The 56,522-nt window shown below is 46.8% G+C and carries 54 protein-coding genes and 1 pseudogene (2 of these 55 only partly in view); 26 read left to right on the top strand and 29 right to left on the bottom strand.

Annotated elements, in window-relative coordinates:
• Nucleotides 1-2,798, top strand: partial view of a sensor histidine kinase gene (locus PQQ36_RS03430; protein WP_225468936.1) — the 3' portion only. The gene continues 199 nt to the left of window position 1, outside the view; only the last 2,798 of its 2,997 coding nucleotides appear in the window; its start codon lies off the left edge, out of view; it ends in the stop codon at nt 2,796-2,798.
• 2 nt (nt 2,799-2,800) lie between these two features.
• Nucleotides 2,801-4,591: a response regulator receiver domain gene (locus tag PQQ36_RS03425; protein WP_225469098.1), complete on the top strand. Its 1,791-nt coding sequence runs from the start codon at nt 2,801-2,803 to the stop codon at nt 4,589-4,591.
• A 96-nt stretch (nt 4,592-4,687) separates the two neighbouring features.
• Here PQQ36_RS03425 and PQQ36_RS03420 read toward each other — a convergent pair whose 3' ends face one another.
• Nucleotides 4,688-5,608: an IS5 family transposase gene (locus PQQ36_RS03420; protein ID WP_225468937.1), complete on the bottom strand. Its 921-nt coding sequence runs from the start codon at nt 5,606-5,608 to the stop codon at nt 4,688-4,690.
• Nucleotides 5,609-5,679: 71 nt separating this feature from the next.
• On the opposite strand from PQQ36_RS03420, the pseudogene PQQ36_RS03415 reads away from it, so the two are divergent.
• Nucleotides 5,680-5,868, top strand: a pseudogene (locus PQQ36_RS03415) (IS630 family transposase); the annotation flags it as partial.
• A 206-nt stretch (nt 5,869-6,074) separates the two neighbouring features.
• Here PQQ36_RS03415 and PQQ36_RS03410 read toward each other — a convergent pair.
• Both PQQ36_RS03410 and rnk read right to left on the bottom strand, forming a co-directional pair.
• Entirely contained in the window at nt 6,075-6,596 is a 522-nt protein-coding gene (locus PQQ36_RS03410) for an RNA methyltransferase (RefSeq protein WP_176301674.1), read from the bottom strand.
• A 263-nt stretch (nt 6,597-6,859) separates the two neighbouring features.
• Nucleotides 6,860-7,267, bottom strand: a complete 408-nt coding sequence (rnk, locus tag PQQ36_RS03405; protein ID WP_225468938.1) for a nucleoside diphosphate kinase regulator — start codon at nt 7,265-7,267, stop codon at nt 6,860-6,862.
• 404 nt (nt 7,268-7,671) lie between these two features.
• Between rnk and PQQ36_RS03400 the strand changes: the two genes are divergently transcribed.
• The 3 genes from PQQ36_RS03400 (at nt 7,672) to PQQ36_RS03390 (ending at nt 10,254) form a co-directional block, all read left to right on the top strand.
• Complete coding sequence (locus PQQ36_RS03400) at nt 7,672-8,097, top strand: GNAT family N-acetyltransferase (RefSeq protein ID WP_045595927.1); 426 nt, start codon at nt 7,672-7,674, stop codon at nt 8,095-8,097.
• A 167-nt stretch (nt 8,098-8,264) separates the two neighbouring features.
• On the top strand, nt 8,265-9,020 hold the full coding sequence (locus PQQ36_RS03395) for a hypothetical protein (RefSeq protein WP_273660334.1): 756 nt from the start codon (nt 8,265-8,267) through the stop codon (nt 9,018-9,020).
• Between the two features lie 271 nt (nt 9,021-9,291).
• Entirely contained in the window at nt 9,292-10,254 is a 963-nt protein-coding gene (locus PQQ36_RS03390; protein ID WP_273660333.1) for an AraC family transcriptional regulator, read from the top strand.
• A 43-nt stretch (nt 10,255-10,297) separates the two neighbouring features.
• Here PQQ36_RS03390 and PQQ36_RS03385 read toward each other — a convergent pair whose 3' ends face one another.
• From PQQ36_RS03385 to PQQ36_RS03370, 4 genes are all read right to left on the bottom strand, one after another.
• On the bottom strand, nt 10,298-11,860 hold the full coding sequence (locus PQQ36_RS03385; RefSeq protein ID WP_043877562.1) for an amidohydrolase family protein: 1,563 nt from the start codon (nt 11,858-11,860) through the stop codon (nt 10,298-10,300).
• A 207-nt stretch (nt 11,861-12,067) separates the two neighbouring features.
• Nucleotides 12,068-13,051: a chromosome partitioning protein ParA gene (locus PQQ36_RS03380; protein ID WP_273660330.1), complete on the bottom strand. Its 984-nt coding sequence runs from the start codon at nt 13,049-13,051 to the stop codon at nt 12,068-12,070.
• Complete coding sequence (locus PQQ36_RS03375) at nt 13,048-14,376, bottom strand: sphingomyelin phosphodiesterase (protein ID WP_103200766.1); 1,329 nt, start codon at nt 14,374-14,376, stop codon at nt 13,048-13,050. The genes PQQ36_RS03380 and PQQ36_RS03375 overlap by 4 nt, the downstream gene beginning before the upstream one ends.
• 228 nt (nt 14,377-14,604) lie before the next feature.
• Nucleotides 14,605-15,111 carry a GNAT family N-acetyltransferase gene (locus PQQ36_RS03370; RefSeq protein ID WP_273660329.1) on the bottom strand — a complete coding sequence of 169 codons (507 nt, stop codon included), beginning with the start codon at nt 15,109-15,111 and terminating at the stop codon, nt 14,605-14,607.
• 177 nt (nt 15,112-15,288) lie between these two features.
• Here PQQ36_RS03370 and PQQ36_RS03365 point away from each other — a divergent pair, with 177 nt between their 5' ends.
• Both PQQ36_RS03365 and PQQ36_RS03360 read left to right on the top strand, forming a co-directional pair.
• The gene (locus PQQ36_RS03365; protein ID WP_273660328.1) at nt 15,289-15,675 is read left to right on the top strand and encodes a hypothetical protein; all 387 of its coding nucleotides are present in this window, start codon (nt 15,289-15,291) and stop codon (nt 15,673-15,675) included.
• Between the two features lie 2 nt (nt 15,676-15,677).
• Nucleotides 15,678-16,085 carry a ribosome recycling factor family protein gene (locus PQQ36_RS03360; RefSeq protein ID WP_273660327.1) on the top strand — a complete coding sequence of 136 codons (408 nt, stop codon included), beginning with the start codon at nt 15,678-15,680 and terminating at the stop codon, nt 16,083-16,085.
• A 64-nt stretch (nt 16,086-16,149) separates the two neighbouring features.
• Here PQQ36_RS03360 and PQQ36_RS03355 read toward each other — a convergent pair whose 3' ends face one another.
• Nucleotides 16,150-17,685 (bottom strand): DEAD/DEAH box helicase, encoded by a 1,536-nt coding sequence (locus PQQ36_RS03355; protein WP_111437073.1) that lies wholly within the window; start codon nt 17,683-17,685, stop codon nt 16,150-16,152.
• A gap of 242 nt (nt 17,686-17,927) precedes the next feature.
• On the opposite strand from PQQ36_RS03355, the gene PQQ36_RS03350 reads away from it, so the two are divergent.
• Together PQQ36_RS03350 and PQQ36_RS03345 are read left to right on the top strand one after the other, a co-directional pair.
• Nucleotides 17,928-18,356 (top strand): VOC family protein, encoded by a 429-nt coding sequence (locus PQQ36_RS03350; RefSeq protein WP_045622767.1) that lies wholly within the window; start codon nt 17,928-17,930, stop codon nt 18,354-18,356.
• A 29-nt stretch (nt 18,357-18,385) separates the two neighbouring features.
• On the top strand, nt 18,386-18,805 hold the full coding sequence (locus PQQ36_RS03345; protein ID WP_061057986.1) for a VOC family protein: 420 nt from the start codon (nt 18,386-18,388) through the stop codon (nt 18,803-18,805).
• Here PQQ36_RS03345 and PQQ36_RS03340 read toward each other — a convergent pair.
• Nucleotides 18,793-19,209 carry a MarR family winged helix-turn-helix transcriptional regulator gene (locus PQQ36_RS03340; RefSeq protein WP_011081548.1) on the bottom strand — a complete coding sequence of 139 codons (417 nt, stop codon included), beginning with the start codon at nt 19,207-19,209 and terminating at the stop codon, nt 18,793-18,795. The two genes, PQQ36_RS03345 and PQQ36_RS03340, sit on opposite strands and share 13 nt — an antisense overlap.
• The gene (dmeF, locus tag PQQ36_RS03335) at nt 19,209-20,138 is read right to left on the bottom strand and encodes a CDF family Co(II)/Ni(II) efflux transporter DmeF (protein ID WP_111437396.1); all 930 of its coding nucleotides are present in this window, start codon (nt 20,136-20,138) and stop codon (nt 19,209-19,211) included. The genes PQQ36_RS03340 and dmeF overlap by 1 nt, the downstream gene beginning before the upstream one ends.
• 552 nt (nt 20,139-20,690) lie before the next feature.
• Here dmeF and PQQ36_RS03330 point away from each other — a divergent pair.
• The gene (locus PQQ36_RS03330; RefSeq protein ID WP_111437394.1) at nt 20,691-21,179 is read left to right on the top strand and encodes a hypothetical protein; all 489 of its coding nucleotides are present in this window, start codon (nt 20,691-20,693) and stop codon (nt 21,177-21,179) included.
• Between the two features lie 132 nt (nt 21,180-21,311).
• Here the strand turns inward: PQQ36_RS03330 and PQQ36_RS03325 are convergent, their stop codons facing one another.
• Nucleotides 21,312-22,331, bottom strand: a complete 1,020-nt coding sequence (locus tag PQQ36_RS03325; RefSeq protein WP_181388637.1) for an MBL fold metallo-hydrolase — start codon at nt 22,329-22,331, stop codon at nt 21,312-21,314.
• Between the two features lie 192 nt (nt 22,332-22,523).
• On the opposite strand from PQQ36_RS03325, the gene PQQ36_RS03320 reads away from it, so the two are divergent.
• Nucleotides 22,524-23,153, top strand: coding sequence for a TetR/AcrR family transcriptional regulator (locus PQQ36_RS03320; protein WP_040110933.1), 630 nt, complete (start codon nt 22,524-22,526; stop codon nt 23,151-23,153).
• A gap of 81 nt (nt 23,154-23,234) precedes the next feature.
• Here PQQ36_RS03320 and PQQ36_RS03315 read toward each other — a convergent pair whose 3' ends face one another.
• The 6 genes from PQQ36_RS03315 to PQQ36_RS03290 all read right to left on the bottom strand — a co-directional run bounded on the left by PQQ36_RS03315 (nt 23,235) and on the right by PQQ36_RS03290 (nt 29,702).
• Nucleotides 23,235-24,176: a Gfo/Idh/MocA family protein gene (locus PQQ36_RS03315; protein ID WP_273660326.1), complete on the bottom strand. Its 942-nt coding sequence runs from the start codon at nt 24,174-24,176 to the stop codon at nt 23,235-23,237.
• 80 nt (nt 24,177-24,256) lie between these two features.
• Nucleotides 24,257-25,354: an ABC transporter permease gene (locus PQQ36_RS03310; protein ID WP_111436941.1), complete on the bottom strand. Its 1,098-nt coding sequence runs from the start codon at nt 25,352-25,354 to the stop codon at nt 24,257-24,259.
• Nucleotides 25,351-26,277, bottom strand: coding sequence for an ABC transporter ATP-binding protein (locus PQQ36_RS03305; protein WP_111436942.1), 927 nt, complete (start codon nt 26,275-26,277; stop codon nt 25,351-25,353). The genes PQQ36_RS03310 and PQQ36_RS03305 overlap by 4 nt, the downstream gene beginning before the upstream one ends.
• Nucleotides 26,278-26,280: 3 nt before the next feature.
• Nucleotides 26,281-27,231 (bottom strand): HlyD family secretion protein, encoded by a 951-nt coding sequence (locus tag PQQ36_RS03300; RefSeq protein ID WP_060534222.1) that lies wholly within the window; start codon nt 27,229-27,231, stop codon nt 26,281-26,283.
• Between the two features lie 245 nt (nt 27,232-27,476).
• Entirely contained in the window at nt 27,477-28,340 is an 864-nt protein-coding gene (locus PQQ36_RS03295) for a MurR/RpiR family transcriptional regulator (protein WP_011081539.1), read from the bottom strand.
• A 96-nt stretch (nt 28,341-28,436) separates the two neighbouring features.
• On the bottom strand, nt 28,437-29,702 hold the full coding sequence (locus PQQ36_RS03290) for an amino acid deaminase (protein WP_045595939.1): 1,266 nt from the start codon (nt 29,700-29,702) through the stop codon (nt 28,437-28,439).
• Between the two features lie 182 nt (nt 29,703-29,884).
• On the opposite strand from PQQ36_RS03290, the gene PQQ36_RS03285 reads away from it, so the two are divergent.
• The 6 genes from PQQ36_RS03285 to PQQ36_RS03260 all read left to right on the top strand — a co-directional run bounded on the left by PQQ36_RS03285 (nt 29,885) and on the right by PQQ36_RS03260 (nt 37,552).
• Nucleotides 29,885-31,318: an N-acyl-D-amino-acid deacylase family protein gene (locus PQQ36_RS03285; RefSeq protein ID WP_111436944.1), complete on the top strand. Its 1,434-nt coding sequence runs from the start codon at nt 29,885-29,887 to the stop codon at nt 31,316-31,318.
• Between the two features lie 75 nt (nt 31,319-31,393).
• Nucleotides 31,394-31,786: a RidA family protein gene (locus tag PQQ36_RS03280; protein ID WP_011081536.1), complete on the top strand. Its 393-nt coding sequence runs from the start codon at nt 31,394-31,396 to the stop codon at nt 31,784-31,786.
• Between the two features lie 189 nt (nt 31,787-31,975).
• Nucleotides 31,976-33,493 carry a sodium:solute symporter family protein gene (locus PQQ36_RS03275; RefSeq protein WP_088428514.1) on the top strand — a complete coding sequence of 506 codons (1,518 nt, stop codon included), beginning with the start codon at nt 31,976-31,978 and terminating at the stop codon, nt 33,491-33,493.
• A gap of 79 nt (nt 33,494-33,572) precedes the next feature.
• Nucleotides 33,573-36,044 carry a beta-N-acetylhexosaminidase gene (locus PQQ36_RS03270; protein WP_273660325.1) on the top strand — a complete coding sequence of 824 codons (2,472 nt, stop codon included), beginning with the start codon at nt 33,573-33,575 and terminating at the stop codon, nt 36,042-36,044.
• A 78-nt stretch (nt 36,045-36,122) separates the two neighbouring features.
• Nucleotides 36,123-37,163, top strand: a complete 1,041-nt coding sequence (locus PQQ36_RS03265) for a lactonase family protein (protein WP_273660324.1) — start codon at nt 36,123-36,125, stop codon at nt 37,161-37,163.
• A gap of 26 nt (nt 37,164-37,189) precedes the next feature.
• Entirely contained in the window at nt 37,190-37,552 is a 363-nt protein-coding gene (locus PQQ36_RS03260) for a RidA family protein (protein WP_011081532.1), read from the top strand.
• A 134-nt stretch (nt 37,553-37,686) separates the two neighbouring features.
• Here the strand turns inward: PQQ36_RS03260 and PQQ36_RS03255 are convergent, their stop codons facing one another.
• Together PQQ36_RS03255 and PQQ36_RS03250 are read right to left on the bottom strand one after the other, a co-directional pair.
• Nucleotides 37,687-39,528, bottom strand: coding sequence for a putative bifunctional diguanylate cyclase/phosphodiesterase (locus PQQ36_RS03255; protein ID WP_206628820.1), 1,842 nt, complete (start codon nt 39,526-39,528; stop codon nt 37,687-37,689).
• 191 nt (nt 39,529-39,719) lie between these two features.
• Nucleotides 39,720-40,607 carry a LysR family transcriptional regulator gene (locus PQQ36_RS03250; protein WP_015728113.1) on the bottom strand — a complete coding sequence of 296 codons (888 nt, stop codon included), beginning with the start codon at nt 40,605-40,607 and terminating at the stop codon, nt 39,720-39,722.
• A gap of 103 nt (nt 40,608-40,710) precedes the next feature.
• Between PQQ36_RS03250 and PQQ36_RS03245 the strand changes: the two genes are divergently transcribed.
• The 3 genes from PQQ36_RS03245 (at nt 40,711) to PQQ36_RS03235 (ending at nt 42,641) form a co-directional block, all read left to right on the top strand.
• Nucleotides 40,711-41,895: a multidrug effflux MFS transporter gene (locus PQQ36_RS03245; protein WP_273660323.1), complete on the top strand. Its 1,185-nt coding sequence runs from the start codon at nt 40,711-40,713 to the stop codon at nt 41,893-41,895.
• A gap of 67 nt (nt 41,896-41,962) precedes the next feature.
• Nucleotides 41,963-42,313, top strand: a complete 351-nt coding sequence (locus PQQ36_RS03240) for a hypothetical protein (protein ID WP_015728112.1) — start codon at nt 41,963-41,965, stop codon at nt 42,311-42,313.
• 193 nt (nt 42,314-42,506) lie between these two features.
• Complete coding sequence (locus PQQ36_RS03235) at nt 42,507-42,641, top strand: hypothetical protein (protein WP_257790988.1); 135 nt, start codon at nt 42,507-42,509, stop codon at nt 42,639-42,641.
• A gap of 92 nt (nt 42,642-42,733) precedes the next feature.
• On the opposite strand, the gene PQQ36_RS03230 is transcribed toward PQQ36_RS03235, so the two are convergent.
• From PQQ36_RS03230 to PQQ36_RS03210, 5 genes are all read right to left on the bottom strand, one after another.
• Nucleotides 42,734-43,339: a glutaredoxin domain-containing protein gene (locus PQQ36_RS03230; RefSeq protein ID WP_011081526.1), complete on the bottom strand. Its 606-nt coding sequence runs from the start codon at nt 43,337-43,339 to the stop codon at nt 42,734-42,736.
• A gap of 64 nt (nt 43,340-43,403) precedes the next feature.
• Nucleotides 43,404-44,282, bottom strand: a complete 879-nt coding sequence (locus tag PQQ36_RS03225; RefSeq protein ID WP_011081525.1) for a DMT family transporter — start codon at nt 44,280-44,282, stop codon at nt 43,404-43,406.
• 320 nt (nt 44,283-44,602) lie between these two features.
• Nucleotides 44,603-46,378 (bottom strand): putative bifunctional diguanylate cyclase/phosphodiesterase, encoded by a 1,776-nt coding sequence (locus tag PQQ36_RS03220; RefSeq protein WP_273660320.1) that lies wholly within the window; start codon nt 46,376-46,378, stop codon nt 44,603-44,605.
• Between the two features lie 409 nt (nt 46,379-46,787).
• A complete protein-coding gene (locus PQQ36_RS03215) occupies nt 46,788-47,765 on the bottom strand; it encodes a porin (protein WP_015728110.1) in 978 nt (325 codons plus the stop codon).
• Between the two features lie 152 nt (nt 47,766-47,917).
• Nucleotides 47,918-48,409, bottom strand: coding sequence for a protein disulfide oxidoreductase (locus tag PQQ36_RS03210; RefSeq protein WP_130193084.1), 492 nt, complete (start codon nt 48,407-48,409; stop codon nt 47,918-47,920).
• Between the two features lie 466 nt (nt 48,410-48,875).
• Here PQQ36_RS03210 and PQQ36_RS03205 point away from each other — a divergent pair, with 466 nt between their 5' ends.
• On the top strand, nt 48,876-49,895 hold the full coding sequence (locus PQQ36_RS03205; RefSeq protein WP_273660319.1) for a porin: 1,020 nt from the start codon (nt 48,876-48,878) through the stop codon (nt 49,893-49,895).
• A 106-nt stretch (nt 49,896-50,001) separates the two neighbouring features.
• On the opposite strand, the gene PQQ36_RS03200 is transcribed toward PQQ36_RS03205, so the two are convergent.
• Nucleotides 50,002-50,424 carry an organic hydroperoxide resistance protein gene (locus PQQ36_RS03200; protein ID WP_011081520.1) on the bottom strand — a complete coding sequence of 141 codons (423 nt, stop codon included), beginning with the start codon at nt 50,422-50,424 and terminating at the stop codon, nt 50,002-50,004.
• A gap of 114 nt (nt 50,425-50,538) precedes the next feature.
• Here PQQ36_RS03200 and PQQ36_RS03195 point away from each other — a divergent pair, with 114 nt between their 5' ends.
• Nucleotides 50,539-50,997: a MarR family winged helix-turn-helix transcriptional regulator gene (locus tag PQQ36_RS03195; RefSeq protein ID WP_130247079.1), complete on the top strand. Its 459-nt coding sequence runs from the start codon at nt 50,539-50,541 to the stop codon at nt 50,995-50,997.
• 102 nt (nt 50,998-51,099) lie between these two features.
• On the top strand, nt 51,100-51,714 hold the full coding sequence (locus PQQ36_RS03190; RefSeq protein ID WP_040110920.1) for a fumarylacetoacetate hydrolase family protein: 615 nt from the start codon (nt 51,100-51,102) through the stop codon (nt 51,712-51,714).
• A 21-nt stretch (nt 51,715-51,735) separates the two neighbouring features.
• On the opposite strand, the gene PQQ36_RS03185 is transcribed toward PQQ36_RS03190, so the two are convergent.
• The 3 genes from PQQ36_RS03185 to PQQ36_RS03175 all read right to left on the bottom strand — a co-directional run bounded on the left by PQQ36_RS03185 (nt 51,736) and on the right by PQQ36_RS03175 (nt 53,660).
• Nucleotides 51,736-52,050, bottom strand: coding sequence for an AzlD domain-containing protein (locus PQQ36_RS03185; RefSeq protein ID WP_011081517.1), 315 nt, complete (start codon nt 52,048-52,050; stop codon nt 51,736-51,738).
• On the bottom strand, nt 52,047-52,760 hold the full coding sequence (locus PQQ36_RS03180) for an AzlC family ABC transporter permease (protein WP_181392207.1): 714 nt from the start codon (nt 52,758-52,760) through the stop codon (nt 52,047-52,049). The genes PQQ36_RS03185 and PQQ36_RS03180 overlap by 4 nt, the downstream gene beginning before the upstream one ends.
• A 69-nt stretch (nt 52,761-52,829) precedes the next feature.
• Nucleotides 52,830-53,660 (bottom strand): AraC family transcriptional regulator, encoded by an 831-nt coding sequence (locus PQQ36_RS03175; RefSeq protein ID WP_072612403.1) that lies wholly within the window; start codon nt 53,658-53,660, stop codon nt 52,830-52,832.
• Nucleotides 53,661-53,890: 230 nt separating this feature from the next.
• Here PQQ36_RS03175 and PQQ36_RS03170 point away from each other — a divergent pair, with 230 nt between their 5' ends.
• Complete coding sequence (locus tag PQQ36_RS03170) at nt 53,891-54,523, top strand: LysE family translocator (protein ID WP_011081514.1); 633 nt, start codon at nt 53,891-53,893, stop codon at nt 54,521-54,523.
• Nucleotides 54,524-54,690: 167 nt separating this feature from the next.
• Nucleotides 54,691-55,113, top strand: a complete 423-nt coding sequence (locus PQQ36_RS03165; RefSeq protein ID WP_011152390.1) for a GNAT family N-acetyltransferase — start codon at nt 54,691-54,693, stop codon at nt 55,111-55,113.
• A gap of 59 nt (nt 55,114-55,172) precedes the next feature.
• On the opposite strand, the gene PQQ36_RS03160 is transcribed toward PQQ36_RS03165, so the two are convergent.
• Nucleotides 55,173-56,522: the 3' portion of a phospho-sugar mutase gene (locus PQQ36_RS03160; RefSeq protein WP_225470342.1), read on the bottom strand. 357 nt of this gene lie beyond the right edge of the window; only the last 1,350 of its 1,707 coding nucleotides appear in the window; the start codon falls outside the window, past its right edge — the gene reads right to left on this strand; the stop codon is at nt 55,173-55,175.

Raw genomic sequence — 56,522 nt, 5'->3', positions numbered from 1 at the left:
GTTTGGCTGATTTCGAGGAAAAGTGGCTTACTGTAGGTACTGAATCTAAGATTGAATCCGAAGACGGCGAAGCTGAAAATGAACGTAAGTACAATAGACAAAAACAAGGGCAAAAGGGTATCGGTCGCTTATCATCTGCAGCCCTAGGTCATTTGTTGTTGCTCGTCAGTAAGAAAGAACACCATCCATATGTAGCAAGCCTTATCGACTGGCGTATTTTTGAGAACCCCTACGTCATGCTCCACGATATAGCTATTCCAGCAGTAGAGGTAGACAGCCTAGAAGAACTTCATTCAGAACTACCATCTCTCTACGAAGGCTTGATGCGTAATGTAACTCCCTCAAAAGAAGACAAGTCTGAAGCTGCTCTTCGTTTGAGAGGTGCTTGGGAAATGTTTTCTCGATTCGAGGAAAAAGAGTACCTTAAACAGAATCAAATTTTAGATGGCTTTCAATCTACCCTAGAGCAGATTGTTATTCAGTCACAGTTAAATGTCTTCACCGAGCGCGTCATTAATACTTGGCAGGTTGCAAAGGGCATTAGTGAGACAGGCACAGCGATGTTTATGGTTGGCATTCCTGATGAACTGGAAGATCAGTTAGTCCTCGACTCTATCGCCGAAGTAAATGACGCAACAGGTCGCGCAAAGTTAAAATTACTGGAAACACTTTCTAATTTTACAGATCCTTTTGTTACCGAAGATGAGAAAAATAAAGACGATCCGTTTTCTTGTGTTGTAGTGGCATGGAATGGTCAACTACAGCGAGTGCTCGTTGGTGAAGAGCGCGAATTTGATATTAGCGATCTAGAAAAAATGGAACACTTGGTCGACGGACATGTGGATGAAGAAGGGTACTTCAATGGTACAGTTAAAGTATTCGGTCAAGTGTTCGATGGAGTGGTCATAAAGCCTGTAAGACAATACAAAACTCGTGTTGATTCTCGGTTTGGCGCTTTTGATGTGCGGATTGGCGGCTATGAGGGTTTGAAGCAAAGGTCATCTTTGCCAGAAGAACTCTGGGAACAAATTGAATCTAAGTCGACATTGCATGGCGGTTTAAGAATTTACCGTGATGGTTTGAGAGTGATGCCATATGGTCGTGATGATAGTGACTTTTTTGAGATAGAGAGTCGCCGTACTAAAAATGCGGGTCATTATTTTTGGTCTGCACGAAAGACGTATGGACGCATTAGCATTTCAAGGTTAGGTAACCCTAACCTAAAAGATAAAGCCGGACGAGAAGGCTTGATGGACAATCGCGCAGCAATGCTGTTCCGAGAAATTGTAATCAATATCCTTGTAGAAACTGCAGTGCGTTTCTTTGGTCGTAAGTCTAAAATCAGGGAAGAAGCTCAAGCGGATATTGCTGCTGAAAGGGCAGAAGCAAAAGCCAAAGCTGACCGAAAAAAGTTGCTCAAGAATGAGCGTAATCGAGTTAAAAAACTAATAAAAGACAACCAGCCAAGCCTATCTGCGTTCCTTATGGAGTTAGAAGAGGTACAAGCGGACTTGATTCATGGTGAAGACATCACTAACTTGCAGCAAGCCAAAGAACTCAAAAACCTTTCTAATAGATACAATGAAAATTTGAAAGATTACTCTTTGAGCCCCATCCCTCCAAGCTTGGGTACAGTGAAAGATCAATATGATGAGTACCGTTCTCTTGAGTTACAAGCAAAAGAGATAGTGAAACGGCTGACGATGTCGGCTGATTCCGCAATCGAAAAACATACAACAAAAAGTGACACCGATGTTGCTCGTTCACAATTCAATACAAACCGTGGCTACATTACTGCAAAAGTGAAGAAAATGGCGGCAGAAGGCCGAGAACTGCTAAAAGCTGAGTTGGAGCGGTTTGAACAATTGGTTGATAGCTGCAATAAGGCTTATGACGCGGCACTAAGCGAGTTATTAAAGGATCTCGACCTTGGAGTTGTGTCCCCTGCGGATGCAATGAAAAAGATAGATCTCGAATACCAAAAGCAAGAAATTGAAAACGCTCAAGCTCTGAAGCCATACATATCTGCTCTAAGTAGCATTCGAAATGCAATTGACCTCGAAGGCTTAGCTATGGCGAGTTTGCGTGAGTCAAATAAGTGGCAGCAAGAGGCGACAAGACTAAACGGTTTAGCACAGCTTGGTATTACCGTTGAGATTATTGGCCATGAGATTGAAGGTCTTGATCTTACAATGGCTAGGGGCTTAAAGGATCTTCGCAAAACAGATTTAACAAGCACCCAAAATGAGTTGGTTGACTCAGTTAGCTTTGCTCATGAGAGTTTGAGTGATAAATGGCGCTTTTTGTCTCCATTAAAACTTTCGGGTGACCACACAAAAACTGATGTGACTGGCTCGAAAATCCTAGGCTATGTAAACAACTTTTATGGTGAAGTACTGGAACGGCGAAACATAACGCTTAGTGCTACAGAAAGCTTTAACCAATTTAGCGTTTATGATTCACCTGCTAGGTTGTATCCAGTGTTTATCAACTTAATCAACAACTCTCGTTATTGGTTAAATGTTAAAGACGAAGATCCAAAAGAAATCTTGTTGGATTACAGAGATGGAGAAGTCATTGTCGCTGATAATGGCCCAGGTGTTGATCTAGTCGATTTAGAAAGTCTGTTTACCCTTTTCTTCACCAAGAAACAACGCGGTGGGCGTGGTGTAGGTCTTTATCTTTGTAAATCTAACTTGGCTTTATCAGGACATACAATTCGTTATATTACAAATGCTGATGAAAAAATTTTATCGGGTGCAAATTTCGGAATTAAAATCGGAGGGCTCTTAAATTGAGTATGACGGTTTTAATTAAAGAAGCTTACATAGATCCGATTCGTAGTGTTATGGTTGTCGATGATGAATATCCAACGCTATCTAAACTTATCACTGGCGACGATGGTTCTAACCCCGCTGATAAAGAACGGCTTTTAGAAGTTATTGGTATGTGTAAAGAGCATGAAAATAACTGGATGTTGGATGTACATGATGGGCAGTTTAATGGGACGGGTGATGTAGATAATCTTCATCATAGTGATTTATTAATTTTAGATTATCATCTGGAGGGGAATGGTGATGATGGTCGAGGTGAAAAAGCTCTAGGAGTACTTTCGTCCTTAGCTCAAAAAGAGCACTTTAATTTGGTAGTTGTCCATACCAAAGGGTATACCGATGTTGGGGCTGATGACGGCTATAGAGCTGTTTTTAAGGACATTGTATTTCATCTCCAATGTCAAAAGTTATTTAAAGAAATACCGGAAGGTCTATTACAGGGAAGAAAAATTACTGATGCTTTAGATGCATGGGAGGATGAACAGTCCGGTATTGTAGACAGTTTAATTGACTGTATTTCTGATTTTGAATATTTGAAATTGTTTGCACTCAATATAGCACCAGAAAAAATCGATAGTTCATTACCTGAACTCAGGGAGCTAAAGTCGAAATATGACAGTCGTCCATTAGATGAAGACGATGATTTGGAACAGTTGGAGTTTAAGTTTCTCCAATGGTTTGTTTTGTGGAAAAAGGGCGAACGCCTTAGAGAGCGCTTTGGTTTAATTGACTTTGATGATCTTCAATGGAGCGGGGATGATGCTTACATGTGGGTCAAAGCAGGAAACTTGTTTGTTTGCGTTGCGGGTAAAGCTGTTCCTACCGCTGAACTTCCAACTAAATTGTTAGAAGCATTAGAACATTGGGGACCCCATCCTCATCGTCTTTTGTTGGCAAAGTTAAGACATAAGTTAGATGAGCATGGATTTGCATTGACAAGTAATGTGTTGAGCAAACAACATACACAAGCAGGTTGGTTACGAGACTTATTAAAGGTCAGTGAGAAAGACCTTGAACAACAAGCGTGGTGTACGGCTCAAAATCATTTGGAAGAAATGTCTTGGCATTATAAAGATGAACTAAGTCAATACTTAACTCGCGTAGTTCAAAGTCTTGGCGCTTCTGGAATGCCTGCGGAAGATATTGAAAAGCGATTTTTTCCAGAAGTGGTGCTGAATAATGATTTTGAGATTTTCAAATCATCCAATGCATTTAGCAATTCATTACCAGTAGAAGGTAAGCATCTCACAACTGGCCATGTGCTAAAAAATGGTACGACGGGAGAGTACTTCCTTGTGGTTACTCCTGCATGCGATTTAGTGCCTGGGCGAAACGGTCAGCAAAGTAGTATCGAAGCCGTTATACAAAGACTATATCCGATAGCTGGAGCTCTGCGTCAAGATAGTGATACACGCCCTCTGGGTGAACAGGTTTTGTTTGAGCGTTGTAGAGAATTTGTGAACTCTAAGCAACTAATCTTTATACCCGTAGGTGAAAATATAGAAGTATTTTCTGCAGTATCAATGCTGTACAAAAATGCCAACCCCAACTTGACGAGTTTAGCATTTGCTAATGAGGGTATTTGGAATGACCGATTTGAATTGAGGAGTTATAGTTTAAATCTGTCACTAACCCCGCCACAAGTCAAAGTGTGTGACTATACTATAGTTGGTCAACTGAGATACGAATACGCTCTACACCATTCGAAAGTATCTGGAGAATATGTGTCACGTATTGGTTTAGACTATATTAGATGAAATATTAAAGCGGCTGAATTGCCGCTTTTTTTAACTATTTTTGGCCTTGTTGCTGAATTCAGGCACAGGCCGAATGCTGGTTAAATCGTTCGTATTTTAAACGATATACTGAGTTTCAGGCATACCTATCCCAGTTAGTTTGTTGAGTGCTTTGATCATGGCGTAAGTCTCACCAACTTGTGCGTTGTAATTTCGAAGCGTGAGTGAAGCACCTAGTAGTTGTTTTACGCGATACATAGGGGTTTCCGACAACGAACGCTTATGGTAACCATACTTCTGTTTCCACTTTTTGTTCGAACCATAGAGCTTTTGGCAGCCAACTGCCAGATTCCGTGGATGCCCTTTTTCCCAGAAAGCTGCACCCTTACGCGGAGGGATTAGAGGTATCGCTTTCTTAACCCTAATTGCCCTGTGACACTCTCTTGTATCGTATGCACCATCTCCCGAGATTTCCTTGATAGTTCGGCGTGTTTGCTTGAGTAGATTGGGGAGTACTTCCGCATCGCTCACACCTGATAGTGTTAGCTCAGCAGCGATAATTTCATGTGTATCTGTATCAACCGCAAGATGGAGTTTACGCCAGACTCGACGCTTGCCGTCGGTTCCATGCTTTTTCACTTTCCATTCTCCCTCACCGTATACTTTGAGCCCAGTTGCATCAATGGCTAGGTGTTGGATAGCGCCTCGTGTTGAAGCTTTGAAACTAACCTCTACATCCTTGGCTCGGCGGCTTATGCAGGTATAGTGAGGACAAACCAATGGGATGTTCGCCAACCTAAAAACAGAGTCGAAAAAGCCTTGTAGCGCCCTCAAAGGTAAGGAAAAGATGCGCTTTATCATGAGAGCCGTCGTGATAGCGAGATCACTAAACAGTCTTGGTCTACCACGTCTGTCCTGTTTAGGTTGTTTCCACTCAGTTATGGCCTCCTCATCAATCCAGAATGTGAGTGAGCCTCTGTTGATCAAGGAGTTATTGTACTTGCGCCAGTTGGTGGTTTTGTAACGAGGCTTCGGCATGAAATCAAAGTCAGTGAATGAATGTCCCTGATCTGATCGTAAGATTTTGATTTAGTTCACTCGATTTGTGCAACAAAGCCGAGCGGTTATGGAAAGTGATGAATGAGTATGCGAGGAATAATATTTACTTCTCCTCGAAGGTCGCATTTGCAACGGCTATTAATGAATTTTTCAATGTAACTCTGCCAAAAGTTGCAGGCTCACTGGTATCCAGAATTACGGATAATTTTCAGATTTTGAGACCTGCATCTTCAAGTTGAGCGGGTATAGCACTATTCTGTAAAAACAAGGGAACTCGGTACCGTTTGAGAAATCAAAAACCGACAGTTGCAACGACACCGAGCGAAGAGACTAGTTTAGCAAAGTTAGTCGTAAAACGTTGAGGGTGACACTATATCCGTGATCATGATGACATCTATAAAATCGGTCAGAGCGATGTCGCGGCTTTGATTTATTTGGACCTACCCTAATCGCAGCATTCTTTGACTCGCAAACGGTTTTTGTTATCGCGGTTGGCGATAACTTGCGCGTGGTCGTCTATCGCGCCGAGTGTTTTCGCTAAGCGATCGTACATCACCACATTGACTGTCGCGGCGAGATTCATGCAGCCGTGAGTGGGGATATAAACAACATGATGTGCTTTGTCGACCACCTCTTGTGGCAGTGAACCATCTTCCGGGCCAAAAAGATAAATGGCTTTTTCAGGATGGGCAAAATGCGGCAGTGCAGTGGCGCCGACCACCAACTCGACACAAACAATCTCGACATCGCCGTCAAGGCTGGCGGTGAGGTCTTCCATCTCCAGTAAATCAATCCGCTCATGACTATTTTGTGTATCGGTCTGAAACCTAGCTGCTCGGCTATAACGGGTGCCGTTGTAGCGCACCTGAGTGGCGTTGTAGCAACCTGCCGCGCGCATCACTGCGCCGACATTGGTGGGGCTTTTGGGATTGTGCAGTCCAATTATGACTGTTGGCTCAGTTGTCATCGCTGTCTTTCTACTTCTGTATTGCTATCGTTGAGCTGGGTGCTCACAAAGGGCGGGATTATCGCTCTAACGGGGCAGGAGTGCTAGTGATGAATGCACTTCAGGGGAGATTCAAGATGGAGCAGTGAAAACGTCAATGCGAATTTGCCTTCTTTCAACTGAAAGCGGTACAACAGCCATTTGGTCAAGAAAGGTATTGTGATGCCTCGAAAATCATACACCATTACCATTAAGAGCCGCTTTTGCGGCTCTTGTCTTAAGCATTACAAATGAAATTCGCCCATGCGCTCAGGTTGGTAAGTTACTTCGAGAATTTCGATGGTTTTTTCCACGCCGCCGGGCATTGGCCATGTGAGCTGCTGGCCGACAGAAAGGCCAAGCAACGCGCTGCCAACTGGGGCAAAAATAGAAACGTCATCGGGGTTACGAACTTGGTCTGGGTAGACTAGTGTTTTCTCCATGACTTTGTCACTGCCGACAAACGTAAAACGCACCGTTGAGTTCATGGTAACGATGTTGTCGGGCATCTGTTGTGGCGCGAGCACGTTGGCTCTATCTAACTCATTTTCCAGCTTCTCCAATTCTGGTGATAAGTTCGCCATCTTTTCAAGAAGTGCGCTAATACGATCCATGTCTAGCGTTGATACGCAGATCGATTCAGTGTTGGACATTTATTCCTCCTAAACGCAATACCGCCCCAACAAAAGTCAGGGCGGCATAGAAAAATCCAGATTGTTGTGCTTCTCAATGGGAGTAACACAAGTTTGTCGTGCCATTCTAATCAATATGAATGAAGTTTTCTATGTTTCGGTTGTTTTCATACATGAAAGTGGGAGGTGGTGAGGCAAATAAATTGAGTTAACAGTGTGATACCCCCTTCCTACTTGAAGCTGTCGCGCTGTTGGCTTCGTTCCTTCCCTCTAATCACATGGCCTGTCTATACTCAAGGAGATGAACTCACTTGCCGCCTACCTACAACTCCAAGTAGTTTGGGTATTAATATAATTAAAGGTTTCATCGGCTGCTGTGCGATACTCTGCGCTCAGCATAACGGGTAAACAGAAACGAGAAAAAGATGAAGATTGATTTCACGGCAGGTCCTTTAGGTGAGGGTAAGCAGCGTCAACTCAGTGCTGGGTTTGAATCTCACAGTGAAACGCATTTGGCACCGCCTTACCAAAAAGAACGTTTTAATTGGACTGTGGAGGATGAGCACGGCAACCTCATCGCTGCGTTAACGGCTGACTTACTCTGGGATTGGCTCTACATTGATGAGCTTTGGGTTGATGAGGCATGCCGAGGCACGGGAATGGGCAAAAAGCTGATGGCTCAAGCAGAGGAGTACGCGAAACAACATTCGTTATCTGGTTTGTGGCTCTGGACACAAAGTTGGCAGGCTCCACAGTTTTATCAAAGCTTGGGGTTTGAAGAATTCACGCGCTTTGATGATTTCCCAGCAGGGCATAGCCGAATTGGTTTAAGGAAAAGGATCGCGAAGTGATGAGCGATTGCTTCTTGTAAGAACAAAAGGAAAGGTTAGCGCAGACAAGAATCAAATTGGTCGGTGAGTTTTTGGCGTAAAATGACTCTCAGATTGGCGCGAAATGACCTAATGTTTGATTGTAAGTCCCCTTATAGTTCTCCACAGTTTTGATACAGGAGAACTTTATGAAACGTTTTGCGAGCCATCTTTTTACAGCATCAGTCTTGGCGTTGTCTGTTTCAACGGCTTACGCCAATGATGATCATGAACCAAAAGTCGATCCTTCAGATCTGACAGCGGTGAGCACCTCTGGATACATCGGCATGAATAACCAAGGGGATGTAAAGTTGTCGGCTTCGCTGGGTTTTGGCCTTGATAACGGCCAGATGGCCATGGGAACATTGGAAGGCACCATGGACCAAGAAGGTAAATACAAAGATAGCCGTCTACAGTATTTTCATGTATTTAACTTACCTTATCCTCACGTTCCACGAGTGGCAGCTTCTCTCGATCTTATTGATAATGCAAACTTTACCACTCTTGCAGCCGGTGCCGTTGCAATGTTTAACCCCGGTATTAAAGATGTTGTGATGTTTGGCCGTGTCGGAGCTTTGGCGGGTCAGTATGACGAAAATTTCAGTAGAATGATGGGAGAAAACGATAGCGATATTATTGGGGGGATGGCTGCAGGGTACCTTTCTTGGAAGCCTGGCGCGGATGGCACCTATCTCATGTTCTCGCCAGAATACACCTACATGGACGGCAGCATCGAGACATCAACCTTGAAGACGTCGTTAACTCTCGGTACCCCGCTTTCTGCAGATGGTAAACGCTGGGGGCAGTTTAAACTTGAGAACACTTATGGTCAGATGGAATCGAGTCAGAAAACGATCCACATCGATGACACGGTTGCGTGGGCCTTCTACAAAGTGTATTTCTAATCTTTCTGATTTTCCCCGAAGCAAGGATGCTTCCCATGTTGTTTTCTTCTTGTTAGCGATCCCTTTCTCTCTCACTCCCACTTAATTACCTAGCTCTTAACTCCTGTGTTGTTTTTGTTATCGCACAGGTGAAGACACACTGATGACTTCCGCAATACCTTTTCAGCGCCGTAGTCTACGACACTCTCTTTCTCTGTAGAGCTTTTAGCGATTTGAAGGGCGGCTGTAAATCTTCTACCATTAGGTCAGTTTACGCCAAGGATGAGCAATCATGTCGCACAACATTAATACGACCAGCTCGAGCAATTTGCTGCCATTTATCCGATATTTCGAGAAAAACAGCATTGACTGGAAAGCGGTCGCCGATCAATATCAAATTCCGCATGATATCCAGTCTCGCCAAGTGTGGCTCTCTTCTCAACAGTTAATGTCGTTTCTCATGGCGATGGTTCGACACTCGAATAAGAAAGTCGGATTGGAAGTCGGGAAGCTGATTACTTTATCGCAAATCTCGCCAGCTCTAGAGAGCAATATCCGGCGTTGTGGTGATTTGTCGCAAGCGATAGAAACCTTGATACAAATGATCCCAGAGCTGAGCAGCCACGTGGTTATTTGGGTGGAGCAAATTCATGGGGATTGGTATCTCTGCCATCGTGGCGCCTACCATCCTTCAACGCTCGGTTTTGACCAAACAGAGTGGTTTCGTTCATACGCTTTGCTCTCAATGTGTCGCCTATTTTTGGGCAAAGAATGGGTTCCAGAGCACGTCTATATGAGTTTTTCGAAACACCTGGCACAAGGACTTCCTTTTGAGTCCTCCAATACACGCTTCAGTTTTGATCATCCGTTCGGTGCTATTAAGGTCGAGCTTGATAAGGATTACCAACCCATTTCATTGACGACAAATGAGGTTGATTGGGTGGAGCGAATTAAGCGTTTGTCCCATACGTACGCAATGCTGCCTTGGTTTACTGTCGATTGGTTTGCTGGTTTTCTTCATATGTCGTCGCGAACGTTGCAGCGAAAACTGGCGGAGAAGGGCCTGTCATTAAAAGAACTTCGGGATGAGGCGAGGGTCGAGACGGCAAAACAGCTTTTGCAAGAAAAGATGACCTCGGAAGAAGTGGCGTGGTGTTGTGGTTACAATGATCTGTCTAACTTTAATCGTGCTTTTCGCCGTTGGACAGGTGTTACTCCTGCACAGTATCGCGCCTCTAATAAAAAAAGCGCGTAGTGTGAACTACGCGCCTTCGACTCTCTTTGGTTATATTGTTGGATTATTTCTCTGTACGGCGAATCGCTTTACCGGCTTTCACTGTTGTGTCTAATTCGCTATTGTTCACCACGATTTCACCGTTGACCAGCAACCAATGTACGCCGACTGCAGGATGGTTTGGATCTTGGTAAGTACCGACATCAGAGATGGTTTCTGGGTCAAAAACAACAATGTCGGCATCCATATTAGGTTGAATTCGGCCTTTATTTTTCATCTGCGGAACGAAATCTTCGAGCAACTGTGCAGGCATTAGAGTCATCTTACGAATGGCTTCTGACATCGAAAGCAACGCACGCTCTCTCACATACACACGCAACACTTTGGCAAAAGTACCATTCGAACGAGGGTGAGAGAATAAATCTTTTGGTAGCGGCCATTCATCTCCAGCATAGTTGTCTACATGGCCTTCTTCATCCATGTGCATCCAGAACATTTCATCGGATTCGATGAGTACATCTGGGCTTAAAATTGACGCATCCAGTTTCGCCAGATCTTCTGGGTTATTCTCATCTAGGAAGTGCCAAACAATAAAGGTTCCCGGATTGTTCGCTTGATAGTCAGCCAATTGTTTTTCAGACATACGCTCTTTGCCAAGCTGGAAGTTTTCTGCAGTCGAGCCCATTCGCTCACGCCACCCTTCACCTTGGAACATCGCCGCGCCAACAACCGTACTTGCTGCACCGTAGGGATAAGCGCCTACCGTAACATTAATCCCTTGTTCTTTGGCTTTCTCGACCATAGGTAAAATGGTATCGATGTCCTTGAGTGATGTGCTATTAATGTGGCACAAATGCATATGAGCCCCTGTAATCGCCGCATTACCGATGAGCTCTTTTACCGCTTCAAAAGAGCTTTGTGGCTCGGCATTACTGGCATAGCGAACGTGTGTATAAGTTGCTACATCTCTTTGCGCGGCAAGCTCCGCTAGGGCGTAATACTCTTTTTGTCCATGGCCTGGTGCATAGCCAGCATTAATACCGATGCCTAAGCCCCCTTCATCCAATCCTTGCTCGATCAGCTTAAGAATCTTCTCTTGTTGCTCAGGGGTTGCGATATCCATCTTCCAATCATTACGTGATTGCGCTTTTTGAAAATAGTCCGCGGTGGCTTCAGGTTGGGTACCACTAAAGGTTGCGATTCGAGCGTATGTCCAGCCTGCTGCAGCACCATAGTTCAATGGTAATCCCTTCTTGCCTTGCTCATCATACCAACTGGAAATGGGTAGCACACCGGATTCTAACTCCAACATGGTGGTGACCCCTTGCATCGCTTGCATGCGATAGTCACCAATATTCTGCCCGTGGGCGTGAACATCAATAAAACCTGGGGCTACCACTTTTCCAGTGGCATCAATGGTTTTATCGCCGCTGATGGCATCCGTCGTGATGGTCACAATTTGGTTATCCTTGATACCGATGTTGGCAATGGCATCAAATTTGGTTTCAGGGTCAATGACTCTACCATTTAGGATCACGGTATCGTAACTCGCGGCAAGAGCAAACGGAGAAAGAAGACTTAGGCTTATCACTGACGCTTTTTTTACAAACTGTTTTATTGGTTTCATCACAAAATTCCAGTTAGTTAACATTGATTAAAAGGTGGAAACGAAGGTTTGAGAAAAGAACTCATCGTTTGTTACCGTTGTTCAGAAGTTGAACTCAATATAATCTGGCGAGCGAACTTTCGTAAGGTCATTTCGCGCCATTGCATCTGTGTGATGTTCGAAGAGTGAAGCGCAACTCTTTCTTTTTAGTATAAGAACGTTTTTACATTATCTTTGGAAAAACGTGCGGCGAAATTCACTGACTTGCTGTTGGTAGTAATTTTGCCAGTCAGATTCAGTCCATTCTGCATGGCTGGTGGCTCTTTGCTTGATAAGGCGCGATTGTAGCTCAGCAAGGGCGGTTTGGTAGTCTTGTACTTGCTGTTGTTGCTTAGCGACCGTTTGTTCACGAGCTTGAAGATTGGCACGCTCTTCTTTGGACAGATAAGTTTGCTCCAGAGTTTGACGAATAGCGGCTTGCTCTGCATCGCTAAAATGACTTGGGATGAGCGAAATACCTCGTTCATATTTGGCACTATCACTCACTAGCCCTAATGATTGTTCGCGGTTTTGCCACTGCTCCATCAAACGCTGAAAACTGGCTACAAATTCTTCGGGATCGCTTTGGCGAATGGATTCGGTGTCGAGACTGAAATCGTAAAGCGCGAACTCATCGGCAAACAGAATATCTGCCAACTCGCCCCAAATCTCCCTCGCTTGTGCTTTAAGTTGCGCGATTCGAGCGCTTAAGGCTTGCTGTTCGTCAAATAGCAGATCGCCTAAATGGCGTTGCCATTGTGCGTTCAATTCTGGGTATTGAGAGAGTAGCGCAAACAGTTCTGCCGAGAGATAAGGCGATAACGCCATCAATTGTTCTTCGCATCGTTTCTCTGGTTGGCATTCGCGCCAAAAGGCATCCAGTTCAGCAATCAATTCTCGACCTTGAGCTTGGTGGAGGCTTTCCGCCAGTAACTCGCTTGACGATGTTTTATCTGTTTGCTTTCGCGCTGAAACGCTATTGACATTAGTGGCAACCAGCGTGTCTGTTGGTTGATGATGAATGGTGTCTACACTCTGAGATGATGTGGCCTCCACTCGTTGAGCAGAAGTGGCGGCATTACTCTCGTTACCAGAGAACAGCGTGATAAAAACCATGCCCGCGGTAAGCGCGGACAGGGTGATGACAAAAACAAGGATGATGGTACGCATCATGGCTTGATCACGGTAGAAACTGGGAAGTGGTCTGAAAGGTTATAGTGTTTCCATAAGCTTTCTGCCGTTGAGCGGGGGATGTCTACACGGTTGCTGTTATCGCCTTTCACTGCGTACTCGTTACTCACCATGACGTAGTCGAGATATTCCACGTTCTCGCCACCAGAGAGAGGCTCGCCTGCAAAATTGTTGATACGAGGATCAAATGTTGATTCGGTGTAGCCTGAGTAGTGCGGTTCAATCGCGCTTAAGTTGGCGATCATCTGTTGATAGTCACTTGGGAACTTACGCTTATTGACGTTGAAGTCGCCGCTGTATACCACGGTCTCATTGGCCGGAATCTTTAATGACTGAGCGAGGGCGCGCATCTGTTTGAACTGACGCTGGCGGTAGTCGCGCGCAGTATCGGTATCGTATGACGCGGTATGTGTGGCAAACACATGATAGGCTTCACCGCCTTTAATCACTTCAGCGTAATTTACCCCTTTATCGGCAAAACAATCGGTACCTGTGCAATCAGGAAAAACAAACTGCGCCTGATTCACAATCGGATAGCGGCTGACAATGATCACGCCACCGTCATAAATGTTAAAGCCATCCTTATCCAACATTTTGGTTTGATAGGGGTACTCTTTGGCGAGTTCACGCAAAAAAGCATCGCGGCCATTGGCAAAAACCTCTTGTAATGCGAGCACATCATAGCCTTTAACATAGTCTGGGATGAGCTCAAAACGCTCACCAATATGGGACGCAATCGCAGGCAGAGCCCAGATGTTGTATGTCATGATCTTAAGATGCTGATCGTTGTCATCGGCCATCTCATCGACCTTGCTTGGTGTGATGGTGTAGTGAAGATCATCATAACGGGCGGTGGCGGAGGATTTAAACGCTAACTCCACTTCACGCTCACCAAACGCCAACGTCGGCGAGCGATGAACATTGCGGTCATCTTTAAGAGCCAAATTGACGTCGGCTGCGCTAACCCCATATTGAATCGAAGAGTTATACCAGTGCCCCCTCATTACCTGATTGAGGGAAATACTTTCGCCTTTCGGGTTAGAGACCACGGTTTCAAAGTGGTAGGTATGATTGGTTTTCACGCCGTCCCAGCGGTTAAAGCTAAGAACTGATTTGGTTTCCCAAGGGCCAAGGGTTTGCACATGCTGTTGCCACTCATCACCATATTTGAGTAAGTCGCTGCCATCGTGTTTGACTTGGATGGTTAACGGTTGATCAGAGTTGTTCGTTAGGTAAACGTCGGTATCTGCTAGAGCAGGCATTGCGATTAAGCCTGTAAGGATCAGACTCCACTGCGTTATTTTCATCTTTCTTATCCATAAGTTAGGTTAGAGCGATTATTCTTATTTATAAATATTACTCACACGTTAAATATGGATGACAGAAGTGTGTTTGCGGATAAATGTTAAATAATTGTGATCTTTGTTCCTTGGCAAGACAAGTAAATCAGAAGGCGATAAGGATGTAGCGAGGCCTTCTAATTTTCTAAAAGGGATAAGTTGAAACGGTTGTGATGGCATGGCTCAACGCAGGCTCTAACCCACAATGCCGTATAAATTATTCTCCATGCCATAGAGTTCTTTAGTGCCAAGTTGGCTAAAGCCGAGTTTTTGCAATAACCCATTGGAGGCTTGGTTGTCTGGTAGTGTGACGGCCAAAATCTGCTCCAACTGATACCGTTCAAAAGCGTCTGCCAATACTGCTTTGGCGGCTTCTTCTGCATAGCCTTGGCGCCAATGTTTTTCTAAAAACGCGTAGCCGAGATCTGGGTGTTCCAACTCTGGTCGTTTTAGCACACCGCACATACCAATAGGTGTGCCACACGCTTTGAGCACCACCATGCTTAAACCAAAGCCGTAGTGTTGGTAGCTGGCGATGGGGCCGTTGGTGAGGTATTGAATCGCATCTTCGGTGGTGCGCACTTTTTTATCAGCAATGTAGCGAATAAACGACGCTTGGTTGAGCAGTTGGATGATGAAATCGCTGTCACTAAGCTCAAAATGGCGAACAATCAAACGCTCGGTTTCACACAATAGTGCCATGCTAATCTTCCTCATTGTTTTTAAATGCGTTGGCACTGTACGCCTTATTATCAATAGAGAAAAGCAGTTTAGTTCTTACCAATCTTTGACAGAGCGGTACAAACGCCAAGTCGTTTTTCTTATACAATTTCGCTGAATGTTTTGGCGATTTTTGCTCGCTTGTTATCACTGAAATAAATGGATAGACCAATGAAAGCGCGTTTTCTTCTTTTGCTCCTCGTTTTAGCAGGCTGCTCTGATATAGTTCAAAGTCACTATGATAATTACCAGCAGGCTCAAGCGGATCGACTCTTTGAAAGAGGGTGGCTGCCAGATGTTCTGCCTGTGTCGACCACGCAAATTGAAGTGGCGAATGATCTGGACAACAACACCTCTCAAGGTTCGTTTGTCATTGCAGAGAAAGAAATGGCGCAGTTTCTTAGCCAGCTACAGCCTTTAGAGACCGCAAACCAATATCGATTTGAATCGGACAATAGTGTCTGGATTTTTACTCTCGGTGAGCAAGGCCATGTGAGTTATCTACTGACGTCGAATGATGACATTGTGAAGGACAGTGAAGAATAGCAGTGAAAATAAAGCAAACAGCAGACACTATCATTGTGATTGCTTTGCCGTCCTTGATTCATCGTATTGGTGGGGAGACGACAAAGCACTTGAAAAGCGTGGCGGCGGATCATGGTTGTGAACTTAAGCGCGTTCGTCGATCTCGCCATTGGCAAATTGCTGGCGAAGCCTTAGCACTTCAGGCGTTTTATGACCAAGTAAGGCGCTTGGAAGAAAACTCGGCCAGCTATCTAGTCAAAAAAATGCAATTGGCGTTGGCTTCACACAGCGAGAAGCTGGAGCCACTGGAAGACAAATTACAGCGTTTGGTGATGGAAAATCCGGCGATTACCTTGGCGGAGTTGATGTCGCAAACGCACTGCAGCTTATCACAAGCAAGGAGTGCACGCTTTTCTGCTGAGAGTTTGTAAGCGGGGATGATGGGGAGAGGAATAAGAGAAGAGCCACAATGTGTGGCTCTTGTCGTTTTAACCGTTAAGCACTTTGTGGACGTGGCTTACGACGTTGAGCCGAAGGCTTGCCATTAGCAGGCTTGCTGTTACCAGTTTTCGCGCTGTTTGGTTTGGCGTGACTTGGCTTGCCGTGTGTTTTGCCATTCGCGTTGTTCGCAGGTTTCGAGCCCTTTGTATTTGGTCTCTTACCTTTGTTGGCTGAATCATTGTTACCTTCTTTTGGCGCAGAGAACTGACGTTTGGCTTTGCCATTACCATTACCACGGTTCTGCCCTTGAGGTTTGTCTGCAGCTTTCGCCTTTTGGCTGCCTTTACTGTTCGCCTCACCGCCTGTTGCTTCCGCATTAGGTGCTTTCGGTTTCTTTGGCTTCTTCGGTTTTTTCGGCTTAATTGGGCGCGTATCCAGTTTAGACTCTGGTACTGCGTTGGTTGGCGTGTAACCTTCCAGCGCTTTACGAGGTAGCACTTCTTGAATCAAACGCTCAATGGCAAACAATTCAGGCGCTTCGAGCGCACATACTAGAGAAATTGCCTTACCCGTTTCACCGGCGCGGCCAGTACGGCCAATGCGGTGTACATAATCTTCCGCCACTTTTGGAAGCTCAAAGTTCACGACTTGAGGAAGCTGAGGAATGTCGATACCGCGTGCGGCGATGTCGGTTGCTACCAATACGCGAACCTCGCCTGATTTAAAATCCGCCAACGCTTTGGTACGTGCACCTTGGCTCTTGTTGCCGTGGATAGCGGCGGCAGTCAGGCCTTGATCGGTAAGGAAAGCCGCGAGGCGGTTTGCGCCATGCTTGGTGCGAGTAAACACCAGTACTTGTCGCCAGTCACCGTCTTTAATCAGCTTGGCAAGCATCGCTGGCTTTTTCTTTACGTCTGCTGGGTAGATGCATTGCTCTACGGTGCGAGCCGTTGAGTTGGCTGGGTTAACTGAAATCTCGATAGGGTTGTTCACCAAGCCTTTTGCCAGTTCGCGAATTTCGTCAGAAAACGTGGCTGAGAACAGCAGGTTTTGGCGTTTTGCTGGCAACAAAGCCAGAATCTTGCGGATATCACGAATGAAACCCATATCCAACATGCGGTCGGCTTCGTCCAGTACCAGCACTTCGAGCTGATCAAACTTCACTGCATTTTGGCTGTACAAGTCCAACAAGCGGCCTGGTGTTGCCACCAACACATCAGCACCTTTACGCAGGCGCAGCATTTGTGGGTTGATTTTCACACCACCAAACACCACCGCACTGTTTAAATCCAAGTGGCGGCTGTACATAAAGACGTTTTCTTGTACTTGCGCGGCTAATTCGCGGGTCGGCGTTAAGATAAGCGCACGAATGTGGTTTGCGCGCACACGTGGCCCTTTTGCCAGACGTTCAAGAATAGGCAGCGTGAAGCCCGCAGTTTTACCTGTTCCTGTCTGTGCCGCCGCCATGACATCTTTGCCTTCTAAAATAGCAGGAATGGCCTGCAATTGGATGGGAGAAGGGGTGTCATAGCCTTTTTCCTGAATAGCTTTAAGGATTGGTGCAGACAGACCTAAGGAGGTAAAACCCATGTATGATTCTCTATATTAGTAAAGTCAGGGCCGACGATTTCGCTATCGGCCAAAAGTGCGACATTCTGAGGCTTTTAAGGGGGGACTTCAACCGATAATTCTCCTTTCTCGAAATCCGTCATTTGGGAATCTTTGTGTGATCAATCTCTCTTTTCTGTTTTCGTCTTTAAATTCGTCCTTTACCTCAATTTAACTTGAGGTTTTAGGCTGCTCCTTGTTAGTTAAGTGCAAGGAGCAAAATGATGAAAAGTTATGTAGAACACGCCAACATGTCGGTGGTTGATGCGCAGAAAACCATTCATTTCTTAACCAGTGCGATTCCCGAATGGCGAGTACGTGGCGGGGGCAAGTTAGACAACTGGTTTGGCCGCGCGATTGAGTGGTTCCATGTTGGCGATGAACACAGTTATATCGCCATCAGCACTGGTGGAGAGGGGGATGCTGCGAATTGGACAACGGCTTTCACGGGGGTAAAGCATATTGGTATCGTGGTACCCAATGTGGATGCGGTGGTCGAACGACTCGCGTTAGCGGGCTACGCTTTAGATCATTGGGGTGGCGATCATCCACATCGCAAGAGCGTCTACTATCTCGAAGATCATGGTTTCCAGTTCGAATTTGTTGAGTACTTTAGTCAAGAAAATGATCTGAAAAACGATTACACGCTATAACCAAAAATAACCAAAAGGAGAGAAACGTCATGGAGAAGGCGAGGCCAATTCAGTTGCAAGCGATTGATCACATTGTGCTGAGGGTGGTGGATCTGCCCAAGATGCTAGCATTTTATTGCGATATTTTAGGCTGTGTTGTTGAGCGTGAAGTGGCCGAGTTTGGCTTAACTCAGTTGCGAGCAGGCAGTGCACTGATTGATCTGGTCACGGTGGACAGCAAGCTCGGGCGACAAGGCGGCAGAGCTCCCGAGCAAGAAGGGCGAAATCTGGATCATTTCTGTTTGCAAATTACCCCTAAAGATGAGCAAGAGATCCTCGACTTTCTCATTCAACACGGGGTGAAGGTGGAAGATTTCGCCAATCGTTATGGCGCGCAGGGATTTGGCCGTTCCATTTACCTCTCCGATCCAGAGGGCAATACGGTTGAGCTAAAACCTCAAAACTCTTGATTCATCTTCTCAAGACAAGAGAGCAGCAGTGCTTGCTGCTCTTCGTCGATATGGCGTGTGAGCTCGCGAACCAAATCAAGATGCAATTGATTGTGCTGGCGATGAATCACTTGTCCTGCTTCTGTTAGCTTGACCACGATGGCACGTCGATCTTCTGGGAGTGCGCAGCGCTCAATCAACTCTGCTTTGACCAGTTTTTCTATCTGCACCGTTAGTGTGCCTGTCGTGATGCCAAGCTTTTCTGCCAGTTCTTTCATTCGCAACGCACCGTGACAGCCGAGCACTTCAATGGTGTGAATTTGTGCCAATGAGTAGCCGGTTTCTTTCACCACCGATTGCTCCCACGAAGACATCTTGTCGTAGAATTCAGTCAGAGTTTGATTGAGTTTTTCTAAATTTCGCATTACTTGGCCGGTTGCAGTTCCAACGTGAGGTGGTGAATCTTATCAAATTTTTCCAGCATGTGTTTATATTCCTCATACGAGGTTTCGCTGTGATCCACCAAGCTGATGATCGCGCCGTAATGGTGGCCGCTGATCCGCCACACATGTAAGTCGGTCACGGTGGCATAAGGGCTTAACGTTTGGTTAAGCTGCTCGATGTAATTCGATTCAATGCTTTCATCAAGCAAAATGGGCGCTGTTTGTTTCACCAGTCCGAAGGTCCATTTACCAATCACCAGTGCACCCACGATGCCCATCAATGCATCGAGCCAAATCCAACCATAGAACTTACCAATGATGAGGGCCGCAATGGCCAAGATTGAAGTGAGGGCATCCGCCAAAACATGAAGATAAGCGGCGCGCAGATTGTGGTCGTGATGGTGCTCATGCGCATGTTCATGATCATGTTCGTGGTGATGTTCATGATGATGATCACCGTTATCGTGATGATGGTGATCATGCAGCAAGAACATACTGGCGACATTGACGGATAATCCAACCACTGCCACCAAGATCGCTTCATTAAATTGAATACTTTCAGGATTAAATAGGCGATGAACCGATTCCACCACCATCAGCAAGGCGACGATTCCTAAAGCAATCGCGCTGGTAAAACCACCAAGCACGCTGACTTTCCCCGTGCCAAAAGAGAAACGAGCACTGTGCGCGTGTTTTTTCGCATAGCGATACGCAAAGAGGGTGATGCAAAAGGCAGCTGCGTGCGTCCCCATGTGCCAACCGTCAGCCAGTAGCGCCATGGAGCCGTAAAGGGTACCCGCAACAATTTCCGCCACCATAGTAAAAAGGGTGAGTAAAAGAACGTAAAAAGTGCGTTTTTCACCCTGTTGATTGTGTGCGGTAAATCGGTGGCTTTGAGAGCAAGCAGACATAAAAGAAAATCCATTTGTTTGATAGTCAAAATATTTGAAAGTCAATTTAGTTTGATTGTCAAAGTAAGTCAACGATTTGTTGCGTCGGTTATCGGTGGTTGAGGTGCAATTTATGCAATAAAGTGCATTTACGATCGCATTCGCATTTATTAACAAATAATCACCCTTAAAGTGTAGTAACATATTATCCTAAAAATTTATGGAGGATATATTAAATGGAAAAGTGTCCAGGTGTTGTAGTTATAGTTTTCGATGTGAGATCTTGAATATAATTTATCATTAATGAAATCTATTAATTAGATAGCAATGTGGTATTTTTATATTCAAAGTATTTGATGGGAGTTTATTTAAGATGTAAGTGGTTCAGTTTATATCAGAAAAATATCTGTGTTTCAAACTGTGATGTATAAGAATAAATAAACAAAATCGAACCGTGAACTTGAAACGATTAAGTTAAATCAAATATATGATATAGCGACTTATCAAGCAGTATCACACTTCTGATAGGAAGCAATACAGATTTTGGAAAGCTATTTCTGATGGGTGTAAACTATGAGGAATGTTTTGCTTTTGGGTTTTTTATTGATGTTTTTGCCGTTTTTTGCAAAAGCGGATATAGAAGAACAAATGTATTCTGACTTGAATTTATCAATTTCAACCTTAGGTGAAAAAATTGAGCATTGTAGAAAAATAGCGTTAGAAAACAAGCCAAGTGAAAGTACGATTTCATACTTAAAAGATAAATCGGATTCTTTCTTTTCAATATTGCCCTACGTAAATTATTTGGCGATGGAAAAATGCACGTTGGAGCAAAAGAAAAATTTGGCCTATGTACTGCTTTATGTGAAAAGCAACTCTTCTAGAGAAACAACAATCAATCTAATAAAATCAACTGAAAAATTGACGTTTAGTGTAGACCATTCTCAAAAAGTCAACTTTGAATCACTAGACCAAGAATCCAAAGCGTTTATTTTGTCGAATGACTTTTTTTCAAAGCCTTTTGATGTACTAGGCTTATTTGAAAAAGTTACTGAAGAATAATGGCATACAAGGCATTCCAGAGAGCCTTGGTACGCCTAGCACTCCCAGCACTCCCAGTTTACGATTGGTTTGCTGGTTAAGGTGCGATGCAGTCACTTTGGTCGTGCGTGCCTGCATCCTCCATGTGTGGCTTTAGCCGTTATCTTCTAACCACCACGGTTTGAGTGGTGATTCTTCATTAAGCACAAGGCGCTGACCAATCTCTGGGCTGATCATCGTCACGCCTTTTTCTTCGCTGATCTGTCGCGCTTTTTCCATCGGTTCATGCCAATCGTGCATTGCCAAATCAAAGGTGCTGTTGTGAATTGGCATCATTTTCTGGCCTTGCAAATCAAGATGCGCTTGAACGCTCTCTTCAGGGAACATGTGAATGTTCGACCACAAACTGTTGTACGCGCCAGTTTCGATCATGGTGAGGTCGAACGGGCCGTATTTTTCCCCAATGGTTTTGAACCCATCAAAGTAGCCAGAGTCACCACTGAAGAAGAGGTTTTTCTCACGGCCACGAATGACCCAACTTCCCCACAAGGTGCTGTTACTGTCGGTTAATCCTCGGCCTGAAAAGTGCTGGGTAGGCGTGAATACGTACTCAATTCCGTTGACTACGTGGCTTTCCCACCAATTAAACTCAACGATTTTGTGCTTGTCCACGCCCCATTCTTGCAAGATCACGCCCACTTTCAATGGCACAAGAAAAACGCCCACTTTGCTCGCCAGGGTTTTGACCGTGTTTTTGTCGAGATGATCATAGTGGTCATGACTAATGAGAACCACATCGATGTTTGGCAGCCCATCGAGCTCAATTGGAGTTGGGTGAAAGCGGGCAGGGCCAAAAAACTGTACAGGTGAGGCGCGTTTACTGAATACCGGATCCGTCATTACCAATTGACCGTCCAACTTCATCAGCACACTTGAGTGACCAAGACGATAGAGCACATCTTGCTGCTCCTCAAGCAACTGTTCCGTCGTGATGCTATGCACTGGCAGTGCAAATGTGGGTTTCGGTGCAGCTCGTTTCGTCGTGAAGTACGCTTTGACGATTTCAAAGAGGTCAGAACCGCCATTGAAATTGGGGTCACTATTACGAAATGTCTTTGGATAAAGGGATTTCTCTGCCTCAGCAGTCGAGCAGGCGGTGAAGATCGAACTCATGGCAATAGCTCCTAACACAGTCAAAAAAGTGATTTTGATAAGTCGTTTGTTCATTGTGTTTTCATCGTCCTTCTCACCACAAAAGAGAGTGATTTAATGTAAACTACTCGGTGTAGTTTACATTTTGGGCGTGAAAAGTAAACTACTTGGTGTAAAATAATCACATCTTTCGACAACCTGAGCAGTAACACCATGATTGAAAAGAAAAAGACGCGAAGTGAAGAAAAGCGAGAGGCGATACTCACGGCAGCGAAACAAGCGTTTTTGGAATTTGGTGTACAAAACACCAGTATGGATAAACTGGCTGCGTTAGCAGGGGTGTCGAAACGAACCGTTTATAACCATTTTTCCTCAAAAGAAGCCTTGGTGATGGAGCTGCTATCCGTTTTATGGAAGAGCACGATCACGGAGGATGAGTTGGTTGCGCTCAGTAAACGACCTTTGCAGGAACAACTGGTGAGTTTGCTGTGCCAAGAAATCAATGTGATTGCTCAGCCCAGTTATTTAGATATGGCGAAGGTGGCATTAGGCCATTTCTTGTTTAAGCCAGAAGAGCTGAAAGCGCAAACCAGCAGCATGTCGAAACAAGACACCGCACTCTACACGTGGCTAGCAGAGCAAGATAAAAAAGGTCGTTTGAAGCTAGAGAGCGTGGAACTCGCTCGAACCCAGCTTCACAGTTTGATCAAAGGCAGCGCCTTTTGGCCGCAGCTTATTGGCAGCGCCGAACCGCTCACGGCTGAACAAGGAGAAGCGCTGGCAAAAAACACCGCAGCGCTGTTTTTAAGTCATTATGCGGTGAGTGAAGAGCCCGGTAAGTAAAGGCGAGATTTCCGCAAGTTAATGCGGCGATACGATCGCCGCAGATTCACAGGGTCAGCAGACTTTAGCGTGTACGCCGTGTTACAACGCTTTGGCGATCTTTTGGTAGATCGCCTCTGCCAATTGATGGCTAGCGATATTCCGTTCCACAATCTCACTGGCCAGTTGACCACGCTCCACCACCTTGACCCAATCTCTGAGCATCGGTGTAAAGCCTTTACTGGTGAGCATTGGTGTCCAATCCTTTAACGCCAACTTAGTTTGCAGGCCTTGCTGCCAAAGGTGGCCTTCACAAAATGAATCAAATTCAACGGCGCGGTTTTGATAGCTGGCCGCCACACGTTCTGTGGTGACACCAAACTGACGGTTCATCGATGCGTGCAACAAGGTTTCTCCAGCTTGCCATTGCACATCCACTCGCGCGAGTTGAGTGCCCGCCATTTGGTAGGTTAGGTAAACCTCTTGCAGATCGGCTTGACGACTGAGATTCACGCTGTCGAGAGGGTGGATGAAATCATCAAACAGAAAAGTACGTAGCTCACCTGGAAGATCGAGTCGATGTTTTTCCCAACGCAGCGAACGCAGCGCCTCCAATCCCTTGCCTACTCTATTTGTGGTGTCGAGTTCAGGGATGGTTTGATTGAAGAGAGGAATATGGCGACGGTTAAACCCGACATATAGAGGCTGGCCGTGCTGATGGGCGATTTCATACAGCGTTTCAACATCGTGAGCGTTGTCTGCCAGTGGCTTGTCGACAAACGTTGGGATGCCCTGCTTAAGAAAATAGCCTGCAATGTCGGCGTGCACGCTGGTGGCCGCGTGAATCATTACCGCATCAATGCCCATTTTGGTGAGCTGACGGTAATCACTACAATATTCCGCAATTCGGTATTGTTTGGCCAATTGTTCAAGCAGCGCGCCATCGCGTGTGCAGAGCACCAGATCGATATCCGCCATTTGAGTGATCACGGGCAAATATGCTTTCTGCGCAATATCCCCTAAGCCAATCATTGCAATTTTCATGGTAATCCTTGTTGTTGGTCGCGAGCGTTAGAACGAGGGGAACGAACGCCCCTCGTGACAATTGAACACCATGTCGCGTATTAATCCAACGATTTCTTGAAGCGTGTCGAGGCAACGATCAGCCCAAGCAAAGTAAAGCCAATCATCCATAAAGTGTCACGCCACAGGTCGAACAAATCCGCACCTCGCAAGACAATGCCGCGAATCATCCGCATGAAGTGGGTGGCGGGGAGCACTTCTGCAATCCACTGGGCCGCCACGGGCATGCCCTCGTAGGGGAACATGAAGCCCGAAAGTAAGATGGAAGGCAGCAAGATGAAAACCGTCATTTGCATGGCTTGCAACTGTGTGTTGGCGATGGTGGAAATCACCAGCCCCAAGGTGAGGCTGGCGGCAATAAACAACAAGGTACCCAACAATATTTGCGCAACGGAACCATTGATAGGGACACCAAAAATAACGTGTCCAAGCCCTAAGATGATGAACACCTGAATCAAGCCGACAAAAATGTATGGGACGATCTTTGCCACCATCAGTTCAAACGAGCGCACTGGCGTTGTGATCAGCAGTTCCAAGTTTCCGCGTTCTCGCTCACGCACAATGGCGGCGCTGGTGAACAAAATCATCGTCATGGTGAGAATGACCCCAAGTAGCCCGGGAACAATGTTCACTGCTGAGCGGCGGCTTGGGTTGTAGTAGAGCGCCACTTCAAAGGTTTGTGTTGGTTTCGGGCGGATCTGAAAATCAAAATCTGTCAGTGGCATCGTTTGTAAACCAAGAATCGCCGCGCTGATCATGGTATCGGAACCATCGACAATCCATTGACCTAACGGTCGGCCTTGCGCCATGCGTTGAGTTAAATCGTTCGGCAAAATCAACGCAGCACGTACGATGCCATCTTGAATCGCTTGCTCGGCTTCTTCCGCGGTGGCGTAGCGTTGAGTCACACTGACCACTTGCGTGACTTTGACCGACTCGGTGAGAATGCGCCCAGCGGTACTTTCGCTTTGATCCACCACCGCGACAGGAATGTCGCGAATGTCGGTATTAATCGCATAGCCAAACAATAGCAGTTGGATCAGGGGAATCATCACCACCATGCCAAAGGTAATGCGATCGCGCGAGAGTTGGCGAAATTCTTTGACCATAATCGCTTTCATTCGATAGAGCGCATTCATTGGCGGCCTTCTCCTGTTACGGACACAAACACATCTTCCAAACTTGGTCTGGCAAGGTTCATCTCTGCGTTTTGTAAACGAGGAAACGTGGCTCTTAGCCACGCAATTGGGTCTGCAACACCTTGATCGATCAAGACGCGTAAGCGAATGCCCAGTTGCGCTGCAGAACGCACTTCTGCCAAAGGCAATAACTGTTCTTTTAACGCACGTAAGTTGTCCGCTTTGACCTCAACAATGTTAACGCCCATTTGCGCCATGAGCTCTTCAGGGGCCCCATCTGCGCGAATCAAACCTGCTTCCATAATGGCAAGTCGGTGGCAGCGTTCCGCTTCATCCATATAGTGTGTGGTCACCAAGATGGTGGTGCCTTGGTCACAAAGATCGAACAACTGCTCCCAGAACTCGCGGCGGTTTTCGGGGTCAACCGCCGAGGTGGGCTCGTCAAGAAACAGCAGCTCGGGTTTATGCATGGTCGCCGCGGCCAGAGAAAGGCGCTGCTTTTGGCCGCCACTCATCCCGGAAACCCGTTGCTTGCGGCGTTGATCCAAGCCATAAGTGGCGAGCTGCTCATTGATCCGCTGAGTTAGGGTTTTCTTGTCCATACCAAAAATCTGGCCAATGAACTGCAAGTTTTCTTCCACCGTGAGGTCATCATAAAGAGAGAACTTTTGCGTCATGTAGCCGATCTTCAAGCGGAGTTTTTCTGACTCTTTGGGAATTTCCAAACCGAGCACATCAACGTTGCCTTCGCTCGGGCTGAGTAGCCCGGTGAGAACACGGATGGTGGTCGATTTTCCACAACCATTTGGGCCAAGAAAGCCGTAGATGCTGCCTTTCGGCACGTTCAGCGTGATGTTGTCGATGGCAGTGAAATCGCCAAATTTTTTCACTACGTTTTGCGCCTGAATTGCGTATTCAACCATGGCTTACTCTCCGTTGAGATCGACCTGTGCTGGCACGCCGGAAGGGAGGGCGCGCGCAGCTTCAGTAAGATCCACTTCCGCTAAATACATCAAGCGTGAACGCTCTTCCTCGGTGAGGGCGTAATAGGGCGTGAAAGAGGCTTCGTTCGCCACCCAACGCACCGTGCCTTGCAGAGGATCGCTCACGCCATCGACATGGACAGTCACTTGTTTGCCGGGCACGAAGTTCACTCGATAAGTGGCAGGCACATAGACGCGCGCATAAGGAATGCGATTGGCTTGAATCACCGCCACAATGCCGCTGACGGGCACGCGCTCCCCTAGGTTATAAGGCAGATTGTCGAGAATGCCATCTCGGGTCGCAACAATGGTGAGTTCGTCGAGTTTCTGCTGCTGTAAGACCACATCGGCTTGAGTGGCGGCCAGTTGCGCCTTGGCCTGTTCGATGTCTTCTGGCCGTGAGCCTGCGGTCAGTTTGCTGAACTCTTCATTGGCGGAATCCAGTTCCGCTCTTGCCGAATCTCGCTGTGCGAGAGCGGTGTCTTTTTCTGACTGACTGATGAGCTTTTTCGCCACCAGTTCCGATTTACGTTTGAAGGTTTTCTGCGCTTCGATTAACTGCGCTTCGGCGCGGGCAACGCGAGCTTGCGCTGAAGCAATGTCCTCTGGTCGTTCACCGTTAGTGAGCTTGAGTAGATAGGCTTGCGCTTTGCTTTGTTCAGCGAGGGCACGGGCTAAGACGGCTTGTTGATTTTTGCTATCGAGCTTAACCAGCACATCGCCTTGCGAAACCATCTGACCTTCCTTGATGGGAAGCTCTCGAATGATCTCATTGGCGGTGGCGGTAAAGGTGACGCGGTCACGCTCAAGTGTGCCAAGTGCTTGAGGCGTGGATTCGGTCGTGCAAGCGGTGAGGGCAAGTAAAGCCCATACGCAGATCAGTCGGTTTCGCATGCGATCGTCCTAACAGTAACGGTAGTGGTTAATCAGTCAACAGTGTAACGCTGGGGGTGGTGGCTGCTCTAGCAACTTAATTCTGCAAATATTCATCAAGTGATGAATTAAATACATTTGCCCTCATGAGTATAGTAAGGGTTTGAATTGATGTGATTTTTAAGGTGAGAAACGGGATTGAGCTCGCAGGAGGAACATAAATAGAGCGACACGGAATGTCGCTCTATCTGATTTACTGGCTGTGCCTAATCACCCAAAGGCTGCCTATCCCCGCCGCCGCGATGTGAGTCTAATGCCACTTTTAAGCGGCGCAGTTTGTCACGTGAGCGGCGTTTGTTTTTCACTGCTAACGCCATCGAAAGCACATCGACAAGGGCCAGCATGGCGTAACGCGAGGCGGAAGGTTTGTAGATAAAATCCGTTTCGTGATGCTCTATCGGCAAAACCACGTTCGCTTGTTCAGCCAATGGGGTGCCTTTTGGGGTGATGGCAATGATTTTCAGGCCGTAATCACGAGCCAGTTGCGCCGTCTCAACGATCACTGGGGTGTAGCCTGTCGCTGAAATCAACACCATGACGTCATTAGCATCCGCGGTAGCGGCGACCATGCGCGTCATTAAACCATCGTGGTAGGCAACAATGGCAAAGCCCAAACGAAACAGGCGATGTTGCAGTTCCTGAGACGCAATGGTGGAACCACCACCCATGCCGACACTGATGATTTGTCTTGCACCATAGAGCCACTCAACGGCTTGATCAATATCTTGTTCATTAATCAAAGCGCGGTTGATATCGAGTGATTGTTTGATGGATTCGTAAATTACTTGATAGCCACTTTGATCGGGCGGTTCGAGAATAAATCGTTGGCCCACGGTGAGTGATTGCGCCAGTTTGATCTTCATTTCGCGCACATTCTTACAACCAATCGCTTTGGCAAAGCGCGTAATGGTGGCCTCGCTGACATCGGCGCTCTGGGCCAGTTCAGTAATACTCGCATTGGCGGCGGTTTCAATGTCATCCATCACCAATTTGGCGACTTTCTTTTCTGCCTCGCGTAATGCGCTAAAACGTTCGGTAATTTGAGAAATAATATCGACTTCTAAACTCAAGGGATTGTCCTACGTTGCCAATGACCGCAGTAAAACTGCGGTCGCAAGAATAGCGTAATTTGCACTAAGTTGCTGCTTTCACGTCGCATAAATTCATCAGAAGCGGGTTTCTACCCAGTGGCTCACTTGATAGTGATCATCGCGAATGGCCAACGCGCGCCATTTGTCGATGGTGAGGCAAGGGTGAGAGGTGGAGAAAACCAGAATATCGCCGACATCGAGTTTGCACTCTGCCGGGATCTCGACAAACGTGTGTTGATCCATGATCGCGGTTGATGTCACGCCAGCAGGTATTGACAGTGGTTGACCGTCGCGAAACGCGTTTTCTAACGTGGGCAGGCCAGCATCAAATGCCACATCGCGTTTACCCATGCCCACCACAAGACGCGTTGGTTCTGGGCGAGAAATAACATGTGCCCATAGCTCAAGCGCAGAGAGCAAATCCCCACCAAGATCGCACGCGACGCCCTGATTTTGTTGGGCTCTTTGCATCACGTTTTGCTGTGCGGTTTGGTAAATTCCTGTGTCATGGATGGCGTAGCAGCCAGGGCGAATGACGGGGGTGAGATCGGTAAAGCCGCTAAATTGCTCCGCCACAACGTCATACCAAGCTGAGCCCGCACCAGTGATGATTGGCTGTGATGCGATCAATTGAGCGCTTTTGAGCTTGCGAGCCAAAGAGATCGCATTCTGCAAGAAATGGCGAATCTCTGCCTCAGCATTTTCACCATGAATCACCCCTTCGTACACCTCGATGCCTGCCAACGCCAAATGAGGCAGTGAGTGGATTTCGTTAGCGAGTGAAAGCACTTGCGCTTCGCTTCGACAGCCACAACGGCCGCCATTCACTCCCAATTCAATGAAAAGATGAAGTGTTTGCTGGCGTTGGGCAAAAAAGTGCGAAAGGGCGCGAATGTTCCGTGATGAATCCACGCAGCAGTACAGGTGAATCTCAGGATCTTCGATGAGTTGACTGATGATGGCCATATTGGCTTTGCCCACCAGTTGATTCGCGATGATGATGTTTTTCGCCCCAGCCATGGCAGCCACTTCCGCCTGCGCCGCGGTGGCAACGGTGATGCCCCACGCGCCATGTTCAAGTTGTTGGCGGAAGAAATCGGGCGTCATGGAGGTTTTGCCGTGTGGGGCCAGTTTCACGTGGTGGTGATTGGCAAACTGTTGCATCCACTTAAGGTTATTGTTGAGTGCAGACGCATGAATCACCGCACTCGGCAGGCTCACTTCGTCCAACGATAAATTGCATGCTTGAGGTTGAATTGCTTGGCTTTTTTCACCAGCAGTGGGGCGTTGAATAACAAAGTTATGATAGTTTCTATCATGATTTTCATAAGGTTTTTTCATGGCTATCTACTTCTAACATGATTTAAGTAATTGATATTTTGAGTTTGTTTGTTTCTAAAATAGATCTTGTGATAGAAAGTATCAAACTTTTCGTGTTTATTTGTGTGTTTTGTCACTGATTATTTTTTAGCAAGATTTACTATGGCATCAGGTTAAAGAGTTAAGCAGTAGAGAGACGTAGAGTGTTCGATACCATAATTCGAAATGTAGAAATTTTTGATGGCACCGGTGGGATGCCATTTGTGTCTGATGTCGCCATTCAAGGGCAGCGCATTGCTCAAATTGGTGATAGTCAACATGCGTCTGCGGCTTGTGTGATTGATGGCCAGGGCTTGGCGCTCGCACCGGGATTTATCGATGTTCATACTCATGACGATACCAATGTGATTCGTTATCCAGAGTGTTTGGCTAAAGTCAGCCAAGGGGTGACAACCGTGATTGTGGGTAATTGTGGCATCAGTGCCAGCCCGACGATTTTAGCGGGTGATCCGCCTGACCCTATGAACTTGCTTGGTGAGCAAGCCGATTTTAAATACCCGACTTTTGCTCATTACGCCGAGGCGGTAACACGCGCACAACCTGCTGTGAATGTGGCGGCGTTGGTTGGCCATACGACACTGCGTAACAATGTTATGGATGATTTGTTGCGCACCGCATCCAATGAAGAAATCGAGCAGATGCGACAAGCGCTGGCTTTAGCGATGGAGCAGGGGGCACTGGGGCTAAGTTCAGGTTTGGCTTATGCCAGTGCTAAGCAAGCGACTGCTGATGAAGTGATGCGCTTAGCACAAGTGCTCGGCCAGTATGAGGGCATTTATACCACCCACATGCGTACCGAATTTGAAGAGATACTCAGCGCGATGACGGAAGCCTTTGAAACGGGCCAGTTTGCTAAGGTGCCTGTGGTGATCTCCCATCTCAAATGCGCAGGCGCGGGCAATTGGGGGCGCACGGTTGAAGTGGTGGATCTGATGGAAAAAGCCGCTCAACATCAAGATGTCTCTTGCGATTGTTACCCTTATTCGGCCAGCTCTTCCACTTTAGATCTGAATCAAGTGACAGAAGAGATCGACATTTTTATTACTTGGTCGAAAAGCCAGCCACAGTTTGCCGGCAAGATGCTTAAGCAGATCGCTAAGGAGATGGGCTTACCTCTCATGGAAGCAGCCAAAGCGCTACAACCTGCTGGAGCGGTGTATCACTGCATGGACGAACAAGATGTTAAGCGAGTGTTGAAATACCGCTTAACCATGGTGGGTTCGGATGGATTGCCAAACGATCCTCACCCACACCCGCGCTTGTGGGGCACTTTCCCGAAAGTGCTTGGGCACTATTGCCGAGAAGAAAAACTCTTTTCCCTGCAAGAAGCGATTCACAAAATGACGGGAATGTCCGCTAAACGATATAACCTCAGTGGGCGAGGGATTATCAAACAAGGTGCATTTGCTGACTTGGTTTTATTTAATCCGAGAACAGTGAAAGATACCGCTACTTTTGAAAATCCCATTTCGTTAGCGCAAGGCATTGAACGGGTATTCGTTAATGGAATGCTGGCTTATTTTAATGGTCAGGTTTCAAAAAATAGACATGGTGTTTTTATTTATCGAAATAAATAACAATTTAATTCAAATGAAGTTATTTGATAAATATTAAATTAATGAAATTAAGTAAGAAAGTAATGGAGAAAAATAATGTCAATTAAACGATATGGCGTAGAAGGCGGCGTGGGCACAGGTGGTCAGCATTTACCCTTTGCACGAGCAACCGAAGCGGGTGGTTTTCTTTACGTCTCTGGCCAAACACCGATGATTGATGGTGAAGTGGTTGAAGGTGGCATTGTTGATCAGTCTCGCCTAGCGATTCAAAACTGTGTCGACATCATGAGCGAGGCGGGCTATACGCTAGAAGATGTGGTGCACGTTAAGGTTGTGTTGACCGATGCACGCTATTTCCAGTCGTTCAATAAAGTGTTTAAAGAGTTTTTTGGCGAGCATCCACCTGCGCGTATTTGCATGGTGTGTGACCTTGTGGTGGATGTCAAAGTGGAAGTCGACGTAACGTGTTATCGAGCCGACCGTCGCTAATAAATATCCGCGCACTTATTTGAGTTAATAGTCACAAAGACAAACTCACACGGTGCCGAATTTGAACTCTCCTTGTTATTCTTATTCGGCACCTTCACTCCCTGAAATAAAAATAATCATGCCTGCCAAAGTGGAAGGACAGGGATATTTTATCTGAAAGATGGACTTAAATTACCTGAGAGGTGTTCAATGAATAGCACACTTTTTTTAACCGGATTTGGAATATATGTGCTTTTCCTTATTTGGCTCGGCTGGTTTGTTTCACGTAATCAAAAATCAGGAGAAGATTTTTTATTAGGTGGTCGAGGTTTACCGTTATTTCTCGTCTTAGGCACCACAGTTGCCACCATGGTGGGAACGGGTTCCAGTATGGGAGCGGTAGGCTTTGGTTATGCCAATGGTTGGGCGGGTGCACTCTATGGCATTGGTGGTGCCGTGGGCATTCTTCTTCTCGCTTTGTGGTTTGCCCCTGTTCGTAAACTCAACTTTATGACCATGAGTGAGGAGTTGGCCTACTATGTCGGTGCGAACCGCATCGTCAAAAATGTGGTTGGCTTGTTGATTTTCATTGCATCGATTGGTTGGCTTGGCGCGCACATTCTTGGCGGTGGCATGTACCTTGCGTGGATTGCCGACATTGAACTAAGTACCGCGAAAATTGTGATTGCGGCGGCCTTTACTATTTACGTGGTGATTGGCGGTTATACCGCCGTGGTATGGACCGATACCATTCAAGCCGTGATCTTGTTTGTTGGCTTCATTCTCATGGCGGTCTTGTCTGTGCAGCACATTGGGGGCCTAGATAATCTCTACAGCGCGATGGACCCAGCGGCAGTCAGCTTTTTGGCCATCGACAAACTCGGGTTGATCCCGGCGATTTCATTGTCTGTCGTGATTGGTGTGGGCGTGTTAGCAACGCCGTCGTTCCGTCAGCGTATCTACTCGGGCAAAGATGTTTCGACCATCCGTCGTTCGTTTGTTGGCTCGGGCGTGTTGTACCTGTTCTTCTCTATTATCCCTGCCATTATCGGTATGGCAGCGCATGCGATTAACCCAGAGTTGACCAACTCAAACTATGCGTTCCCTTACGTGGCTGCCACGGTGTTGCCTGTCGGTGTGGGGATGATTGTGCTTATTGCTGGTCTTTCGGCCACCATGTCGAGTGCCAGCTCTGATGCGATTGCGGGCGTGTCCATCCTGCTGCGTGATGTGTATGTGATGTTCACAGGCCGTGTGCCAAACAAAGAGTCGATGCTCAACTACTCGCGTCTGGCGTTGGTGGTGGTGATTGGTTTCGCCTTGCTGTTTGCTCTCACCTCAAATGACATCATCAGCTACATCACCAAAATGATTTCTACAGTCATGTCTGGCATGTTTGTCTGCGGTATGTTGGGGCGTTTTTGGTCTCGTTATAACTGGCAAGGTGCCTTGGCAACACTGGCGGGTGCGTCTGCTGCTTCCGTGACGGTGATGATGAGTCCGAGCCTGACCACGTTTTGGGGCAACCCTGTCATTCCATCTTGTTTGGTGGCCTTAGGGGCTGGAGTAGTGGTGAGCCTACTAACACCGGCTAACCAAGTCTCTGCCGAAATGGCACGCGCCATCTTAGACGATGAACGCGCTTTGATGGAAATGGAACTCTCCGACAAAGGTGAGCTGGATCGCGACGAATCGCTGGCAAATCGTCAAGCGGCGCGCGAGCTGTAATCTCCCTCTTCTAATCTCTGTTCGATGAGTTTCAGTGATCTTGCTCTGAAACTCATCGTGTTAGCACAGGAACCTCAAGATGAACAAAGCTACACTGGCTCTACTGATTTCAGGCGTACTGATGGCACCGATAACGATGGCAATGGCTCCCAATACCGATTTGGTTTTAATGCCTTACCCGCAAAACGTTGAGTTAAGCGAAGGCAAGGTGACACTGGACAAAGCGTTCAGTATTTATATCAAAGGTTACGATTCACCCCGTGTGGCGTTTAACGTTAAGCGCACCATGGAGCGGCTCTATCGACAAACTGGCTTGCCGATGCTGAAATGGCAGGCAAAATCCGAACAAGAAGCAACGCTGGTGGTAGATATTCAACGTGCCCCAAGCAGTGCGGTGCAAAATATTGACAGCGATGAGTCATACCAACTGAAGGTTGCCAATGGCAAGATTTTGCTTTCATCCACTGAGCCTTATGGCGCGTTTCATGGCTTAGAAACCTTACTGCAACTGGTTTCGACGGATGCCAATGGCTACTTCGTTCCCGCCGTTGCTATCTCTGATGCGCCGCGTTTTAAATGGCGTGGGGTGTCGTACGATACCGCGCGTCACTACATTGAACTGCCGGTGATTTTGCGCCAATTGGATGCCATGGCCTCAGCGAAAATGAACGTCTTCCACTGGCATATCTGGGATGACCAAGGCATTCGTATTCAACTGGAAAACTACCCTCGCTTATGGCAAGCCACCGCGGATGGTGATTTCTACAGCAAAGATGAAATTCGCCAAGTGGTTGAGTACGCGCGTAATCTTGGTATTCGTGTGATCCCTGAAATCTCGCTGCCTGGCCATGCTTCGGGGGTCGCGCACGCCTATCCGGAATTGATGTCTGGCCTTGGTGAACAGTCTTACCCTCAGCAGCGAGGTTGGGGTGTGTTTGAACCTTTGATGGACCCAACCAATCCGGAGCTCTACACCATGTTGGCAAGCGTATTTGATGAAGTGGTCGAGCTCTTCCCAGATGAGTATTTTCACATCGGCGGGGATGAGCCGAACTATCAACAGTGGCGTGACAACCCGAAAATCCAAGCGTTTATCAAACAGCATCAATTGGACGGCGAACGAGGGCTGCAATCGTACCTGAATAGCCGAGTCGAGCAGATGTTGAACCAGCGCGGCAAGAAAATCACAGGCTGGGATGAAATTTGGCATAAAGATCTGCCGAAATCGGTGGTGATTCAGAGTTGGCAGGGGCATGACAGTATTGGCCGAGCGGCGAAAGAGGGCTATCAAGGCATTTTGTCGACGGGTTATTATCTCGATCAGCCTCAACCTACCAGCTACCACTATCGTAATGACCCGATGCCGAAGGGGATCACCGTCGATGATCAACTGCATCAAGGGGAAAAATTTGTCACCTACGATTGGGTGAAGCCTCGCAATAAAGGAGGCCCGCGCAAAGGGAATCTCACCATCATCGAGGGTGCTGACGGCAAAGTGCGTGCGTTTACCGATTACAATGGTAAATCGCGTGAAGAAGTGTATGTATTGGAATACGTGCCCGGCGTGATGTTCCGTGGCCATTTTGACAACTTCATGTCCTACACCGAGTTCAATTATCAGTTTGCTGGTGATCAACTAAAAGAAGGCAGCTATCAGCGTATTGGCAATGTGCGTTGGCCAGCAACTGGCAATTTGGTGGCCTCTAGCGAGGGAGAAGTGACGAGCATTCCGCAGCCCAATGGCGGTTATCCTGCTCAACTGACCAAAGAAGAGGAGCCATTGATCCTCGGCGGTGAAGTGACCATTTGGGGTGAAAATCTCGATTCGATGACCATAGAACAGCGCTTATGGCCACGCAGCTATGCGATTGCTGAACGGCTTTGGTCAAGTGAATCGCTCACTGATGAAACCAGTATGTACCGTCGAATGCGTGCGTTGGATAGTTGGTCGGAAATTTCTCTTGGCCTGCGCCATCATGCCGATGCTCGGATGATGCTACAGCGTTTAGCCAATGGAGCAGACGTTGCACCGCTCATCACGTTAGCCAAATACACGGAACCTGCACAATATTATGCAAGGCACTGGGAGAAATGGATTTCTACGCCAAACAAAGGGGATTTGTACAACCAATATGAACGCTTAAATCGGTTCGCCGATGCCCTCGTGGTAGAAAGCTATGCGGTGTATGACATGGAAGCTTTGGTGGGCGGTTATCAGCCAAATGGCAATGCGCAAAGTCCGCAAAGCAAGCAGGCGCTTGAGGAGCTCTCTGAGCATTATAAGGTAGTAAAAGGTGCAGCGCGTCAATCTCGTGGGATTTTTGCTGCCAATGTGGCCTCACGTGAGAGTGTGGCGATCGCAGAGGCAACCATAGCGCTAGCGGAACTGGGCCTTGAGTTGGTGGAAAAAGCGCAACAGGGACAAGTGCTTTCAGCTGCTGAGCGAGCGACTTATCAAGCGATATTGGATAAGAATGCGGTCATTTTTGATGAAACCATTGTGGCGATAGTAAGACCAACCGAGCAGCTACTTCACAAAATTGCACCTTAGTGTAGAAAAGCCGTTGCCGCCTGTGACGACAGGCGGCAAGGTAACAAGATGGCTTAACGCAAAGGAAGCGCAAAAAGAATGACACAAGGTATCTTACATTTTTACGTTGGCACCTATACCGATGAACCCAGTATGAGTGACGGCGTGGCTCAACTGGAACTCAATACTGAAACGGGTGAGTTGATCCCCTTTAACGAGCTGGCGACGCTACGCAATCCGTCTTATCTCACGCAAACTTCACGAGGCTTATATACCTTCAATGAAGTGGCGGTTGAAGAGAACCCACAGTTGGTGCAACTTGGTTGTGTCGACAGTAGCGCAATGGCGATCAATGGCAGCTACCCTTGTCATTTAGATATTGACCCGACCCAGACGTTTTGTGCCGTCGCAAATTATGGTTCAGGCAACACCTCCATATATACGCTCGATGTGTTAGGTGCGCCGTCAGAGTGCATTGCTGAGCTTTATGTGGAAGGTGATGGCCCAAATCGAGAACGACAAACATCACCGCACGCGCACCAAGCGACTTTTCTACGCCATAGCCCTTTATTAGCTGTGGTGGATTTGGGTACCGATCAGGTGCATTTCTATCAAATTGATGGCCAGCAGCAAGCCTTTACTTTGCATCAGTCACTCAAGCTTCCTGCAGGCAGCGGCCCTCGTCACCTAGTCTTTAATCAGGCGGAAACTCGTGCCTATTTGCTGTGCGAGTTGACCGAAACTTTGCTGACGCTAGAACGAGCAAACGAACGTTGGGCGATGGTTTCAGAGCAACCTTTGTTGCCGGGCGAAGAAAATGGCGCTGCGGCTTCTGCCATTCGATTGTCTTCTGATGAGCAATTTCTCTATGCATCCTGCCGCCGACAAAATAAAATCACGGTTTTTGATGTCAGCCAAAGCGAGCCGAAATGGTTAGAGGCGGTGGATTCTCTTGGAGATTTTCCGCGAGACTTTGTGTTGTCGCGCAATGGCAAATGGTTGCTGGTGGCGAACCAGCATAGCCATAATGTGGTCAGCTATCGTCGCGACCGCCACACGGGCCGATTAACCGCAACGGGCTTCAGCTGCCAAATTGGTAGCCCGGTTTGCTTAGTCGAGCATCAAGAACCCTTTAAATAAAATCAATCCGATAAAGAGAAAATACGATGACAATTCACCGCATTAACCCATGTAAACGCTGGTCTGATATTACCGTCTTCAATGGCATTGCGCATTTTGTGGAAGTGGCTGACAGTGATACCAACGCGGACATGAAAGGCCAAGTGGAACAGATTTTTGCTCAAGCAGAAGCGCAATTGGCGAAAATTGGCAGTGATCGCTCGCGTATTCTTTCGGTGACCATTTACGTGACTGATTTTGCCAATTTTGATGCACTTAATGAAGTATGGGACAACTGGTTCCCAGAAGGCTGTGCGCCAAGCCGTGCTTGTGTCAAAGCTGAGCTTGCTGACCCTGATTATTTGGTTGAAATGACCTTTGTCGCGGCTGCGGGTGAAGCTTTTCAGTAATCGCTGAGCGCTGATTCAGCAAGGCGAAATCCACAAAGGTTTCGCCATGAGAAAAGGGACGAAATATCGTCCCTTTTTCACAACCCTGTTTTCATAGCCCAGTTGCGAGTTTGCCACTGGTTGAATAGGGCAAGCTAAGAGGCGCTTTTTATCTGCTTGGCGCTCAATTTGTCCACGATTCGGCTTGGTTTCATTGGACGAGAATAGTAATAACCTTGTATCTGCTCACATCCCATATCGACCAATTTTTTCAATGCCAGTTCCTCTTCAACCCCTTCGGCGACTAAATTTACCTTAAGTTGTAAGGCCAGTTGTGTGATAAGCCACACCACGCGCTCAGCGGTGTCGTTACAAAGCATATTACGTATAAAGCTGGCGTCGATTTTTATCGTGTCGATGGGGTAGCTGTGAATGTAATTCAAGCTTGAGTAACCTGTGCCGAAATCGTCGAGCGCCACTTTGAAACCACGATCTCTTAGTGCATCCAGCACCATGTGCTCTTTACCGGTTTGAGTCAGTAACACTGTTTCGGTCAGCTCAATTACAAAATCACGGGGATCGAGATGATACTTTTGCATCATCTTATTGAGGTAATTAAGGTATCGCTCTTCATCATTCAGTTCATACGCAGAACAGTTGACGCCAAGTTTCACCCGATAACCTAACGATTCTTCCAAGTAGTTTTTTGCTCGGCAAGCGAGCTCGATGATCCGCTCTCCTAACTGAACAATGAGCCCTGATTGCTCGGCGGCATCAATAAACTCAACGGGCGAAATTGAGCCATATTCGGCACTGTCCCAACGTGCCAACACTTCAAAATAATCCCAACGTGGTTTATGCACGTTGACGATCGGCTGAATCGCCACGTAAATCTCTGTTGCTTCATCGATAGGCTTCGCCAGTTGCTCGCGTATGGCTTCGATTAACTGTGTTTTTCGATGGTATAGCGCGCTTAAATGGGTGTCGTAGCAGCGAATACGATTGTTAGGGTGCTTTTTACACTCTTTCATCGCAAGGCTGGCGTTGAGAAATAACTCATCACTCGTAATAAGGCGTTGGCTGGCTTTGGCGATGCCGATGCTGATGTCAAATCGAACGTGATTGGCGTTGTCTTGATAGCCAAACGCAATCTTATTCAGTATGTGCTCGCACACCTCTTCTGGCGTTTCCGAATAAGTGATAAAGGCAAACTCATCACCCGCCACTCGGTACGCCAAGGCAGGGGCGGGCAGTGCCGATTGAATGGCATGCGCAGTAAACTTGATGATTTGATCACCAATGTAGGTGCCGTGAATGTCGTTGATTAATTTGAAGTTATCGATATCGATGCAAACGAGGCTAAATGGGCGATCGGATTGCTGGGTGAGGGTTTCTAAGGTATCCGAAAGGCAACTGCGGTTAAGCAATCCGGTCAAATTATCGTGCGAGACTTCGTAACTGAGTTGATTCACCAACTGATCAGAGCGATCACTTAGCCACTTTTCTCGTAAACCGTGAATAATGATGTTGGCGTATATGCGGTGATATTTGAGTATCAGCTGAGGGTCGTGAGGTTTAAAGCCAAATGTGGAGACCAGAATACCCAAAATATCGCCATTATGGCCGCGCAGTGGAATGCCGACAAACGCATGCACGCCTGCTTCGGTAAATTCTAGCCCTTCTTCTTGTGAGAAATAGCTGTCAGGGACGTTGTCTTGAATCAGGTGACAGTGCTCGATCACCTTGAGAGCGATGCGTTCAAATGGCGTATTTTCTAAGCTATAACGCGCAGCGTTAACGTTGCTTCCCTCTTTTGCATAAGCCAAGGTATTGGCATGGTTGTGGTGCAGATCTATCTCTACGATACAGGTGCAGTACGAGCTTAAAGTGGAATGTAGCTTGAGCGTAACTTGATTGAGCAGCTCGCTACCGTCGAGAGATAGAGTATGAATAAGCTCATCTAAATCGATGCAAGCTTGGAGCGTTGAATCATTCATCTGACGTTTCTCTACCTGATTATTATAATAGTGACACTTTTGTTGCATAACGTTGCGAGAACAATCTCGATATGCATCACGTTAAATATCGTTCAGGTAGTAGAAGTTTGCAATGAAGAAAAATCAGATTTGCTAGGAAAGTGTTATCTCATAGCGAGTTACTGAGCAGAAAGAGTTAGCACTTTTTTGCTCTATACGGACTTTTCTTGCTGTAGCCGCTCTTTAAGGTAATCCAAAAACAGTTTTGTTCTTGTGTGCTGATAGTCCAGTTTGGGGTAGTAAGCGTAAACGGTGGCTTCGTCTGCGTGCACGTTTGGCAGAACAGGAACTAAAGCGCCAGTACGCAGCTCTTCTTTGATCATCACGTTATTACTGAGCAGAATGCCCATGCCTCGTTTCGCGCCGTGGAAAAGCGCTTCTGGATTGGTTGTCGAGAAGTTGCCACGCAAGGTCATCCGTTTACCATTGTTGAGTTTCAGTTCTCGACTCGGCTTTTCTCCCCAGATCAGGATGTTGTGATTCACCAACTGCTCTGCATTCTGCGGCATACCGTATTTTTCAATATAGCTGGGGGCTGCAAAAAACGTCGCTTTATGTTCAAAAAGCGCGGTTGCTTTAAAGCTCAGGGAGTTCAGCTGTTCCAACTCTCGGCTGATAAAAAGATCTAAGCTCAGCTCAGGCAGTTGCCCTGGCAATGTGGTAAAGAGCTGGATTTTAATATCTGGGTATTTTTCTAGAAAATCATCCAGATAGTGAACTAAGAACTTAGATCCGACGGCAAGGGTTGCGCCAATTTTCAGCAATCCAGCTGGGCTTTGGTTGACGGATCGCGTCTCATCTAAAACCGATTGCCAGCCATCGAGTTGCAACTTTGCGCGCTGATAAAACAGAGCGCCCGCTTCGGTTTGGCTGATGGATCGTGTGGTGCGCTTAAGCAACTGAACACCAATTTTCTCCTCTAACCACTGTATCCGCTTGCTGATGGCGGAACTGGTGGTATTCATTTTACGCGCTGCCGCGTTAAAACTGCCTTCTTCCACCACTCTGATGTAGCTGTTTACGCTTTGAAACCAATCCATATTCTTTCCTTTAGGGAATTAATCTCTTTCCGATTGGGGAGATTATCATCAATCAAAGGCCAATATAAACTGTAAATAATTTGCTGTAAGAGAGGAGAGGGGAATGCTGAAGTCGTTACAAAAAATGCCATTGCTTTTAGCGATGATGATCATCGCGACAGGACAAGTGGGCGTGGCCATTTATTTACCGTCTCTTCCCCTTATTAGTCACGATCTCGGATTGACACAAGCTGACGTACAAAATGTCGTGACTTTCTTTCTTGTTGGATTTGGTGCATCACAACTCTTTTATGGCCCTTTGTCTGATGCGATTGGTCGACGTCCAGTTTTCATTCTTGGCCAAGGGATCTACTTAGTCGGCACCGTCATCTGTATCGCGTTTTCATCCAGTATTGAAGCGTTAGAGTTAGGTCGATTGTTGCAAGGATTAGGGGCGGGCAGTGCATCGGTGTTGGGACGCTCTGTATTGCGAGACAGCTACGAAGGGGCGCAATTGACCAAAGCGCTCTCTTATATTTCGATTACCGCGTCGATCATGCCGATCATTGCCCCGGTTTTTGGCGGCTGGATCGCCTTTCATGTCAGTTGGCAAGCGGTGTTCGTTTTTGTGTTGTGCTATTTATTGGCGATATTTACGTTGGGCTATTTTGTGTTGCCAGAAACCTTGCCTTACGCCAAGAGACGTTTTCGCCCTTTAACCGTGTTGGCGACTTATCGCACTTTGGCGACTAATCCGCAAGTGATCGGCAGTGCCAGTTTTAACTGGATGAGCTACCTTGTTAGCCTTGTTTCGCTCTCGGTATTCCCTTTCATGATGCAAGGAGAGCTTGGATTTTCTGCTGCAGATTATGGCAGCATGATGATCATTCCATCTGCTGGTCTTTTGCTTGGTAGTGTGACAGTCAATGTCTTGTTACGCTATTTCGAGGTGAAGAGGCTGCTTGCCGCCAGTTTTGTTCTTGTGGCTCTGTCTGGTTGTGGGCTCATTTGGGCGCCTTTTAGTAGCGTTAGCTTGATCGCTGCCTTTACCGTGATGAGTTTTGCTCAAGGGATGTCATTCCCTCTGTCGATCAGCTTGCTCCTTGCCCCTCACAAGCAAAATGCGGGATCTGTTTCTGCGTTGTCTGGCTCAGTGCAGATGGTAATGGCAGCTCTGCTCGGTGGATTTTTGGTTGAACACTGCGTTCGAACTCAGGCTCAACTAGGATTGTTTTATATTCTAGTTGCGATGGGATGTTTTGCGGTGTTACTGCTCAAGGGCAAAGTGATGACGACGCCGGAGGTGTAGAAAGTCTAACTTGATTATCTCACCCCCCGTCACTACAATGCCGCGCAGCAGTTAATGAGGGTTACCCATGCAACAAAATGAATTTGAACAGTTGGTTAAGCAGATTTGCCAGCAAGAGAACTTACCGAAAGCACTAGAGCTTCTAAAAGCGTGTGACGATGAGGAAGTTGCAGAAGCGGCAACATCGCTTTCAGGGCAATTTGCTTTGGCAGAAGTGGATGGCGAAAAACGAATCTATCACGTGACGTTACAAGAAAACGAAGCGGGTGAAGAGACAGAATACGTTGAGCATGTAATGAACGAAGGTGAGCACTTGGTGAAGTTTGCCGCTTGGTTCTTTGATGTCATGTTCGAGATCAAGGCCAAAGAGACCTACCAAGCTGCAGGAAAAACCTATCAGCAACCGAAGCGTAGCTAACGCTGGCGGAATCGCTTTTTTAGAACGCTCAAAAAACGGCAATGTTACTGCCGTTTTTTTGTTTTCGTGATAAATGTTTTTTATCTTTTTATGAAATAAAATTACCAAATAAATGTGATCTTCGTCTTGTTATCTGATGATTTTGTAGTAATATTACAAGTGTAAACAGAAGAGAAAACATTGGAGAATCAAGATGGGTTATGAATTAGGCGGTGCTTACATCGGTCAAATGATGGCAAAAGACGCAATGTACAAAGCTATGTATGGCAAGACAACGAAGAAGAAAGCGTCATTTATCAGCCGCATGCTAAAGAAAATGGCAAAATAACAGCAAGCTTAAAGCGTTATTTTGTAGTAAAGTTTCAAAAAAACCTGGCATCGCCAGGTTTTTTCTTATCTGCTTATCTATGGTCAACGTAATCAGTTTGCCATCTCCACCACATTGTTCGGAACGACATCAAGCCCACGCTCTTTAAGATAGACTTCCAGCTTGTCGCAACCCCCAATGTACGAACCATCTAACCAAATTTGTGGTACGGTGACGGGCGTTTTTTCGCCAATGATGGCTTTGACTTCTGGAATCATACGATACAGCGCGGCGCTTTCTTTGACGACATCGTGATATTGGTAGTGAATGCCCGCCGAATCCAAAAGCTGCTTGGCTTTTACACAGTAAGGACAGGTCGCTTTACCAAAAACAATATTCCCTTTAAGGGTGTCGCGCTTTGTCCACTCTTTGATCACAGATTGAATGAGCACGCCACGGTTAAGGGCTTCACCTTGGCTAATCACTTTGCCTTCAACCACCAAAATAGGCGCATGCCAAGCGCCGAGCTTTAACGGCTCCCACCAGTGAGAAAGCCAGTCTTTGACTTCCAATTCAACAGGAATACCGTTAAGTTCATTGGCAAACGTATCGGTTAAGATATCTTTGGTTAACGTACACTCACCACATGGGATGTTGACTTTAAATGGTCCCCAACTTCCCGCCCAACGGTACAGGGTGATTTTAATCGCTTCACTCATTAAATATTCCTCAAAATCGCTCTATTAGTGTAGTAGAACGCACTGGCGATGTTTTCCTTTCACGCTATTTTGTTTTTTTGGTTTCCCAATGAGTAATAAAGGCGACAGAAGCAATAATGATGAAGGCACCAAGCCAAAGTCTGCCCGGTGGCACCCAACCAAATACAAGCCAACCTGCAAGTACGTTCAATGGCAGTTTAGCGTGATCAAAAGGCTGAACAAAGGAGGCATCGGCACTGGCATAAGCTTTGACGATGGCCCATTGTGCCAGTGCAGTCATGCAGCCCGCGGCAAAAAGGATCAGCCAAATGGTCGTACTGCTCGGCATTGTGAAATCAGGAATCGCCAGCATGATGTTGAATGGCGTAATCAACAGCAGCAGATAAACCACCATGGTGGAGGGTGGATCGTTGACCGAGAGCTTTTTAACCATCAGTGAATAACATGCCCAAAAGAAGGCAGCGCCGACAGGCAGTAAGGTCGCAAGATGAAAATCATCCGCCCAAGGCTCAAGAATGATCATCGCACCAATGAAACCGAACAGCGTCGCGCCCCAGCGTGCCACACCCACTTTCTCTTTCAGAAGCAGCCCTGAGCCGATCGTCGCAAAGAGTGGGGAAGTCATTAATAGCGCGATGCCTTGCCAAATCGGCACCGGATAAGCGAGTGCCCAAAGCCAAAGCTGGATACCGATAACCGACAAAAAGACTCGCAGTGCATGCCAGCCAAAATGAGAGGTGCGCAGCGATTGGCGAATGCCCAGCGTTTTTAAGTACGGCAAAATCACAATTAAAGCGATGCCATATTGAATCAGCGCAACAGTGGTTGACGGAATGGCAAATTGAATGCTGGCAACTTGCGCCAGGCTGTTGACGATAGCGAAAGCTAAACCGGCGGTCAGCATCCACGACGCGCCAAGGATTGGGTGGTGTTGAGATTGCATAGATAATCGAATTCACAAAAAAGTCCGAGAATCATACGTTTTCTGCATGGCGAAGCCAAATGTTTTGCAGCGAACGGGGTAAAAAGAAGCCCCTGAATTCAGGGGCGCAAATGCGGATTAAAGGACGTACCTCGGTGAGGAGGATAAGAACGAGAAGCACAAACGCTGCCATGCATTTGTACTTCTATCATTGCAGAAGCTGTGCCAGTTTTTAAGTTGTTGATTTTGTTAGTTTTGGATTTTTGAGTATCCCAGAGCCGCACCATAACCATTCAAAAGGCGACAATCATGGTGCAAAGGAAACATGGTGCAAGGGAAAGCTAAATTTGCAGTAACTGGCGGTTAAACTCTTCCACATCAAGGGGTTTGGAGTAGAGATAACCTTGGAACTCATCGCATTGCTCACTGACGAGCAGTAGCCGCTGCTCTTCGGTTTCCACGCCTTCTGCGACGATTTTTTTGTCCATGTTGTGGCCAAGTTGAACAATGGTTCTGACCAGCATGTGATCGTGGTGATTGTCGACACAATCATCAATGAAGGCTTTGTCGATTTTCAACACATCAATGGGCAGTTGTTTGAGATAGTTCAACGAGGAGTAGGCGATGCCAAAATCATCGATTGCAACCGTGACCCCCTCACACCGCAAATTATGACAAATCTCGATGAGCTTCTTCGGTTCCTTCATTAGTACCGTTTCGGTGATCTCCAGTTGCAGATAACTGGCGGGAAGGTGAGACTCCGCCAGAGCGGTTCTGACTTGCAGTTCGATATCGTCATGAGCAAATTGTACGGTTGAGACATTGACCGAGACAGGGATCTTGTAGCCCAAATCCAACCATTTCTTGGCTTGTTGACACGCCTCGAGAATCACCCAGCGACCAATTGGAATGATCTGCTTGGTTTTCTCGGCAATGGTGATGAATTCAAAAGGTGTTATGGTGCCTAGTTCTGGATGTTGCCAGCGAATTAACGCTTCAGCGCCGGTAATTTCTCCTGTTGTGATGGATACTTTTGGCTGATAAACCAAGGAAAACTGTTTCAGTTCAATGGCTTTGTCGAGCTCTCGTTCAATCTGGTGTTGACGGATGGTTTCGTCCAATAGGGCTTCGTCGTACCAACGGACTTGGCCGCGGCCACGTGTCTTGGCTTTTTGCGCCGCAATGTCGCTGTTTCTTAGCCATATATCGAGGTTAGTCATGGACTCATTAAACAGAGCAATACCGGTCGCGTAGGAGATTTGATAAGAGCCTCGTTCCAGTTCAAACGCTGCTGTAAGTGCTCTTTTGAGTTTATCGAGTAGCGAATCGACTTCATCATTAATGCTGTGCTTCTCGTACACCAGCACGGCGAATTCATCCCCTTCCATACGATAGACTTGGCCAAAGCCAAGGGTGTTTTTTCGCAAACGACGAGAAAAGCGTTTTAACAGGAGATCCGCTTGTTCGTGGCCAAAGCTTTCGTTGATCTCTTTAAAAGCATCAATATCTATTTTGAGGAGCGCACAGTTTCGCCCTTGCTGAGCCAGACTTTCGACTTGATTTAGATCCGCGTAAAAGGCTCGGCGGTTTGGCAGTTGCGTCAAGTAATCCGTTCGGCTGTCTTCTCGGTATTTGGTTAATTGCAGGTAAAACTTCTGCTGATAGTAGACCATGATGGACGCGAAGGCGGAAATCACCAACAATTCAATGGCATCTTCAATGAGCTCATCCAAGCCCTCTGGTGGAACCGTATAAAAATAGCTTGCCGTCAATAATAAGGCGACGACAAATGCCCAAATGGTTCCGGGGAACAATAAAAGATAGCAAAGCGGGAGGAGAATAAATGTCTCTTCAATGACGTCAATATCGAGAGGATCGACGATGCCGCCGACAAAAAGGTAACTCGTGGCGATCAAAGCGCACACATATTTGATTTTGTGGGATGGAGAAAAGAGCGCCACAATCATGGTAATGGCAAACAACACGTAAGACCAAGGCAATAGGGTGTGTTCGTTCACCAAGGTTTGCGTGATCAACAATACCGCCACAATATAGGCGGCCTTTAATATCAATACTACTTTCGAGTTTGCCACGATTTTACTTCTGCCATCTACCATAAATATCCTCGGTTTGGATTATATAGTATGGCGTTTTGTTGTGCTATATCAAAACGCTTTTATCTCTATCTGGTCGGCGCTCAGACAAGATGATTGATAGATTTCCATTAAGTATATAAAACAAAATGAAAATCACCTCTAAACTAGCACTGTTATTACCGCGATAAATATAATTAACTTCACAATTACAAATTAATTCGAGTCGATTCACACAAGATATACCCAAACAACTTGAAGTTGCAGGTAGGCGGCAAATGAGTGAATCCCCATGAGCATAGATACGCTATGTGATTGGGGTGAACGAATGCAGCCAACACCGCTGCAGCTTCAAGTAGGAAGGGTATAAGTCTAGGGAAGAAAAAAAGCCGGTAGGGATACCGGCTTGAAAAGGCTCGATGAAAACAAGCATTTAGAAATCGTAGCGTACGCCAAGTCGAAGTGTGTCTTCACCAGAAGTGACTTTGCCGTTTACGTCTTTTACATCATCAAGCTTGTTGAGGTAGTAAGACAAGTAAGTGCGGAAGTTGCTGTTTAGCTTGTAGTAACCCACCAACTCGAGACCTTTAGTTGCGTCCGATTTAGTGCCGTTATCGTCTTCTTCGGCGAAAGTGTACATCGCGGCAACGCTAAATGGTTTGCTGATTTTGTACTGAACCGCAAATTCGTAGGCGGTGAATTCTTGTTTCGCTTTGTCATCGAGATCACCCGTCGAGAAAGTCGCACCTAGATAAAGATCGTTTAAGGTATAGCCTGCGCCGACAAGGATCTGGTTTTGGCTACCGTTGCCAGCACCGTTATCACCTGTGGAGTAAGCCAAACCCAGATCCAGACCGATAGGGAGAGAGTAAAGGCCACTGATGCCCATCAGGTCGCTATTGTCAGCGTCGCTTGCTGAATAAGTGGCTTCAATTTGTAGAGCATCGAAGCTGCCGCGATAGGCAAACGTGCTGTCTGTTTTGTCTGATGACGCATCAATGAACTGCTGCACGCCAGAAAACTCGGTAATATCCGTCAGGTCTGAAACGATGACAGAAGCCATATCTTGCTTACCAACAGAAAACGCACCTGCGTTTGTCTTCACACCTGCGTACATGTAACGGTTTTTGAAGCTGCTTTCGCCAGTTTTCTGCTCAGCTTCGTAAAAACCAAAGGCTTGTAGATCGTTACCAAGGTCAGTGGTGCCTTTTACGTTAAGACGCGCACGAGTGCTGTCTTCCATGGTGCCGTCGATCTCAACACCTTTGTCGGTACCAATGAAATCACCACGGAACTCAACGCGCCCACCAATTTTTAGCTCAGTACCGTCTGTTTTATAAACGGTTGCTGCGAAAGATGACCCGGTGACCACTGCGGATAGGATTGCGGTTGCTAAAGCTGCCTTTTTCATTTCTCAATTACCTTTTTATATTCAATGGGCTTACATGCCCGATTCCTGATGCAGCTAAGGTACTGATTAAAAATGAACAAACGATTTCTATTTCATGACGCTTTCGTTGTGCTTGTATTGCAGTTCAATGAATGATGAGGACGAAAGAATAGCTAGCTCAACCATAATCTGAGCCATAGGCCAATCGGAGAACTGACGCCTGAGGTAATAAACTCAATTTTTCCATTACGCACAATCACAACGGTCGGGGTGACTTGTACCCCCCAATCACGGCTAATTTTGCCAGTTGGATCATTGATGGTGTCGTAATCATACTGTTGTGATTGCAAATACTGATTAACGCTTCCTTCGTCTCGCGACTGCATCGCCACACTGATAACGGGGTAGGAATCTGCGATCTGGTTGATCGTCGGGCTAACGAGTTTGCAAGGACCACACCAGGTTGCCCAAAAATAGACAACCACAGGGGAGCCTTGACTTGCGCTCAGCAAGTCAACTTGTGTCCCAAGTGTTGTCATGGCGGAAAGGGGGAGCGCGTTGTCTTTTGGCAGATTTCTCGAATAGTAGAAATCAAGAGCGGTGGAGACAATCAATACCACCGCCAGCACGGGTAGCCACTCTTTTAGGATTTTGACGATTTTCATAATGGGTTTCTCATTGAGCTGTTACATGGGCCTCATGGATTGCGTGCGCTTTACGATATGGATTCAATCTCTCTGAAACTTGCATCTCGAGGTTACTTGGGTATAAGACCGGCGTTTTCCAATTTCTCTTCATTAAAGAAGGGAGAAAGTATTTCTGTTTGTAACATCATTATTAACATTTCGGTTGTTTTTCTGATTTTGCCAATCGTTTACTCGGTTTGCTTTTGATGGGATGTAACTATTTGTAACATCAAAATAACTCATTTTGTTTTTGTGTTTTTAAATTTAAACAATTGAAAATTAATGATTTATTATCTTTATGGTCAATTTATATTATTTCACTGGGTGGTTTGTTGTGCCATCGCATAAAGTTCTCGCCAGATGTTAACCAGAAGTAGCTGAATTCTAAGGTTCTCTACCTGGTTGGAATATACATGTTATGTGTAATAACTAATGGAACTTAAAAATGAACAAAAACATTTTGGCTCTTGCTGTTGCTAGCGCAACATTCGGCACTCAAGCAGTTGCAGTGGAAGTTTACAACAGCGATGGTACGACTTTTTCTATTGGCGGCCACGTTTCAGTTGCGTTGGAAGACTCCAAGCAAGGTGACCTAGGTGTGACAGCGGTTTCTCCGCGTATTAACTTCAATGCGACTCAAGATCTCGGCAATGGCTTTACGGCTGATGCAAAAGGTGAGTGGTCTATCAACTACCTAGATGGTGGTGAAAACGCACTTTCTACTCGCTTAGGTTACATTGGCCTGACGCATGAAAGCCTTGGCCGTGGTGTTGTTGGTACTCAATGGGCACCTTACTACAGCGTTGCAGGCGTGGCGGATATGCCAATCGCGTTTGCGAACGATTTCATCTACCAAGACCACGGTAACCTAGGTACCGGTCGTGCAGAAGAAATGGTCAGCTACGCCAACGCTTTTGAGTTGGGCGAAGCGGGTAAAATTGCACTTGGTCTAGGCTGGCAAGGCCGTAAAACAGACAACAATAATTCTTACGGCAACCGTGCACAAATCGCATTGAACTACAGCATCGCCAATGTGACTGCAAACTACGCGTACAACACGGGTGACGTTAACTACGTGGGTGGTGTAGGCACGAAAACGTCTGAATCTCATGTTATCAGTGCAACTTACGGTTCATACGGCAAAGGCTTATACCTAGCGGGCGTTTACGCAATGAATGAGTACATGAACTCTGGCGACGGTAATCTACTGAAAGACACGTCAGCTTACGAAGCGCTAGCGGCTTACACGCTAAACAACGGCATCAACCTAAGCGTTAACTACGAATCTGTGATTGATGAAGAGCTAAGCAAGCGTGTATACAGCACGTCAGCGGTTCAAGCTGAGTACAACTTCACGCCGAAGTTCGTTGGTTTTGCTGGCTACCAGTTTGACCTACAAGGTTCTGGTGACTACAAAGAAAAAGCAGACGACAAATGGATGCTAGGTGCTCGTTACTACCTATAAGCGCTAACATTTTTTAGCCGTCCAATTGTCCACTCATGTGGAAAGCCAGCAGTGTCACTGCTGGCTTTTTTGTATGTTGAAGCGTGATTCGCTATGCGCGCCTTACTTAAATCGCGACGCCATTGACTGACAACTGAACGTCAATATTACCACGAACGGCATTAGAATAAGGACACACTTGGTGAGCCGTGGCGACTAATTTCACCGCCTGATCCGCAGGCAGGTCGATTTCTGCTGCCAGTGAGACCGTTAGGGCAAAACCGCCTTGTTCATTCGGGCCAATGCCGACCGTCGCAGTGACAGGCGCTTGTTTAATCGCTATTTTTCCTTCGCGGGCGACATGCAAAATCGCATTAGAAAAACAGGCGGCATAACCTGCGGCGAAGAGCTGCTCTGGGTTGGTGGCAGCACCTGTTCCGCCCATTTCTTTCGGGTAGCTTAGGTTGAGTTCCAGCAGTTTGTCGTCAGTACTGACAAGGCCGTTTCGTCCAGCAGAAGCGGTTGCGGAAGTTTGGTAAAGTGTTTTCATGGTCGATGTTCCTTTGTTATTTAAGTTGTGTGCAATCTAATTGTTTGCAATCTTATATCGATCCTTTTGTTGTTTGCAAGTATATTGTGCACAATTTATTTTGTGAGGTGAGTGATGTCTGAACAAACTATCCGTTGTCAAGGGGATTCTGAAGCGCAACTTTTACTGGAAAATCAAATATGTTTCCCGTTATACAGTGCGGCTAATGCAGTGATCCGTGCTTATCGACCATTACTTGAAGCGTTGGATCTGACCTACTCACAATATCTGGTGTTGTTGGTCTTGTGGCAGCAAAACGGCATCAATGTGAAAGATTTAGGCGCCAAGCTTCATCTTGATTCTGGCACCTTAACCCCGCTATTGAAGCGCTTAGAAGCAAAAGGCATTGTTGAACGTCGCCGCGGTCAAACTGACGAGCGTGTGAGAGAGCTGTTTCTCACGGAAGCAGGCAGAGCTCTGAAACAGCAAGCTCAAAAGGTGCCGCAAAACATGCTTTGTCGTATCGATCTCAGCATTGACGAGTTGGTGACATTGAAAAGTTTGTGCGAAAAAGTGCTCGAAAAGCTCAATTGATGGATCAAGCTTCTCATTTTGGATGATTCTGTGATTGGATTCTGAGCACTTTATCAGTGGCTAGTTTAGAATCGCGTTTTTGTGTTTGTTCAGGGAAGAGAAATGAGCCATATCCACTTCAGAAACAAAACCTTGCAACCGGGCAAAGTGCTCTGCGTTGGGCGTAATTATGTTGAGCATATTGAAGAGCTGCAAAACACAATTCCCGATCAAATGGTGCTGTTTCACAAGCCGGCGTCGGCAGTCACCAGCACATTGCATTCTTTCCATCAAGAGCCGCTTCATTATGAAGCCGAGATCTGCTTTGTGATTGAAAACGGCCAGTATGCGGGGGTTGGCATCGGCTTAGATCTCACCAAACGACAGACACAAAGTTATCTCAAAGCAAAAGGCCTCCCATGGGAGCGAGCGAAAGCCTTTAACGGTGCTGCGGTACTCAGCCGCTTTATCGAATTGAAAGGCATCGCTAGCGACGATCTCAACCTCGAACTGTTTATTAATTGTGTCCGCGTACAAAAAGGGCATGTCAATCAAATGCTGTACTCACCGCAAACGGTACTGGAAGAGCTCAAAGGTTACGTGACATTGGATGATGGTGATGTCGTGATGACAGGCACACCTCAGGGGGTGGGCGAAGTGCATAAAGGCGACGTGTTTTTAGGTCGCCTTAAATGTGGTGACACCACCTTATTGGAAGTTGAGTGGGTGGCCTGTTAACGACCATTGAGCAACGTTCAACTAGAATACCCACAATTTTAAAAGCAAAAACAGGAACATACTGACAATGGTAGTGAGCAGTACGTTTTTGCTGCGCCAAGCGATCAACGCCGCGACAAACGCCGCCAGCAGATAGGGGTTTTGCAGTGAAAGCTGCAACTCGCCCTCTGGGATAAACACGATAGGTGCCCAAATGGCGGTCAGTACCGCCGGACTGGCGTAGCTTAAGAATCGCTGTGTTTTATAGCCCAGCTTCAATGGCAAACTCGGCTCCAAAAACAGATAACGACTTGCGAAAACCAACACGGTCAGCGCTAAGATGGTTAGCATGATCATAATTTGCGAGCTCCTAATTGTTCTGCCAAATAGCCAGCACTCATGGCTCCGATGCTGGCAATCATTAATGCCCCTTCAATCTTCAAGAAGTGAAGCACCACCGAAAGAATGAGTGCCGTCACCACACTGACCAAGATAGCAATGCTCTTGATGCTGGGGACCACAATGGCGATAAAGGTTGCGGCAACCGCGAATTCCAGCCCGAGATCGTTAAGTTGTGGGAGAAACTGGCCCGCCAATATGCCGCCAAACGTGGCTGCGTTCCAAAAGAGATAAAAGCTCAAACCGCCCCCAAGGGCATACCATCGGTCAAACTGCTTGTCAGGTTGATGACCGACCAAAGCAAACAACTCATCGGTTAAGAGAAAGCCCAACGACAAACGCCAGCGCAAGGGAAGGGGAGCGATTTTACTGCGCATGGAAACGCTATAGAGAAAATGGCGCGAAGTGATAAAGAAGGTGGTAAGCAACATGGTGGCAACGCCAGCCCCTGCTTTGATCATCCCCATCGCGACGAGCTGGGCAGAGCCTGCAAACAAAATAGCCGAAAGGGCTTGCCCTTCCAAAGCCGTGAGACCGGAATCGATGGCGAAAGATCCCGCCAGCAGTCCCCAGGGAAGAACGGCAATACTCAGTGGCATCATCGCCATGGTGCCTTGTAGAAAACGCCGAGTTTTCGAGTGGTCGGCGTGAGAAAGTGTGGTATCCATTTTATGACTCATCGTGATGTTTTCTGCAGTCTAAAGTGATGGTGATGTGCTGGCTTGTACAGAATTGCCTCACGCCAAATTTTTCACGTATTGCCCAGGCGTCACCCCCATCGCCTTTTTAAAATGGCGGTGGAAATGGCTTTGATCATGAAAACCGCACTCTTGGGCTACATCCAAAATACGTCGGCCTTGGCGCAGTAGCTTTTTGGCGAGCCTTAGCCTTTGCTGTATCTGATAGGCATGTGGCGGAAATCCATAGCGTTTTTGAAACTCGCGAACAAGATGAAAAGGGCTGATACCGCCTAGCCTTGCCAGCTCCTCTAAGGAGACGTCAGCTTGCGGAAAGTCATCAAGAAACTCTTTAACCAAGGTTAATTGACGTTGCGCTGCCGGATTGTTTTGAGGCGAAATCCGATGGGTACTGTGTTTCGCCGCGAGTTTAATCAAGGTGCCATACACCAAGGTTTCGCGCAGTAAGCGATTGTCTGAATTGGCTAAGGTGTCAAAAACCAGCCGAAGCTGCATGGCTAATTCAGGGTCGTAGACCACAGGCTGCGGAAAATAGGGGATGGCGATATTTGGTGCATTCAATTCTTCACTGAGTCTTTGAAACTGCTCTGGCACTGGGTACATGGCTTTGTACTCCCATCCGCCTTCAGTGGCGGAATGCCCGTTGTGCACTTCGTCCGCGTTAACAAGAATGATGCTGTCTTGCGGCGCAATATGGTTACCCCCGGTGCGGAAAAAACGTTGCGCGCCTTTTTCAATCACGCCGATGGTATAGCCTTCATGACTATGGCGAGAAAAATTTTGCTTCTCATATTTGGCATCAAGTAACTCCAATCCCCCCAGTTCTGAGGCAATTTGGAAATGCGCGACTTCCTTACTGTTCTTTTTCATTGTTTGCCTTGTCCGTTGAGATGATTTGAGTGTACGCCAAACATTCCCCCCATTTTTGTACAAAATTGCTCTCAATCCTATCGCTCGGCACAATTTAGCGGAACACGCTGGTTGTTTTCGTAGGATTGGTTATTAAATCGGCAAATGATGTTTGTGATGGAGGTATATCTGGTTGTTGTGGGGCTGTTTCGGTAAAATCCGCGCCCTTGTTCCAAAAGACCAGAATAAAAATGATCGATATTACTATTTTGCCTGTTTATTTAACGGCAGTGATTGCATTGTTATTGTTGCCAGGCCCAGACATGCTGCTGATTGCCAGTTCAAGCATGAGTTACGGTAAGAAAGTAGGGCTATTTGCCAGTTTGGGCAATGCCACGTCGGGGATCATCTTAACCTTGCTCGCCGCGATGGGCGTTTCAGCGTTGATAGCCATGAGCCCTTTGGCTTTGAAAGCCCTCCATTTACTGGGCGGCGCGTACTTGCTCAAAATGGGTTGGGACTGTTTGCGAACTTCTCCAGCGCAAGCGCCGCAATCTCAGCATGACAATGCCATGGCATTGACTTACTACCAACGCGCATTAATGAGCAATTTGCTCAATCCCAAGGCGTTGGTTTTCTTTGTGATGTTTTTGCCTCAGTTTGTGTCGAATAACATCTCTGCTTCTTCTGGTGAACAGATGTTGGCGTTAGGTCTGCTTCTCAATGTTTTGGGTTTATTGTTCAATTTTGTGTTGGTTGCTTTGGCTGGCACGGTTGGTAAGAAGCTTTTAGACAATGCCACGTTCCGACTTTATCAGCACAAAGTAATGGGGGCGGTATTTGTTTTCTTATCTCTTTGGATGTTATTGAATTTTAACTCGTGATAGATTGTTTGACCTAAAAGCCAGCGCCGCTGGCTTTTTTCTTAACTAGGGCTCGCAATAACTAGAGCTCGTAAAAACCAAAGTTTGCAAAAACTAAAACATGCAAAAAGCAAAGCAGTAATGCTTAAGCTTAGATTTGCGGGTAACGATCACACGGGAGGAATGCAATGGATTTGAAAACAGAATTTACCTTTGACCTACAAAATGAAGAATTTGAAACCATTCGTCAGGGGATTCGTGCTTACAATGCTCAACATCTTCCTGATGGCGAAGTAAAAAAGATTGGCTGTTTTGTTCGTAATGAAGAGGGCAATTTGGTGGGCGGCCTAACGGGCGATTTGTTTACCAACAGCGTCTTTGTGGAATTTCTTTGGTTAGATGAACACTACCGTCAACATGGCTTAGGCAGTCAATTGATGCAGCGTTTGGAACACGAGGTAAAACCACAAGGGGTGACGGATATTTGTCTTGATACCTACAGTTTCCAAGCGTTGGATTTTTATCTCAAATTGGGTTTTGAGCAGGTTGGACAATATAGCGATTACCCAGCAAAAGGCATCAATAAGTACTTCTTGCAAAAAGTCATTTAATCATTAGACCGGTTTAGTCAAAGAGCACACTCATACGTCGAGTGTGCTCTTTGTTTTTATTACGATGACAAGCTTTGTTGATGGGCAGCAATAAGCGCGTTCATTTTGCTCTCGGCCTTAAACTGTGCGGTTTGGTAATCCAACTCAGCAGGGAAATCGCTAATCACCTCGTAGTAGCACTTCAGTTTCGGCTCAGTGCCTGAAGGGCGAACGATAACGCGTGAGCGATCTTCAAGGTGATAGATCAGAACATCGCTGGCAGGCAAGTTAATCGCTTCTGTCACGCCATTGGTCACGTAGCGCAACGACGCTTTGAGATCTTCAATCGCCGTTACCTTCTGCCCTGCAATGGTTTTCGGCGGTTTGGCTCTCAGTTGGTCACCGATGGGTGGTGAATCAGGCGATAAGGCAATACTGCGCTGCGCGTTAAAGTAGAAGCCATGTTGGCGATAAAGTTGCTCTAATTTGTCCCACAAAGTCAGGCCATTTGCTTTAAGATGTGCCGTGAGCTGGGCAAACGCGACCAGCGCTGACAAACCGTCTTTATCCCAAACTTGATTGCCCACGGTGTAGCCCAGCGCTTCCTCATACGCAAACAAGAACTGCTTGTCATCGCTTTGCTGAGTCATGGCAACATTGGTGAGCCACTTAAAGCCCGTGAGCGTTTGGTAGTAGTGGGCACCGTGCTGTTTGGCGATGTCAGCCAACAAGCGGGAAGAGACAATGGTGTTGCCAACCAACTGCTTACTGGCATCCACGCTGCTGAGGAGATAATTGGCGAATAACGCACCCACTTGATCCCCTGTGAGCATTTGGTAGTTACCATCCGGTTTGCGAACAGCAACGGCGAAGCGGTCGGCATCAGGGTCATTGGCACAGGCAATCTCTGCATCGACGGTTTTGGCGAGATTCATCACCATATCCATCGCCCCAGCTTCTTCTGGGTTCGGGAAGTTGACCGTCGGGAACGTGCCATCAGGCTCCCGTTGTTCAAGTACGCTCAGCACGTGAGTGAAACCGGCATCGGCCAGCAGTGTCTCAGCCATCTCAGCGCCGACACCATGCATAGCGGTGTACGCGATGGAAATATCAACCGCATGGCCAGATTTTAACAATGGGTGAGTGTTCATCGCTTGGCGATACGTTTGGTAGTAATCCTCTTTGAGCCAAACCAAAAGGCCGTGTTTTTCCGCATCACTCAATGACATGAGAGGGATAGGTTTGTGCGTCGCTTGCTCAATCTCGGCGGCAATACCCGCATCATGAGGTGGAATGATTTGCGCGCCATTTTCCCAATACACTTTAAAGCCGTTGTATTCCGGTGGGTTGTGGCTTGCGGTAACCACTACCGCTGCTGCGGCATTAAACTGTTTGACACCAAACGCAACCACTGGGGTTGGGGCCACTTT

This window comes from Vibrio sp. CCUG 15886 (assembly GCF_028570825.1).
Classification (GTDB): Bacteria; Pseudomonadota; Gammaproteobacteria; order Enterobacterales; family Vibrionaceae; genus Vibrio; species Vibrio vulnificus_B.
Note: the sequence above shows the minus strand (reverse complement) of the source record. Positions and strands in the feature narration are given on the sequence as shown.

Bases quoted from the DNA above. Each gene is read 5' to 3' on its own strand.
- PQQ36_RS03225 (WP_011081525.1), bottom strand. From the start codon at position 44,282: ATGCAATCTCAACACCACCCAATCCTTGGCGCGTCGTGGATGCTGACC.
- PQQ36_RS03370 (WP_273660329.1), bottom strand. From the start codon at position 15,111: ATGGCACTATTGTGTGAAACCGAGCGTTTGATTGTTCGCCATTTTGAG.
- PQQ36_RS03275 (WP_088428514.1), top strand. From the start codon at position 31,976: ATGAATAGCACACTTTTTTTAACCGGATTTGGAATATATGTGCTTTTC.
- PQQ36_RS03380 (WP_273660330.1), bottom strand. From the start codon at position 13,051: ATGATGCGTACCATCATCCTTGTTTTTGTCATCACCCTGTCCGCGCTT.
- dmeF (WP_111437396.1), bottom strand. From the start codon at position 20,138: ATGTCTGCTTGCTCTCAAAGCCACCGATTTACCGCACACAATCAACAG.
- PQQ36_RS03390 (WP_273660333.1), top strand. From the start codon at position 9,292: ATGTCGCACAACATTAATACGACCAGCTCGAGCAATTTGCTGCCATTT.
- PQQ36_RS03255 (WP_206628820.1), bottom strand. From the start codon at position 39,528: ATGAATGATTCAACGCTCCAAGCTTGCATCGATTTAGATGAGCTTATT.
- PQQ36_RS03395 (WP_273660334.1), top strand. From the start codon at position 8,265: ATGAAACGTTTTGCGAGCCATCTTTTTACAGCATCAGTCTTGGCGTTG.
- PQQ36_RS03300 (WP_060534222.1), bottom strand. From the start codon at position 27,231: ATGCGAAACCGACTGATCTGCGTATGGGCTTTACTTGCCCTCACCGCT.
- PQQ36_RS03265 (WP_273660324.1), top strand. From the start codon at position 36,123: ATGACACAAGGTATCTTACATTTTTACGTTGGCACCTATACCGATGAA.
- PQQ36_RS03240 (WP_015728112.1), top strand. From the start codon at position 41,963: ATGCAACAAAATGAATTTGAACAGTTGGTTAAGCAGATTTGCCAGCAA.
- PQQ36_RS03425 (WP_225469098.1), top strand. From the start codon at position 2,801: ATGACGGTTTTAATTAAAGAAGCTTACATAGATCCGATTCGTAGTGTT.
- PQQ36_RS03305 (WP_111436942.1), bottom strand. From the start codon at position 26,277: ATGGTTGAATACGCAATTCAGGCGCAAAACGTAGTGAAAAAATTTGGC.
- PQQ36_RS03210 (WP_130193084.1), bottom strand. From the start codon at position 48,409: ATGAAAATCGTCAAAATCCTAAAAGAGTGGCTACCCGTGCTGGCGGTG.
- PQQ36_RS03375 (WP_103200766.1), bottom strand. From the start codon at position 14,376: ATGAAAATAACGCAGTGGAGTCTGATCCTTACAGGCTTAATCGCAATG.
- rnk (WP_225468938.1), bottom strand. From the start codon at position 7,267: ATGTCCAACACTGAATCGATCTGCGTATCAACGCTAGACATGGATCGT.
- PQQ36_RS03315 (WP_273660326.1), bottom strand. From the start codon at position 24,176: ATGAAAATTGCAATGATTGGCTTAGGGGATATTGCGCAGAAAGCATAT.
- PQQ36_RS03410 (WP_176301674.1), bottom strand. From the start codon at position 6,596: ATGACAACTGAGCCAACAGTCATAATTGGACTGCACAATCCCAAAAGC.
- PQQ36_RS03350 (WP_045622767.1), top strand. From the start codon at position 17,928: ATGAAAAGTTATGTAGAACACGCCAACATGTCGGTGGTTGATGCGCAG.
- PQQ36_RS03280 (WP_011081536.1), top strand. From the start codon at position 31,394: ATGTCAATTAAACGATATGGCGTAGAAGGCGGCGTGGGCACAGGTGGT.
- PQQ36_RS03365 (WP_273660328.1), top strand. From the start codon at position 15,289: ATGGATAGACCAATGAAAGCGCGTTTTCTTCTTTTGCTCCTCGTTTTA.
- PQQ36_RS03270 (WP_273660325.1), top strand. From the start codon at position 33,573: ATGAACAAAGCTACACTGGCTCTACTGATTTCAGGCGTACTGATGGCA.
- PQQ36_RS03235 (WP_257790988.1), top strand. From the start codon at position 42,507: ATGGGTTATGAATTAGGCGGTGCTTACATCGGTCAAATGATGGCAAAA.
- PQQ36_RS03250 (WP_015728113.1), bottom strand. From the start codon at position 40,607: ATGGATTGGTTTCAAAGCGTAAACAGCTACATCAGAGTGGTGGAAGAA.
- PQQ36_RS03385 (WP_043877562.1), bottom strand. From the start codon at position 11,860: ATGAAACCAATAAAACAGTTTGTAAAAAAAGCGTCAGTGATAAGCCTA.
- PQQ36_RS03400 (WP_045595927.1), top strand. From the start codon at position 7,672: ATGAAGATTGATTTCACGGCAGGTCCTTTAGGTGAGGGTAAGCAGCGT.
- PQQ36_RS03205 (WP_273660319.1), top strand. From the start codon at position 48,876: ATGAACAAAAACATTTTGGCTCTTGCTGTTGCTAGCGCAACATTCGGC.
- PQQ36_RS03230 (WP_011081526.1), bottom strand. From the start codon at position 43,339: ATGAGTGAAGCGATTAAAATCACCCTGTACCGTTGGGCGGGAAGTTGG.
- PQQ36_RS03320 (WP_040110933.1), top strand. From the start codon at position 22,524: ATGATTGAAAAGAAAAAGACGCGAAGTGAAGAAAAGCGAGAGGCGATA.
- PQQ36_RS03420 (WP_225468937.1), bottom strand. From the start codon at position 5,608: ATGCCGAAGCCTCGTTACAAAACCACCAACTGGCGCAAGTACAATAAC.
- PQQ36_RS03260 (WP_011081532.1), top strand. From the start codon at position 37,190: ATGACAATTCACCGCATTAACCCATGTAAACGCTGGTCTGATATTACC.
- PQQ36_RS03180 (WP_181392207.1), bottom strand. From the start codon at position 52,760: ATGGATACCACACTTTCTCACGCCGACCACTCGAAAACTCGGCGTTTT.
- PQQ36_RS03190 (WP_040110920.1), top strand. From the start codon at position 51,100: ATGAGCCATATCCACTTCAGAAACAAAACCTTGCAACCGGGCAAAGTG.
- PQQ36_RS03325 (WP_181388637.1), bottom strand. From the start codon at position 22,331: ATGAGTTCGATCTTCACCGCCTGCTCGACTGCTGAGGCAGAGAAATCC.
- PQQ36_RS03355 (WP_111437073.1), bottom strand. From the start codon at position 17,685: ATGGGTTTTACCTCCTTAGGTCTGTCTGCACCAATCCTTAAAGCTATT.
- PQQ36_RS03220 (WP_273660320.1), bottom strand. From the start codon at position 46,378: ATGGTAGATGGCAGAAGTAAAATCGTGGCAAACTCGAAAGTAGTATTG.
- PQQ36_RS03175 (WP_072612403.1), bottom strand. From the start codon at position 53,660: ATGAAAAAGAACAGTAAGGAAGTCGCGCATTTCCAAATTGCCTCAGAA.
- PQQ36_RS03170 (WP_011081514.1), top strand. From the start codon at position 53,891: ATGATCGATATTACTATTTTGCCTGTTTATTTAACGGCAGTGATTGCA.
- PQQ36_RS03185 (WP_011081517.1), bottom strand. From the start codon at position 52,050: ATGATCATGCTAACCATCTTAGCGCTGACCGTGTTGGTTTTCGCAAGT.
- PQQ36_RS03340 (WP_011081548.1), bottom strand. From the start codon at position 19,209: ATGCGAAATTTAGAAAAACTCAATCAAACTCTGACTGAATTCTACGAC.
- PQQ36_RS03195 (WP_130247079.1), top strand. From the start codon at position 50,539: ATGTCTGAACAAACTATCCGTTGTCAAGGGGATTCTGAAGCGCAACTT.
- PQQ36_RS03310 (WP_111436941.1), bottom strand. From the start codon at position 25,354: ATGAATGCGCTCTATCGAATGAAAGCGATTATGGTCAAAGAATTTCGC.
- PQQ36_RS03200 (WP_011081520.1), bottom strand. From the start codon at position 50,424: ATGAAAACACTTTACCAAACTTCCGCAACCGCTTCTGCTGGACGAAAC.
- PQQ36_RS03345 (WP_061057986.1), top strand. From the start codon at position 18,386: ATGGAGAAGGCGAGGCCAATTCAGTTGCAAGCGATTGATCACATTGTG.
- PQQ36_RS03165 (WP_011152390.1), top strand. From the start codon at position 54,691: ATGGATTTGAAAACAGAATTTACCTTTGACCTACAAAATGAAGAATTT.
- PQQ36_RS03245 (WP_273660323.1), top strand. From the start codon at position 40,711: ATGCTGAAGTCGTTACAAAAAATGCCATTGCTTTTAGCGATGATGATC.
- PQQ36_RS03290 (WP_045595939.1), bottom strand. From the start codon at position 29,702: ATGAAAAAACCTTATGAAAATCATGATAGAAACTATCATAACTTTGTT.
- PQQ36_RS03215 (WP_015728110.1), bottom strand. From the start codon at position 47,765: ATGAAAAAGGCAGCTTTAGCAACCGCAATCCTATCCGCAGTGGTCACC.
- PQQ36_RS03330 (WP_111437394.1), top strand. From the start codon at position 20,691: ATGAGGAATGTTTTGCTTTTGGGTTTTTTATTGATGTTTTTGCCGTTT.